The sequence below is a fragment of the Thermodesulfovibrionia bacterium genome (genome assembly GCA_030646035.1).
Taxonomy (GTDB): Bacteria; Nitrospirota; Thermodesulfovibrionia; order UBA6902; family UBA6902; genus JACQZG01.
Map to the genome: position 1 here is coordinate 1 of JAUSMY010000033.1, position 42,915 is coordinate 42,915.

Here is a 42,915-nt window from a genome sequence, read left to right on the forward strand (position 1 = left end):
TCAACGCTGCAAGGGCTATCTTTGCCTTAAACTCTGCTGAATACCTCGTCCTTTTTGTCTTGCTCATCTTCAGGTTTCCTCCTTCGTTAATCGTATATTTTACACCTTATACGACTGTCCGAATTCCGGGGTCCACCTCTATCTTCCCCTATGCTGTCCACTGTGGTTGTCACCCATGAGCCTGATGCATTGGTCGCATACTTGAGAGCCATAGTATCGTAATGATGATAGCTGATATGCACTTTGCCTGATGAGTCAATAGCTATGGAGGTCTTGCTGCCTCCCGTGCTGTCTACTGTAGTTGTAACCCAAGAGCCTGAAGCATTTGTCGCATATTTGAGATCCCCATTAGTAGCATCATAATAGCTGATATGTATTTTGCCTGATGAGTCTATCGCTATGGAGGTCCAGTAGCCTACAATTCCTGCACTGTCTACTGTTTCAATTCTCCATGTAGCCTGGTAATTATCATTATCATCAGTGTTATTCAGCACATAACCTGCGGGTTGAGCGCACTGCTGTAATGAGACAGCCGGGTTCCCGTAACCATCACCATCGCTGTCCTGATACCAGTATGTCAGAGGATTGATAGTGGAGCTTGTATCATCACAGTCAGCATTGTTTGCCACAACATAACCTGCGGGCTGAGCGCACTGCTGTAATGAGACAGCCGGGTTCCCATAACCATCACTGTCGCTATCCTGATACCAGTATGTAAGGGGGTTAAATACTGGGTCCATATCATTGCAATCCCCCTGATTCTCTGTGTACCCATCACCGTCGTTATCCACATTAGAAGCGGGATTTGTCGCATACTTGAGGTTTGTATTAGTAGAATCATAATAGCTGATATGAACCTTATCCGATGAGTCTATCGCTACGGAGGTATAGTAACCTACATCTCCTGTACTGTCCACGGCAGTTGTCATCCATGAGCCTGATGTATTTGACGCATACTTGAGGTCTAAATTAGTAGAATCACGATAGCTGATATGCACTTTATTCAATGAGTCTATTGCTATGGAGGTATACTGGTAGCTTGAACCTCCGCCGTCCACTGTGGTTGTCGCCCATGAGCCGGAGGCATTTGTCGCATACTTGAGCTGCCAATATGCTATATAGCTGATATGCACCTTGCCCAAAGAGTCAATCGCTATGGAGGTCCAGATGGGGTCATCAAATGTATCGTCCACTGTGGACTTCACCCATGAGCCTGAGGCATTTGTCGCATACTTGAGAGTTCCATAATCTTGATCACGATAGCTGATATGTACCTTGCCAGATGAGTCTATCGCTATGGAAGTGTATGCCCCTACACTTCCTGTGCTGTCCACTGTTGTTGTCACCCATGACCCTGAGGCATTTGTCGCATACTTGAGGTTTGTATTACTGAGATCATAATAGCTGATATGCATTTTGCCCGATGAGTCTATCGCTATGGATGTGAACCGGCCTACATCTCCTGTGCTGTCCACTGTAGTTATTACCCATGAGCCTGAGGCATTTGTCGCATACTTGAGGTCTGCATTAGTAGCATCATAATAGCTGATATGCACTTTGTTCAATGAGTCTATTGCTATGGAGGTGGAGGAACCTACATCTCCTGTGCTGTCCACTGTAGTTATTACCCATAAGCCAGATGCATTTGTCGCATACTTGAGGTCTGCATTAGTAGCATCACGATAGCTGATATGCATCTTGCCCAATGAGTCTATCGCTATGGAGGTATCGATGCCTACTAACCCGGCGCTGTCCACGGTTTCAATTCTCCATGCGGCATTCGGGTCACTATCATTATTGTCAGTGTTGTTCAGCACATAGCCTGCAGGCTGAGCGCACTGCTGTAATGAGACAGCCGGGTTCCCGTAACCGTCACCATCGCTGTCCTGATACCATAATGTAGCGGGATTAAGTGAAGGGTTTGCATCATCACAGTCACCTTGGCTCTCTGTGTACCCGTCACCATCGTCATCCACATCAGGATCAGCCGTAAAGGCATAAACGATCTCACCATCGTTCCCTCCTCCGGTGATTGCGTATAAAACGACCTGTATATTATGCCCGACAGGGGTGGTAATAACTGAAGAGCCCGGAGTGGCTGAGGCTGAATCCAGGGTCTGTGAAAAAAGCGTAGTTGCATTGGTCAGGTCGGTCACAGTCAGGGTTGTATATGGATGATAGTCAACATTGGAGATAAAGCCATAGAGTTCATAATCAAATTTTAAAACAGGCAGGCTTGCGGTATATGTGCCTGTATAGCGGCTCTCTACAATACTGTCATAAGTAGCATCGTCAGCAGGAACATATGAATAGTAGGAAGATACATAAAGAAATGTAGCATCCGCGATACTCATTCCATACGCATTTGAGATCTCTACCGGAGGAGTAGGGCTGCTCGTTTGTTGAGTGCTTGCGTGGTAAAGGTCTACCTTTCCCCAATAAGTTGTCGAGTCCCACGAAATAGCCGCGGCATCAGCTATACCGGCAGATAAAAGAAGAGCCAATAGACAAAACAGAATACTTACTCTTCCAACTTGCTTAATTATTAGCTCGTTAAAAAGGGTTGATGCGAGGAGTGCAGTTCTTTTCAAGGTATCCTCCGAGATAGATAATTATTTATAACTCTGATTAAGTTAAACCGGTCACCGCTATTATTGTGTGGCTATATTTACTAAAACAATAACGATATTAAGCTGATTTGTCAATGTAATTTTTGTACAACAATGTGCTTATATATGCAAGTAGTATTTTATTTCTTACAGATGAATGTTTTTTGTCACCCTCCACTCAAGGGGCGAGGGAATTAAGTGCATGTTAATATAGGAAATGACAGGCGACGAGTATAATTCATTTTTCAGATCATCTCTCAAGAACACCCTTGAAAAATTTTACAGGGACTTTGACTTCCAAGAACGGTTGAAGCATGACCCGATCGAGTTCCCGCACCGCTACTCAACCCCTGAGGATATCGAGATAGCTGCTTTTATCGCCTCGTCTTTTGCCTACGGCAAGGTGGGGCTATTCAAGCCTGTGATCGAAAAGATACTCCAGCCTGGCGGAAAGCGCCCGGCATCTTTTATTCTCAACTTTAACCTTAAGAAAGATAAAAAATATCTGAATGGTATCAAATACAGGTTCAGCACTGAGGATGATGTTCTCTGCTATGTATATATGCTGAGCAACGCTCTCAAAGAATGGGGGTCATTGAAGGAACTTTTTACTAACCATTACAGCCCTGAGCATGAGGATATTAAAGAAGCATTAACAGCTTTTGCGGGTTATTTCCTCAGCCTCGATACATCAAAAATATATGGAGAAAATATCAAACCGCTTGGAGTGACGCATCTCTTCCCGTCGCCTGATAAAGGGAGCGCATGCAAGAGGTTGAACCTTTTCCTGAGATGGATGGTAAGGACAAAGGATATCGACTTCGGCATTTGGGACAAAGTACCGGCTTCAAAACTCATCATACCTCTGGACACTCACATAGCGAGGATATCAAGGTGCCTCGGCCTCACAGCGAGGGCGGCCTCAGACTGGAAGACTGCCAAAGAGATAACAGAATCTCTGAAACGGTTTGATCCTAACGACCCGATAAAGTATGACTTTGCCCTCTGCCACCATGGGATTTCCGGACTCTGCAAAGGTAAGAAGCATAAAGGGATATGCTCTTCCTGCACGCTCTTTTCCACTTGAGATTGCCCCCTGTCCTTCATTTGCCAAAATAGAGATTGTGACATATGATTTATCTCATAGCATAACTTATCTCAAAGTATCACAATAAGGCATGAAGAGAATCCATATATCGAGGAGGCTAAAATGAAAACACCGGTTATTGATTACGATCTTTGTATCGGCTGCGGCACATGTGTTGAGGTTTGCCCGGAGGTCTTTGAACTCAAGGGCGATGAAAAGGCGTATGTAAAAGCTCCCGAGAAGTGCGGTACATGCAACTGCGAGGATGCCGCGAATATGTGCCCTGTTGAGGCGATAACATTTGAGTAAGGTTAAAGGAGACAGGCCATGAAGACTTATGACTTAAAGGATCTGATCACATTCAAAAAGGACAAGCTGACAAGGGAGATGCTCTTTGATTCCCCTGAGATGAGGGTCGCGCTGATGTGCCTTGAGCCCGGTCAGAAACTTACGCCTCACAAGGCTCCGATGAGGCTGCTTATGTATGTTGTGCAAGGGAAGGGCACCTTCACAGTCGGCACGGAGAAGTTCGAGGCTGACGAGAAGACATGCATCCCGTGCGACCCGATGGTTGAGCATGGCTTTGATGCTGACAAAGGGGAGAAGCTTGTTGTGATGGCGGTTGTCACGCCGGTTGATAGTGAGTAAGAACAAAAGAACTCCCGGTTTTTGCGCAACAGATTAACAGTACAGCAGCAACCCCTCTGTGTCTCCCCTTGTAAAAGGGAGAACATCGCCCCGCCATCTAATTGAAAATGAATTTCAATTTCCTTGACATTGCCCTTTCTGCCGTGGTATAAAAATACATCTGAAGTATTTAGTCGTCACTTTAAATAAAACCGGGTTAATTTAATTATGGACAAAGAGAAGCTTGCTGAAAAGAAGGAACGACTGAGCGAATTCATAAAGACCGAGGGGCTGAAGTCTACTCGCCAACGGGACGTCATAACTGCGGAGTTTCTGAAGACCGACGGGCATGTTACTGCTGAAGAGCTTTATAGAAAGATAATCAAAAAGCATAAGAACATCGGCTTTACGACCGTCTACAGAACTCTCAAACTACTCGCCAAGTCAGGGCTTGCGGCAGAGCAGGTATTTGCCGACAACCTCACAAGATACGAGTCTCTCTCAGGGGAAGAGCATCATGACCACCTGATATGCTTGACCTGCGGCTCGATAACGGAATTCCAAGATACCCGGCTGGAGAATATGCAGATTAAGATAGCTGACGATCTCGGCTTTCAGATCTTAAATCACAAGATGGAGTTTTACGGCTACTGCTCTAACTGCAGGAAATAACAGCCTAAAGAGATTAATTATGCACGACCACTGTCATACAAATAAAGATACAAAAAGCGACTGCCCGAGGATATTTCTTGTAGGCAACCCGAATGTGGGAAAGAGCGCGATATTCGGCCTGGTTACAGGCAGGTATGTCACTGTCTCGAATTATCCCGGCACGACCGTTGAGGTGACAAAGGGCGAGGCGGTCATTAATAAGGAGAAGTTCCAGATCATTGACACCCCCGGCGTAAACAGCCTGGTGCCGATGAGCGAGGATGAGAAGGTCACAAGGGACATTCTGCTTGAGGAAGCGGCAACCTCGGTGATCCAGGTTGTTGATACAAAGAATATCCGCAGGGGTCTCTCACTCACGCTGCAGCTTATCGAGATGGGCCTGCCGCTTGTCATCGCCCTGAATATGAGGGACGAATCATCAAGTAGGGGGATAGATGTCAGGGAGGATCTGCTCAAGGAAAGGCTCGGGCTCAAGGTCGTCTCGACCATTGCGGTACAGAGGAAGGGGATAGCATCTTTAAAAAAGGCTGCCCTTGAGCCGGATGTCTCGCATTACAGGTTTTCGTATGACGCAACTATTGAGGAGTATATCTCAAAGATAGAGGCTCTTTTGCCTGAGTCGAACATATCGAGGCGTTCAATTGCGCTGATGATATTGTCCGGGGACAGGACCTTAAAGACCTGGCTCTTTGATAATCTCTCCGAAGATAAGATAAACAGTCTGGAAGAATTACGGGATGAGGCATCTCAAAAGTATCCGCAGCAGCTGAGCTTCATTATCAGCAGCCAGAGGCTTGAGAAGGTAAATGCGATAACAGATGAGGTGGTAATAAGGACCCAGCCGGACAGGAAAGGGCTGGCTCAATATATAGGCAATATAACAACGCATCCTGTATTGGGGATACCTTTTCTCCTGTTTGTGATGTTTCTCATGTATGAGTTTGTCGGTGTCTTTGGCGCAGGCGTACTTGTTGACTGGTTTGAGGATGTGCTCTTCGGGAAATACCTGAACCCGTGGGCATTGAAGATCATCATGGCGGTTATCCCGTTTACTTTTATACAGGAGCTTCTTATCGGGCCATACGGCATCATCACAATGGCACTCACTTACGCTATCGCGATAATACTTCCGATAACCGCGACATTTTTTCTGGCTTTTTCAATTATGGAGGATTCAGGCTATCTCCCTCGGCTTGCGGCTATGCTGAACAAGGTCTTCAGGCTGATGGGGCTTAACGGGAAGGCTGTGCTGCCGATGGTATTAGGGCTTGGATGCGATACAATGGCGACGCTTACAACAAGGATTCTGGACACGCCCAAGGAGAGGCTCATTGTCATAATATTACTTGCGCTTGGAGTGCCGTGTTCTGCCCAGCTCGGCGTCGTTCTCGGCATGTTCGGCAACCTGCCTGTCATGGCATTTGTTATCTGGGCTTCTGTCCTTATCCTGACGATATTTTTTGTCGGTTTCCTCTCTGCTAAACTGATACCCGGGGAGAGGGCAGATTTTATACTTGAGCTTCCGCCTATAAGAAAGCCTCAGCTTTCAAATGTACTGATAAAGACGCTCTGGCGCATCGAATGGTATCTGAAGGAGGCTGTCCCGCTCTTTATATTGGGAACATTAATACTCTTTACAGCTGATAAACTGAAGATCATTCCTGCACTGCAGAGGATGGCATCTCCCCTGATAGTCACAGTTTTAGGCCTGCCGGCTGAGGCGACAGAGTCATTCATCATGGGTTTTCTAAGGCGCGACTATGGCGCGGCAGGGCTCTTCAGGCTCCAGAAGCAGGGGCTCTTAAATGCCGAGCAGGTCGTTGTGAGCCTCGTGACCATAACACTTTTCATCCCGTGTATCGCCAACTTCTTCATGATAATAAAGGAGAGGGGTGTTAAGACAGGAATGGTAATCGCTCTCTTCATCTTTCCGTTTGCAATATTAGTTGGCGGTATCCTTCACAGGGTGCTTATGTGGCTGAATGTTTTTGGATAAGAGATGAAAAAGCTGATTCAGAAGAACAGGCAAGCCGCTATATTATTCTGGTTTTTGACCCTGAGCTATATGTCGCTCATCTTTTTTCTCTCATCTATCGCATATCCGGATATTGTGCCGCTTCCGAAAAACTCTGATAAGGTAATCCATTTTTTTGAGTATGCCGTTCTTTCAGTTCTTTTCTTTCTTTCTTTTAAAAAAAGTGGGGTCATAAGGAACATTTTATGGCTTTCAATAGTTCTAGCGACTTTTTATGGCATTACCGATGAATATCACCAAAGTTATGTGCCGGGAAGATATTCAAGTATCGGTGATGTGGTTGCCGATTTTATCGGGTCTGCGGCAGGCGCCCTGTCGCTTAAACTGATCTTAAAGGGTTAACCCGCTTCTGCGTAATGATACTATTACTCGAAAATCCATAAAGTTTTCTTATAAGATAATCGTTACATTGACAAATGCTATTTATTATAGATAAAATCTCTTGTTTTTAATTCTCGCCTTAAGGAGGTTTTCATATGAAGCTGGCTGTATTTGTGAGTGATTACAGACTCACGGTTGATACCTTAGACAGGTTGACCGCAGACAAACTCGGCATCATTCTCGTCGGCAACGGCGTTTATCATGCCAGCATCAAGGAAAAAGGCAAGGCTTCTTCTTTGCTTGACAAGTCCGCTGAGTTTTATGCCCTTTCAGAGGATCTTGAGACAAGAGGCCTTGGCAGCAAGGATATCGCAGACAATGTAAAGGTCGTTAACTACGCCGGCGTGGTAGACCTTATCTTCAATGATTATGAAAAGTTAGCCTGGTTATAGGAGGATAATAGATATGGGAAAACTTACTATAGGATGTTTTTCATCACTGGTTGGTTCGATGAACCTTGATTTCACTGTCAAGCTTGCTGGCGCAGCGCTTGAAAAGGGGCATAAGGTCGATCTCTGGCTTTCAGGCAACGCCACAATGATGTCAATTGACAAGCAGCGCGCATTCAAGGACTACTCTTCTCTGGAAAAACCCCTTAAAGAACTTATGGCAAAGGGCCTTAAGGTCACTGCATGTGAAGCATGTGCCGAGGCAAGGGGTTATCATAAGGACAATACGCTTGAAGGCGTTGATAGAAAAAGTATGGACTGGTATCTTGCGAGCACATTTGATGCTGACAAGGTACTGCATATAGGAGGTGAGTAATTATGGCGACTACTAAACTTGGATTTGTTGTTCAGAGGCCTCCTTACAGGAGCGAGAATCCGAAGCTTGCGCTTACACATGCAATAGCAAGCCAGTCAGTTGAAGTATATCTTGAGGATGGCGACATCGTCACCTGCGACATCGCCTTTGTCGGCGACGGAGTTTTAAACTGCTTAAAAGACCAGAAGGCTGCTGACCATTACGGCCTGACCAGCACTGAGACTCAGGTGAAGATGGCGCTTTTACTTGATATCAATGTGCTTATCTGCAAGGAGGACCTTGACAGGTTCGGCCTTTCCGAGGATGATATAGTAATTGACGCAGAGGAGTTTGGGGCTGATATCGAGGCCAAGGTAGTTCCTTATGCAGAGATAGCAGCAATGATGGAAGAATCTAAACATCTGCTTTTCTTTTAAAGCTTAAAAATAGGAGGCAATAATGGCTGATTTAAAATCACAGACACCAACTCAGACACTCGATGTTCTTGGAAGAGTCTGTCCTTTTCCGCTTGTTCTGACCAAGAAGACAATCGAGAAGGCAGAAGCCGGCACGCTGCTCAAGGTTCTTTGCGATGCTCCGGCATCTGCTGAAGACACAATACCAAAGTATTGTGAGAAGAACAATTATCCTTATGAACTCATCAAGATCGAGGACAAAGGCTACTGGGAGATCTACATAAAGAAATCCTGACAACTGATTGCTTTAAATAAAAAAAGCGTCCCCCCGATGTATCGGGGGGACGCTTTTTTTATTGGTTGTAAAATGGGTTACATCTCTACTACTGTGATAGCTCCGTTGGGGCATCCCTCAACACATGTCAGACAGAATACGCACTCATCAACGTTAACCGGCTCAGACTTGCCGTTCTGCATCTCAAATACCTCTGAAGGACAGAGATTAGCACACTCTTCACAACCATCACATTTTTCTTTATCAACAGTTACTACATACATGAGATCCTCCTTAAGGAAATGATATTGAAATTGGGTTAAATTATAACCCATCACTCAGCGGAATTTCAATAAGCATAAATCAATGCCGGATTCTTACTTTCTTTTGTCTTTTATGTAAGTAACCTTATGGCCTTCTTTCCCGATGGTGCGGACATCTATATCAAACAGCTGTGTGGCGTCGATTAATTCGCCCAACTTGGCATAACCATAATTTCTTGAATCAAATTCAGGCGCCTGGTTTACGATCTTGTTCCCGACTGTTGCAAGGTTAGCCCATCCTGAATCATCGGCAGCTGATTCAACAGCTCCTCTAAAGAGGTTTGCAAGGCGTGTATCTCTCTTCAGCTCGGTTGTGTTTTTTGGCGTCATCTTTTTGCTCGGCTCGCTTGCAGTTGTTAATATTTCAGTGTAAATGAACTTGTCGCATGCCGAGACAAAGGCCTGGGGGGTCTTCTTCTCGCCGAACCCGTACACAAGCAAACCGGCTTCCCTGACCCTTGATGCAAGCCTGGTGAAATCACTGTCGCTTGATACGATACAGAATCCGTCAAACCTGTTTGAATAGAGCAGGTCCATCGCGTCTATGACCATCGCCATGTCGGTTGCGTTCTTGCCCTTTGTATAACTGAACTGCTGTATCGGCTGAATGGCGTGTGTAAGAAGCACCTCTTTCCAGTTCTTGAGAAGCGGCTTGGTCCAGTCGCCGTATATGCGTTTCACGCTCGCGACCCCGTGCTTTGATACCTCTGCGAGAAGCCCCTCGATAATGGACGCCTGAGCATTGTCTGCATCAATAAGGACTGTTAACCGTTTTTCAGTATTGTTTGATGATGACATAAATATCTCCTGTAAAAATGAGTTTAGTTATTTTTTATGAGTCTTAAATGAGCGCTCAAACAGCTCATCAATGGCCTGCATGCTTTCGTCAGTCAGATTCCGTGTGCCTGTGACTGATATCGTTTTGTGAGATATAACAGGTTCATCAGTGACCCACTCATTATGTACCCAGGAGACCCACTCTTTCCTCTCCTGCTCAAAAAGATGCACAGGCCTGTTGAACAACCTCCCCAGTTCAACACCCCATCCTGTCCCGCCCTTGACCGTTCCGTTGGACAAGAGCCAGCCGACAGCAAAGACCTGATAACCGCTGTTGATGATATGGAAGACCGTCTGGAATATCTTTTGCATATTTGGCGTCTGAGCAAATGAGCGCTCCATGCGTTTGTTAATGATATCCTGGCTAACACCGCCGCGCAGAAGTTCCTCGTCAGTTAATATCCTCAGCCCCTTTTCCCGGCTGATCTCATGCCCTTCAAAATTAAATGTGACTTCCTTTATGCCCCACTTTTCCGCAGCTATTCCGAAGTACTCCTCAGTTCCCTTATGGCCGCCTGAATACATGGTGATCTTTTTAGGTTCCAGCATGACTCCTCCTGTTGATCTGTTAATTATAAATTATAGAATACAGGAAAAAACTCTTTATGTGTAGGGGGATAACATCCGGCTGGCGGTGTATTGTGCAGGTCAGGAAGCGTGTGTGGCGAACCAGATCGTGTAATGCGCTCCACCTCGTGTGCCGCGCGCGCGTACGCTGACTTCTTCTACCTTGAATCCAGCCTGTTTAAGACGCCGGACAAAGGCGTTGTCAGAACTGGAAGACCATACAGCCAGTACGCCTTCAGGCCGAAGTGCCGCCTTTGCCGCCTTCAGTCCTTCCGGTGTATAAAGCCAGTCATTGCGTTTACGGGTCAGGCCCTCAGGCCCGTTATCCACATCCAGCATAATGGCATCATATGCCAGCTTCTCAGAACGGAGAATTTCAGCAACATCTATCTCCCTCACAGTGACGCGCCTGTCATCAAGGGGATGGCCTGCAAGATGCGCGAGAGGGCCTCTGTTCCACTGCACCACAGTAGGCACCAGTTCTGCCACTACTATCTTTGCATCAGCTCTGAGCCGTTTCAGCGCAGCAGCCACAGTGTATCCCATGCCCAGTCCTCCGATCAATAACCTTGGGCTGGGATGTTTGGCGACCTTTGCGCTTGTCATTTCACCGAGCGCATCCTCAGATCCATAGACCCTGCTGTTCATGAGCTCGCAATTACCCACCCTGATAGAGAACTCATCGCCCCGCTTGTAAAGGCGCATTTCATCGCTGTTTCCGGGGATTTTCGCGCTGTCTATAAATTCCCAAGGGATCATTTAGCACTGCCTTTATTTACCAGCTTTATGCCGTCATTCTCAATAGTAATAAGTTTCTTCTTGTAAATGGCGCCTATCGCTTTTTTGTAAGTCTTCTTGCTTATGCCGAACAATTTATAAATAATTTCCGGAGAGCTTTTATCTGTGACCGGAATGAATCCTCCCTGTTCTTTCAGCGCGGTAATGATCGTCTCTGATATATCATCGACCTTTTCATATCCCGGTTTCTGCAGGCAGAGGTCAATTTTTTTATCATCCCTTATCTTCTTGATAAACCCTTTTATCTTCTGTCCTTTATTTAATGGCTGGAATATCTCGTTATCATAAAGCACACCCCAGTATGAATTGTTAATAATGGCCTTCCAGCCAAGGTCGGTCTGTTCGCATATCAATAAGTCCACTTCCTGCCCCGGCTTCAAGTCGCCAGGTTCGTTGTTGAGAAATTTGTCGAGTTTAGAGGATGCTGCCAAACGGTTGCTGTTGAGGTCGAGATAGATCCTGACCACATACGATTCTCCCTCTTTCATGACCGGCCTCTGTTCACTATAAGGCACCAGCAGGTCTTTTGGCAGGCCCCAGTCAAGAAATGCGCCTGCAGAATTGACAGCAACAACCTTTAGCAGCGCAAAGTCATTGACCATGGCAAAAGGCTTTTCAGTAGTTGCGATAATACGGTCTTCAGAATCAAGGTATATGAAGACCTCCAGCATATCGTCAACCTTACAGTCTTCAGGCACATACCTGAGCGGCAGCAGTATCTCGCCTAACTCCCCGCCGTCAAGATAAAGCCCAAAACCAACTTCTTTGACTACCCTCAGTTCATTTAATCTTCCTATTTCAGCCATATATAACTTATCCTATTCCTTATGTTTTTCATTTGATCTCATTCTGTAGATCCAATTCAGATAAAGGTCTTCAACCTTCTCCCTGGCCCACTGGGTCTTTCTCAGAAATTTCAGGCTCGACTTTATGCTCGGGTCATTATTAAAACACCTGATATCAATGAGCTTCCCCATTTTATCCCATCCGTAATGCTCAACAAGACGGGTGAGGATCATCTCCAGGGTGATGCCGTGAAGGGGGTTGTTTGGTTGTTGGTCTGTCATTTCTCAGCCTGATGGATCGATTATTTCCAAGTTATAGGATACAGGAAAAAGCTCTTTAATTGTAGATGGCGGTTGATCGCGGACTTTCTTTAATGACTTTTTCTGAACTTCAGCCGACAGAGATGGAGGAATCTTCCATAAGGTTGTTCGAGCCGGGATAGTAGCATGTCAGAACAGAATCCATTCTCGCTTCGCCCTGTGATATCGCAAGGCATTTTCTATAGACTTCGGCATCTATCAATTCCTTCAGCGGCTGCTCCACACTTCTGAATTCCTTGAATGCGCCCCGAAGTTTCTTGTCCCAGTTCTTGTGATAATAAATTGGATCATCAGGATTGACGCGCTTCCGCCGGCTCCATTTTTCCGGCAGGCAATCGAATGGCTCGGTTACATTGAGATAACCGTAATCATCGGTCAGTTCTTCACCTACGTGAATGTCTCTGACCGCAAGCTCAAACTCATACGCGGTAGTTATGCAATTGGATCTGAAGCTGTGGTTTACATACCTTCCGTTATCCCAGCATAAAATAAAGTTGCCGCATTTATCTCGGAATGTGTATTTTGAGATGATACTTTTATATATATCATCCATATCATTTAGTTCTAACGGGGTGAAGATGTGGTCCAGTTTATCCAGGCTCCAGGTTATGGTTCCTTTTGGAATGAATTTTGTGGCAACTACTCCGTAGCCAATCTCGTGATTAATAAATTTAAGCTCAGTATCGGGATGTATCATGCAGGAAACTCCTTAATTTACTGTCAAGTGAAATATCATAAAATATCAGATATAAAAAAGTCACTCTGGCGGGATAACAACCCCTGTTACCCCGGTTCCAACCTCTCCCATGCTGCCGGCGCTCTTGCCTCTTGCCGCACAGGCGCACTCAGAGGGCTGCTTCAGAAGCCCGAATATATATCCCCGCGTGTTCAGCACTTTACAGACCTCTCCTTCATTACAAGCTCCTACGCAGACATCAGGCAATACAAAACGCTCCTCTGTATAACAGCCTTCGCCTGAATGCTGCCGCGATTTGTAGATATTGATTGCTAATATTATTACCACAACCAAACTAAGAATAAAAATGAACAATCGTTTCATGATATGAGCCTCTCTAGTTAAATCGGATTTTTATTAAAATATCTTTTAAAGAGTAAAATGTCAATAAAAAAAGGCGGCCCCCCGATACATCGGGGGGCCGCCTTCCGGTTTATACGGTGATCTCTTATTTAGGCGGCCCTGCTGTCCCTAACTCTTCTCTGACAGAGATAGCTACTTTATAGAGAACAGTAAGAACAAGGAAACCTAATGCCCATACGCCGAGTGTGATGGTTGTCTCGGTCAATGTAGGCCAGTATTCTGTAACAGTATCAAACGGTGTCGGCACGAAACCGCCGATCACAAGCCCGAAGCCTTTGTCTATCCACAAAGAGATGAATATCGCGATACATGCCCACAACAGTACCGTCTCATTGCCCCTCATCTTAGGCGGAACGATGAGGATGAGTGACAGAAGGGCAAGGATCGTGGAGGTCCACATCAGAGGGACGAGGTTGCCATGCGCGTACAGGAACTCGAACGCGTGCATATGGCTTGGGATGTTGCTGTAGAAAGCTGTAAAGAACTCAAGGCCGATGAGAAAGACATTAGCGCACATGGCATATGCAACGATCTTTGCTACAGCCTGTATCGGCTCTTTGCCTGCGTCGAACTTTGTGTGCTTTCTCAGGATAAGCGCAAGGAGGATAAGCAGCGCCGGCCCGCCTGCGAATGCTGAAGCAAGGAATCTGACGGCGAGTATCGCAGTCAGCCAGAAATGCCTGCCCGGAAGACCCGCATACAGGAACGCGGTTACAGTATGAATACTGACTGCCCACGGTATCGAAAGATATATCAGCGGCTTTGACCATGCCGGAGGAGGTACGCCCTTCTTTTCAGCATGAAGCGTGGCCCATCCTATGACCAGATTAAGCATCAGATAACCGTTCAGTACCATAGCATCCCAGAAGAGTATCGAGTTGGGGGTAGGGTAGAGTAGGACATTCATTATCCTCATGGGCTGCCCCATGTCAACAAATATGAATGTCATGCACATTGTTACGGACGCGATAGCCAGAAACTCACCGAGGATGACTATCCTTCCGAATTTTTTAAAGTTGTGGAGATAATAAGGGATGACAAGCATAACGGCTGATGCGGCGACTCCGACCAGGAATGTGAACTGGGAGATATAAAAACCCCAGGAGACGTCCCTGCTCATGCCTGTAACGCCAAGGCCGTTATTGAACTGATGGAGGTAGGCAAGTGAACCTGCTCCGATGAAGCCGAGCAGTATGATCACCAGTGTCCAGTATCCTTTGCTTCCTTTAAGCGCTCTATCCAGCATTTTCACCACCTCCGATCACGTAAAACACACTGGGCTGCGTACCAACTGCCGGTTTACGTATTAATGTATAGTGTGTGCTCAGTATTTTCCTGACCTTTGAGTTAGGGTCTGCAAGGTTGCCGAATACCATGGCGCCGTTTGACGCTTCAACACATGCCGGTTCAAGCCCTCTTGCGATTCTCTCAACGCATAAGGTGCACTTCTCAACGACTCCCATCGTCCTTGTCGGATAGTCGGGATTGACTTTATTCATATCAAGGTATTTCCTCGGGTCTACCCAGTTAAAACTCCTTGAGCCGTACGGACATGCTGCCATGCAGAATCTGCAGCCGATACAGCGGTGAGGGTCCTGGGTCACAATGCCGTCAGGCCTCTTGAATGTGGCCTTTGTCGGGCATACCCTGACACAAGGCGGTTTTGCGCAGTGGTTGCAGAGCAGCAGGAACGGCTTCTCTTTCATCTCCGTAGGAATGAATTCGTTAGTCTGGTCAGGGAATGTGTGTTCATAGGTGTCTGTCCATATCCACTTGACCTCATGCTTCGTGTTGGGGATGTTCGGAACATTATGTATGCTGTGGCATGCGTCAGTAATTCTCTTGTAATCCTCATCCGTCCTGATCTTCCCGACATCTATGACCAGGGCCAGCCTCACCCCTGATTCAGGAAGAGAACTTTCTTCTGATGCATGAGCTTTTCCCTTTATCAGGCTGTCTGCCGCTGACAATCCCATGCCTATTCCGGAAAGCCCGGCTATCTTTAAGAACTTTCTTCTATCAATGCTCATCTCTGGCCCTCCTCTTTAAAAAAGTGGCAGTCCCAACAGTAGGGTTTCACGCCGGCGTAACTATGACATTCATCACAGAACTTGCTTTTGTTCGAGTGGCACTGCATGCAGCCGTTCTGCAGGCTCTTTTCAAATACCCTGCCGCCCACGGTTATGACATCCCGCTTGCCTTCTCTGACAACCTCGTCTCTCCATTGGTCAAGCACCTTCATATGTTCCTTCTTCATGTACTCGGCAGATTCGACACATTCTTTCCTGTCAAGCTGGTTTATGACAGGGGTGTCAATGCTCGGCTTCGGCATTACGGCCGACTTCCCAAAGTTAGAGTATAAGGGGAAGGTCGCTATTGCCAAAAAGATTATGAGCCCTATTATTATCTTGCTTCCGTTATACATTACGCAGTCTCCTCCTTTCCCTCTTCAGTTTCCGGGTCTTCTTCTACATTGGGAAGGTCTTCAAGTCTCAGGTCCTGGGTACGCTTCTTCTCTCCTGTCATGATAAGGGCGTTGGCCATGAGTTCGTGCACGCCGCAGACACTCACACCGCCTACCCAGTAATCCATAAGCGGAGGAAGCACAGCCCGGTCTATTGCGCAGATGTTAGCGAGCATGTTCACGCCGAACTTCTCCTTGACCTTCTTGACCGCGTTTGCCCTTGGGAATCCGCCCCTCATCCTTATCTCCATATTCTCACCTGCGTTAAGGCCTGAGCCGCTGCCGCAGCAGAAGGTCTTCTCCCTTATCGCGTCGTCAGCCATCTCCTGGAAGTTGTTGCAGACGGTATTGATGATGTATCTGGGTTCTTCAAATATGCCCATGCCCCTTGCAGTATTGCATGAGTCATGGAATGTGACGTTAAGGTGGTCGTTGCGGCTTGGGTCAAACTTCAGCTTTCCGTGCTTGATGAGGTCTGCTGTAAATTCAGTTATATGCACCATCTTGGTGCTCTTTGCATTCTCAAACCTTGTCCCTGTGATAGGAGAGACCGGCTCCTGCATGAAATCAGCAGGTCCGTTCCATGTATCCATGTACTGGTTCAAAACCCTCCACATATGGCCGCACTCACCGCCGAGTATCCATTTGACACCCAGCCTCTTTGCCTCGGCATATATCTTATAGTTGAGCCTCTTTGCCATATCCATTGAAGTAAAGAAGCCGAAGTTGCCGCCCTCTGAAGCGTATGTGCTCCAGGTGTAATCAAGTCCCAGTTCGTGAAACAGCATCAGGTAGCCCATGGCTGTGTAGGTGCCGGGGTCTCCAAAGAGGTCGCCTGATGGAGTCACAAAGAGTATCTCAGCGCCTTTTCTGTTAAAGGTCGGCTCGATCCGGATGCCTGTTATGTCTTCGATATCGTCTAACAGATATTCAAGATTGCTTGTGATAGTGTGCGGCTCAAGCCCGAGGTGATTGCCCTTTTTGTAGCAGTTGGCAACAGGGCCGGCTATCCAGTCGGTGTTGAGGCCGAGGAGGTTGAATATCTCCCTGACGATCATGGTTATCTCTGCCTGGTCTATGCCGTAAGGGCAGAAGACAGAACAGCGGCGGCATTCGGTGCACTGGTAGTAGTAGTACCAGAGTTCTTTAAGCACATCTATTGTCAGCTCTCTTGCACCGGCATTCTTGCCTAATATCTTTCCAGCAGCTGTGAAGTACTTTCTGTATACTGACCTCAGGAGTTCTGCCCTGAGTACAGGCATGTTCTTGGGGTCGCCTGTGCCTATGTAGAAGTGGCACTTATCTGCGCATGCGCCGCATCTTACGCAGATGTCCATGAAGAGCTGGAACGAGCGGTATTTTTTCAGCCTCTCGCCCATTGCTTCAATAAATATCTCTTTCCAGTTCTCAGGGAGCTTCCAGTCTTCATCAGCAGGTGCCCACTCCCTGGCGTTTGGAAATCCTACCGTTTCAAGGTACGATGGCCTTGCCCCGTGGCAGAAGGTGCCCTCTGCGAAATTAACCGGGGTCTCTGTCCAGCCTGTTTTAGGCGGATTGTAATCTATACTGGATATTAATTCTTCAGGTTTTGGTGTTCCTTTTGCCATAGTATTACTCCTTTTCTACCGGAATTCCGGCGCCTTTCATCTTCTCCCTGAATTCATCTTCATAAGCAGCATATGTATGAACCTTGACCTCAGGGTTCCACGGATTAACATGTCTCCTGATACGGCTGTCATTGGCAAGGTTTCTTGTGGGACTGAGGAATATACCTCCCATATGCATCAGCTTGCTGAACGGGAAGTAAATAAGAAGTGTGCATATAAGGAAGAGATGGATGAAGAATATGACCCCGATCCCCTCAGGCACGCTCATCTGAAGGCTTACAAGTGAAATGGTAAATTGTTTTACCTGAATAATGTCGACCTTTGCGACATATCTCATTAATATCCCGGACAGCGCTATGCCGATTATCAGGAAGAGCGGAAAGTAGTCAGCCGGGAGAGATATGTAGCGGACCTGCGGATTACTAACCCTTCTGAAAAAGAGATATCCTGCAGCCAGAAGAAGAACGCCGCCTGAGAGCAGGAAATGCGGTGCGGTTATCTGGAGAAACCCGTCAAGCGAGTCGATGATGTTTATCAAAGCCGGCACAGGTTCCATGAAAAACCTGAGATGCCTTACCACAACTACAGCAAATGAATAATGGAACGCGAGACCTGCAAGCCATAACCACTTGTCAGACCCGTATGAGATGTTGCCGTCCTGAAGTCCTGTCTTAAGGTTTCTGAAGAGTGACCTGAAACAGAAGACCTCTAATATCATCCTTGATACAACGCCTGATGTGCAGGATGGGTTGTCCAGCTTGCTGTAATTGATCCACGGCAGGGACATTTGCTGGCCGCATGTCGTAGGGATGTGGAACGGCACAGGTGAACGCCCCCATTTGACAACCTTCATCAGGAAGCCGACTACGAAGGCTGTGAATGCCGCATAGGGAATTATGATACCGAAGAGCATGTGCAGATTGGCGACCGCTACTCCCAAATAGGCGATCAGGGCAATCATTATGACCATGAAGAAGGAAAAAAAGATTCCCATTTATTTACCTCCTTTTAAATTTTTTTAAGTGAGTTTCAAAAACTCAATATAAATTTTAATTAAAAAAGCGTATATCAGCTGCCAGGTCTCTTTTCCCGGACCGTAGTTGCCCGATTGGCGCTCTGGATCAGCCTGTAGGTCATGTCCTTGACCTCTTTGGTTCTTATATTGAAAAGCTTTTCACGGCATTCCATGTATATATCGAATGAGAGATAGGTGAACATGTCTATTTTTGATTCAATCTCCAGCAGTTTCTCAAATAGCTGATGTTTGCGGATATCATCAGACAACTCATCTCTTATGGTCTTCTTGAGGATGGCTGTGAAACTCACCGCCTGCGAAGGTGTGATATCCTGTACAGCCCTTAATCTTATGATGCTGTCAAGGAAAGGGGCTGTCTTCTCAATGTCTGAATCATTTATTATCCCGTCAAAAATTCCTTCCATCCCCTCTATGATCATGCTCTTTGCAGGGTGATTGAACTGTTTTTTGAGGTTCTTTAAGAATGGTGAGGTCTCTAAGGCGGATGTCTCTGATATATCGATAATTGAATCAAACCACTTTTTGATTATCTGTGGTCTCTTTTCTATTAAAAGGTCTTTGATCTTCATTTAAAAAAGATGCAGGTGTAAGGGTATAATTTAAAGGGTTGGTGCCCTTAACTTTTTAAATCAAGGATACCAACCCTTTAGAATCTTTATCAGAATTAGGTTTATACGCAGCCGGTTGGTTTCGGAAGTCCGGCGTATCTGCATGCCTGCTTGGCAGGGCCGGCAGGGTAAAGCTCGTAAAGATATTTGGTGTTGCCCTTTTCCTTGCCGTATGTCTTTGCAAGTTCTTTTGTAAGGATCTTGATCATAGGTGCAATCTGGAACTTCTCAAAATACTCTCTGAGGAACCTGATGACTTCCCAGTGAGCCTCTGTGAGTTCAAGGCCGTCTTCCTTTGCCATATTGGTGGCAACGCCTTCCTGCCACTCCTGCCAGTCTATCAAGTATCCATCATCATCAACCTCAAAAGATTTTCCGTCAAAGTCTAAAGTTGCCATTAAGTCGTCTCCTTTTATTTGAGTTTATTGCTGGTTTAAATTTTCTCTCGGTCTGATTAAGAAAGACCAGCTATATATTATAAATAAACAAGTTAATGAATATAATAGAAAGCCCTCGGTTTGGTCAAATAAGAAAAATTTATAAACTATTTATCCCTATTAATAAGTTGTTTAATTAGAGCATTAACGCTAACTATCAGAAATTATTAATAAAAAACGCGTTAACTCTTTATGGTGTCTCACGGATTTAGGGCGATCGAGGCTATCCTGCCAACGGTCGTTTCAATGAGGCGGCTATTATCGTAAATAATAAGTGAACCGCTATCTGACGTCATGGCTTTACGTTTTGCAATAGATCGTGTCTCAACTGTTTTCCCCAGCGCCCATACCGTCAGTCCGCGTATTAAGGATGACGGATGGTCAAGGAAGGGGAGGATATCTTCAACTGACGGAAGCATCAGTTCTTTATTCATTTCACCTACTCTTCCAAATGCCCAAAGTATGCCGGGCAGCAGCGGCTCTTCCTCATTAAACGATACAATAATAGGTGCGATATCTGAACAGAGCACGGGATTGTTCCTTACTATTTCGCCAAGCATCTCAGGGGAGCTCCAGCCTATTCCGCCTGACTCATCCCTTATCATCCATAACAGCCGGCCTACAAGGTTCCTGACCGTGTTTGGATCGTCTTTAGCGATCAACGCAGATAATATTCCGACTCCCTCTATAGCACGCCATGCAAGGATACTTTTCTTGTCATAAGTGAGGGATATAAGGAGGCGGAGGATTTTTCTGTTCTCAGGCCACAGATCAAAGAGGCGGGGGTATTCTTGTGATTCCAGGATAGCTATGACTTTTTTCTTCAGAGTGGTCTGCATATTAAGCGGAAAGGCAAAAAGTTAATTAATGATTTTTAATAGCTGTGTGCCTTGTCTTTTTACTTTTCTTTGTCTGTCAACCTCATGAAAAGAAGCTTGCCTGCCTTCTCTCCTTCGCCGCCCCTTCCGGTAGTGTTGGAATGGAAGATATAGTCCATATCAATGTCTTCATAATCTTCCGGGTTAAGAGTCAGTGCCCTTTCCACGTCTCCTTTGCAGACGAACTGCAGGGCTTCCATATATATCTGGCCAAGATGATGGCCGGTGCGGTCAAATACATAAACTGAACCGCATGTGCATATCCCGCCAGTTATCTCAAGAGCCTTGAACCTTATCTCAACAGGCCTTGAGAGGAAGTTGTCACAGAACGGGCATTGTAGAGGTCTTGGTCTTGCCATAATGATTTGCTGGAAAAGTTTTCCTTAATTTTGATCTTTATATTTTATTGCGCAGTTTATTATACCATCTGCCCACTCCGGTGAGCCAATGGCATGAAGGTGGGTATAGGTTGCAAGGACATTTTTATAGCATATCCCATCCATATTTTCGTATATCCCCTTGCCGCGCTTTATATTAAAGCACATATCAGGCCTTTCATTCCCGATATCCGTAACCTTGGAGTAATGGAATTCATGCCCCTTTAATATGCAGCCCTTCTTGAAGAAAGGATTATCTTCTCTGACCTCAATTACGGTATATCCGTGAGCCTGCGGCCTTGCTTCAAGACTGAAGACGAGTGGGAATATGCCTGCCATCGGATATGTTTTATTATCCAGGACGAGGCTCTTTCCAAGGTACATCAACCCGCCGCATTCTGCATATACAGGCAGGCCGTTCTCAACATAGCTGCGAAGAGAATCTTTGAATCCCGTATTCTCAGAAAGTGCTATCGCATTTGTCTCAGGGAAGCCGCCTCCGATATACAGCGCATGAAGTTCAGGGAGGCAATTGTCTTTCAAGACGCTTATCTCTATGATCTCAGCGCCCCTCTTTTCGAGTTCCTCAATATTTTCCGGATAGTAGAACTGAAATGCAGAGTCTCTGAGTATGCCGATTTTTAGAGATGAATTCTTAATTATTGATTTTTCATGCTTGGCTTCTGGTTTCTCAGCCGGTTGTTCTGCTTCAGAAGCTATTTGCCATATTGAGTCGAGATCCAGATACTCCATAGCCAGCGCATTAATGGAGGATATGGAATTGCTTATCTCCGCATGCTCCTGAAAAGGGGTCAGCCCCATATGTCTTTCAGGGAAGGGATTATGGTTTAATCTGGGTATCGCACCGACAACAGGAATTCCGCAATGAGTTTCTATAGCCTTTCTTATCAGCGCCTCTTGCCGCTTTGTTGCGACATTGTTGAGTACAACCCCTTTGATAGGCACATTCGTGTCCATCTTCTGGCATCCAAGGATTTGTGCGGCGATAGTGTTTGTTGCCTTTGTGCAGTCTATGATGATCAATACAGGTGTCTTAAGCAGCTTCGCAAGCTCTGCGGTGCTGTAAGTACCCTCATGGTCCATTCCGTCATACAGCCCTCTGTTGCCCTCGATAACAGCTATCTCCGTATCTTCAGCATGTGAGAAGAAGGAATCGGTTATCTGCTGCTGCTCCATCATGAATAGGTCAAGGTTATAGCATGGGCTGCCTGATGCCTGCGCAAGCCATCCTGCATCAATATAGTCAGGGCCTTTTTTAAAAGCGGTGACTTTACGCCCTTTATTCTTCCATGCAGAGCATAAACTCAGTGACAGGATGGTCTTTCCGCTTCCGCCTCTGAGGCCTGAAATGATTATTCTTGGGAGTGGTTTAAGCATGATGGTTTTATAGAGGGAAGAATAGAAAAAAATCGGGGTTCAAAAGCGGATCAAGTCTTGTAGTGATCAGCCTCTGAACCCCGAAAAAAAGTAAAGTTGATTAGATGAGGCCTTTCTCTTTTAATAAGCTGTCCAGGTCCATTCCCTTCTCTTTAAGGTACTCTTCGCCCGGTATCTCTACTGAACTGGCGCCGCCGCCGTAGGAGTACATGAGCAGGCCTTCATTGATCAGCGCTCTCATGGCTGCTTTAACAACATCCTTGTCTTCGCCTGAGCTGGCAGATACCTCTTTGATGATATCTTTTTCTTTAAGCTTCTTCTTGCCTTTCATCTTTAAGCTGTAGTCATAAATTATTTTCTGTATCTCACGTTCTTCCATAATGCGTCCCCCTTTTATATATTAATTGGGTTTATTTTGGTAAAACTAAATTAATCTTTACGCCTTGAATTGTCAAGTTGAAAAGTCATATGGGAAGCGGCCGCTCAGGCCGCTTCCCATAATTTTATCAGTAACTGTTTTCCGTTAATACTTAAATGCTGCTGATGTTCTAAGGGTGTCTCTCATGAATGTGAAGTCATCAATGTGCTGGAACGTGAACTTGATGCCTGTTTCTTTAAAGAAGGCTTCCCAGCCGATCCTCTCTATCCACTCGCCGACCCTCTCATGCTTCTTTGCACCCTTTTCATAGGTCTCAAGGATGTTCTTGATGGCGTCAACCACTTTCGGCCACCTTGGAGGATCATTGTAGAAGAACGGGATGGCAAGTTTGGAGAATTTAGGATCTGTTCTCAAACTGCCTATCTTGCCGCCTACAACTATTGCAACGCCGTCCTCTTCCGGATTATGAATATCGATCGGAGGGCAGACTGTGAAACAGTTTCCGCAGTACATACATTTCTCTTCATTGATTGTGATAGTCTTTTCTTTCGGGTTCGGCCTGATAGCTGCTGTAGGGCATGAACCGATAGTTGTCGGGATCTCACATGACTTGGTAACCATCGCATGGTTGATCACAGGCGGTTTTCTGTGAACAGCAACAACCGCTATGTCAGAGCAGTGAACAGCGCCGCACATATTAACGCAGCATGCAACTGCAAGCCTGACTTTGTTAGGAAGCGATTTTGTAGTGAAATAGTCATGGAGTTCGTCCATGATAGCCTTAACAAGTCCTGAAGCGTCTGTGCACGCGCTGTGGCAGTGTACCCATCCCTGAGTGTGGATGATATTGCTTATCCTCGGCCCGATTCCTCCGACAGAATATTTCTTCTCTTTAAGGTCAGCAAGGAGACCCGCAACTTTACTTTCGTCAGATACGAGGAACTCAATATTGTTCCTTGTAGTGAAGCGGAGGTACCCGCCGCAATGTTTCTCTGCAAGGTCGCAGATCTCGCGGATGGTAACTGTGCTCAGGATCCTTGGAGATGCGGCCCTTACGGTAAATATCTTGTCGCCGCTCTCTGCCACATGCACCATTGTGCCGGGTGTCAGGACTTCGTGATACTTCCATGTGCCGTAATTTTTCTTAATGACCGGCGGCAGAAATTTTTCATAATGCGGTGGTCCTATATCGGTTTGTCTTGCTGGTAATGACATATAATTTCCTCCTTAATTTATATTGATTATTATTTTTCGAGATCGCTTTCTGACCAGAAGAAGAACGGGTCTTTTCTCGGCTCATATACCTGCTGCGGCTGAGGTTCAACACCGATAGCCTCAAGGAAAGGCCTCATGCCTTTTACTTCGATGAGTTCGCCTATTCTCTCTCTAGGTTTGGCGTTGTCATCCCACCACTCGATTATGCTTACGATCATATCTGTCAATTCTTCATAAGGAGCTTCGCACTTAATGAACGGAACAACAACCCATGAAAGAAGTGAACCCACAACGATTGGCGCCTTGCTTCCGATAAGGATGGTTGCGCCTTTCTCTTTACCCGGCCTTAAAGCCTTTGTCATCTTTGCGATACAGTGCATGCACCTGTTGCAGTCAGCATCAGCGATCTTGATCTTGCCGCCTTCGAAAGACATGCAGTCTGTAGGACACATCTCGATTATCTCTTTCTGGATGTCCATACCGGCATCAGCATAATTCTTGACCTCTGCCTGATCTATCTGGATCGCGCCCTTCCATGTGCCGATAATTGAACAGTCTGCGCGGGCTATAGCAGCAACGCAGTCGCATGCGCAGCCTGATACCTTTATCTTGAATTTGTAGGGGAATGACGGTCTGTGCATCTCATCCTGGAAATGCTGTGTAAGAGAGTTGCAGATATCCATTGAATCGATATTTGCCCACTCACAGCGTGCTTTTCCTACGCAGCAGCTCGGTGTTCTCATTGCTGAGCCTGAACTTCCGAGGTCCCATCCGCGTGATGAATATTCTGCAAAGATAGCTTCAAGCTTATCAGTGGTTGTCCCGAGAAGAACGAGGTCACCGGTGGAGCCGTGAAGGTTTGTGAGTCCGCTTCCGTATTTGTCCCAGATGTCGCAGATCATCCTGAGCGCTTCTGCAGTGTAGAAGAAACCGCTTGGCTGATTGAGCCTTACTGTGTGGAAGTGTGCAACTCCGGGGAACTCTTCGGGCAGAGAGGAGTATCTTCCGATAACACCGCCGCCGTAACCGAGAACTCCGACGATACCGCCGTGCTTCCAGTAGCCGCGCTTGGTGACATAGGACTTCTCAACCTGGCCCAGCTCATCATCTGCCATGTTCGGCATGGAGCTGCTTAAGCTTGCCTTCTTGATCTCTGTGACGAAACTCGGCCATGGGCCTTTTTCCAGTTCGTCAAGCATTGGGGTTTTGTACTTACTCATTTATTCCTCCTTGTGGTATTGAGGTTTACAAGAATTATCTCTTGTACATTAAAAATCTATTATTTATCAGCGTGAATGAGTCCGCTTATAAGCAATGGTATGGCTTGACACAGAATGCCATGATAATATGTTGAACATTTGGAAATCAAATAAGAAAATCTTATTAATTAATCATGGATACTTATTTTTGCCTGACAGACTTAAGGTTTTGACGATTCTTTTTATACATTTCCTTGAATAGTCAGCTGTCCTGGACATATAATGCAATAATCTATGGAAATCATTACAACACATATCAATGCTGACTTTGACGCTGTTGCCTCAATGGTAGCTGCAAAGAAGTATTATCCCGGGGCGGTTCTGGTCTTTTCAGGTTCACAGGAGAAGAGTGTCCGGGAATTTCTGGCATCCTCACAATTAGAGCTTGATGTTAAGAGCTTCAAGGAAGTTGCTCTTGATGATGTGGAACGACTTGTCATAGTTGATATAAATTCCTCTAAAAGGATAGGGGGCTTTTCAGAGATATTCGGCCGGAAGGGGCTTGACGTGCATGTTTACGACCACCACCCGTCATCTCTTAATGGAATTAAGGGGCACAAGATGGTGATCCAGAATGTAGGCGCCACAATAACGATATTTGCCGAGATGCTCATGAAGGATAAGGTGAAATTGTCGCCTGCCGAAGCAACACTCATGATGCTTGGGATATATGAAGAGACAGGCTCTCTTGTATTTCCGGGTACGACTGTAAGGGATATGAATGCAGCAGCTTATCTCCTTCAGAATGGGGCAAATCTTAATATTGTCTCAAGATTTATGAGCAGAAAACTTGGCCCTGAGGAAATAGACCTTCTCAATGAGCTTATGCATTCGGCAAATGACTATGTCATACATGAGGCGAGGATAAAGATAGCCAAGGCTTCAAGAGATGACTATATAGGAGATATAGCGTATCTTGCGCATAAGGTAATGGATGTAAAGGATATTGACGCGATATTCCTAATCGTGATGATGGGAGAGAGGGTCAATATAATTGCAAGAAGCAATGTTGCCGAGGTGAATGTCTCTGAAATGCTTGAACCTTTTGGCGGAGGCGGCCATCACGCTGCCGCATCAGCAGTGGCAGGGAATATCTCTCTTGAAGATGCAGAAGAGAGACTGCTGAAGGTGCTGAATGACAAAGTTCATCCCACAAAGACAGCATCTGACATCATGACAAGTCCGGTCAAGTCCATATCCTGGAAAAGTTCAATAGCTGTTGCTGAAAAGAGCATGACGAGATTCAGTGTAAATGTTCTGCCGATACTAAAAGGCACTGCCTTTTTTGGGACAATATCAAGAGAAGCGGTTGAAAAAGCGCTCTTTCATGGTTTCGGGGATAGCCTGGTATCAGAGTTCTGCACAACTGATACGCAGACAGTTTCGCCTTCAACGCCGTTAAATATGGTGGAGCAGCTTATGATAGAGCAGAATCAGAGATTCATGCCTGTTTTGGAAGGTCAAAAGGTGATCGGAGCCATTACACGTACCGACCTTCTAAGGTCTATCTATGAGAGCCTTTTAAGAAAGGGCAGGCTTGAGACAGGCGAGCCGCTTAGGGATAAACCTTCTATCGGAAGGAACCTCGCGTCAATTATGAGGTCAAAGTTTCCTGAAGAGGTCTTCAAGCTGCTTGTGCTTGCCGGAGAAGTTGCTGAACAATCAGGATTTTCCGCATATCTGGTCGGCGGTTCTGTTAGGGATCTGAAACGCGGTGAGTCAAATCTGGACATTGATATCGTAGTAGAAGGTGACGGCATAGAGTTTGCCCGGGATCTCGGCAAGAGGCTCAAGGCAAAAGTGAAGGCGCACCAGAGATTTGGGACTGCGGTTATTGTCACAGACTTTCTTAAATTTGATGTGGCAACTGCAAGAACAGAATATTACGAATCCCCGGCCGCGCTGCCTCAGGTGGAGATATCCTCAATAAAAAAAGATCTTTACAGAAGGGATTTCACTATAAACACTTTGGCTGTCCTGCTTAATCCCGGCAAGTTCGGCCAGCTTCTGGACTTTTTCGGAGGTCAGAGGGATATCAAGGAAAAAACCATAAGGATACTCCACAATCTTAGCTTTATCGAAGACCCTACAAGGGCGTTCAGGGCGATAAGATTCTCAGAGAGGTTCGGCTTTAACATAAGCAAGCACACAATGAACCTGATCAGGACAGCTGTGCGCATCAATTTGTTTGACAAACTGTCAGGCGCAAGGCTTTATGACGAGCTGAATCTCCTGTTTCATGAAACTGAACCCGCAAGAGCGATCAAAAGGCTCTCTGAATTTGACCTTCTCAGATTTATCCATCCTTCAATTAAACTTACAAACGGGCTCCTTAAGAAAATTGAGGCTCTCCATGAAGTTTATGTATGGTTTAACTTGCTGTATATTGAGGAAAATATCAATATTACCCACCTCTTTCTCATAGCCCTTCTTGAGGTGCTTGATGCTGAAGAAAGGGAGAGCGCGTTACAGAGGCTGAAAATGCCGGCAAGCGTAAGAAAAGAGATTATTGAGAGTATTTATAAATCTGACAACGCATTGAAAGGATTGAGAAAAGCATCTGCAAAAGAGATCTATCACATCCTTTCACCTCTTACGATTTCCGCCATCCTTTTTGCCATGGCAAAGGCAAAGGGCAACGAGGAGAAGAAAGCAATTTCCCTATTTCTGGTAAAGATCCGCAGCACCAGAACGGAACTGGCCGGCAAAGATTTAAAATTAATGGGCTATAAGACCGGCCCTCTCTTCAAAAAAATATTCAAGGCAATTATAGATGCAAGGCTCGAAGGTCTGGTCAAAAGCCGTCAGGATGAAGTGAAATTTGTAAAGAAACAGTTCCCGGTAAAGGGGAACTTCTTAGAGTGACTTAAGAGCTGCATATATATATATAATAAAAAAAATAACATAATTCACTTGACACGGCAACTCAAGTATGGTATTTTTTTAAATCTGTAAAAGGATATATATATATAACAAGGGGTAGAAAAAGATATTACTTGTGCATTTGCGCGAGTAAATTTTATTACACTTTACATAGACAAATTAAGCAAGATAAGATAAAAATAATAATTTTTTATAACTATAGGATTCCAATAAATCTCAGGAGGAATGATGAAGAATTCAGTCAGTATGAAAACCGGGAGTTTCCTTTTAATCTTTTTGCTTGTTATAGCAGTTGCATTTATCCCAGTAAGCGGTTTCAGTGAAGATCTGCCGGATGTTATTCATGTAAAGGAATTCAGTATCATAGGCAACAAGGCGATGGATACTGATGATATACAGGCCTGCCTTGTAGATTATACAGATAAAGACTATACACTTGAAGGACTGAAGGATATAGCGGATCGCATCACCGACCTCTATGAGCAGGAGGGATATGGACTGGCAAAGGCCTACATCCCCAAGCAGGCGATAGAAGACGGGATAGTCACCATTGCGGTTGTTGAAGGTGAGCTTGGTTTCATTGAGGTCACTGATAACAAATACTATACCAGCGAGTATGTAAGAAACTGGTTTTCTCATCTGAAGAGAGATGCTGTAAGAGATCAGGACATAGAACGCGCAATCCTCCTTGTAAACGATACAAATGCATTAAATGTCACAACCGCATTCAGAAGGGGCAATAAGCCCGGAACCGCCGATCTCATTGTAAAGGTCGAGGATAGCTACCCATTAAATCTTGACCTGGAATACAGCAACCATGGCAACCCGCTTATCAGCAGGGACAGGTTTGGTATTAACCTGCAGGCAGGACTGAGCCCGTTCAGCGGGAGCGAGATAAGCATTAGAGCCCTCATGGGCAAGAGCTTTGACAAGACCTTTTACGGCCTTATCAACTATGAAACCCCGATCGGCTATCAGGGAGCAAAATGGGGATTGAGATATCTGTACGCTGATTACCTTGTAGGCGGAGACCTTGAGTCGCTCGGCATCGAGGGCGAGTCCCAGATTCTAGGCGGTTATATCAAATATCCATTTGTCAGAACGAAGAAACATAACTTTTACACAACGGTCGGGTTTGATTACAAGCATATGTTTGAGAGAGTTATGGATGTTCAGAAGAGCAATGACGACCTGAGTGTCGCGTATCTCAGGCTCGATTACGATGTTATAGACAGATTCCTCGGGGATAAGATGCTTGCAAAGAACTATGTTGCACTTACTTATTCACACGGCTTTAATAAGGTCTTCGGGAGCCTCGGTAATGACGAAGAGGACAATAACAGTGTATTTAAAGCAGACGGTAAGTTCGACAAAATTAACCTTGACGTTGTCAGAGTGCAGAAATTATGGAAAGACATTATCGTTCTTGCTAAAGGTTCAGGGCAGTATTCAGAACATATACTCACCTCAGGCGAGAAGTTCAGTATAGGCGGTGCTAACTCTGTCAGGGGCAAACGTCTCGGAGAGTTCGTTGGTGAAAAAGGATACCTCGCGTCACTTGAGATCAGTTCTTCATATCCATTCATTTGGCTGAAGAACCTACTCATGCTCGGCAAGAAGGTCAGTGACGAGGATGTTAAGAAGACGATACGCGCGGTTGCATTCGGTGACCATGCCGGCGTATTTTTGGTTGACAATGGTGCAAATCCGGAAATCAGCAAAAACAATTCAGACTATCTGACAAGCATAGGTTTTGGAGCAAGGCTCTATTTATTTGACAGGGTTGATGTTAAGTTTGACGTAGGCTATCCGTTATGGAAAGGTGATTTTAACTGGGGCGATAGCATCACCTATGTCCAGGTTAACTATAACGCTGTAAAGTTCTAAGCCGTATTTAATTCAAAAACAGAAGTTGACAATTTAAATAAATATGATAGTTATGATATTAAACAATAAAGAAGAGTCAGGAGGAGGGGTCAGATGTTAAGTAATTTAATGAAAAAGATTTCACAGGTTTTTCTTGTATATCTTTTAACCTGGGGGCTGATATTCCCGTCGTTCATCTTTGCGGCGGACCTGCCGACAGGCGGGACGATCACCGGCGGTCAGGCAACCATCACCACCGGCGCTACTAATCTTGACATCGACCAGAGCAGCAACAGGGCCGTGTCTGAATGGAACAACTTCAGCATCGGCAACGGCTTCACGGTCAATGTGAACCAATGCCCGACTTGCGCCCATTTGGCTATGGACGTCGGCGGGGATATATCCTCAATCTACGGAACTCTTAATGCCCAAGGTGCGTTCTGGCTCTCTAACAGCAGAGGCATCTATGTAGGACAGTCTGGCGTATTTAATGTGGGGAACCTCCTCCTCAGCACATTGAATATTTCCGGTCAGGACTTCATGGCAGGTAATTTTCATTTTGCACAGGACCCTAATTCTCCTTTAGCATATATATTTAACAAAGGCACTATTAACGCTGCAAACGGCGGTTATGCAGCCCTCATAGCTCCATCTATAATAAATGAAGGCATAATCGGCGCAAACCTCGGTAAGGTCTATGGAATCGCAGGCGAAGAAGCTGTCCTCAACTTTGGCGGCGACAGCCTTATCGGGTTCACTGTTGACGGCGCAGTTACAGACGACATCATCGGCCCTGACGGCAATCCTGTCAGCGCCAATATAATGAATAACGGCATCATTCAGGCAAACGGCGGCGAGGTCGTACTCAAGGCAAACACAGCTTACGGCGTAATTAAATCAGTGGTTAATAATTCAGGCGTTATCGAGGCAAGATCCTTTACGAATAGTAACGGAAAGATAGTCCTTGACGGCGGCGACAGCGGTATTGTTGAGAACAATGGGATAATTACAGCTTCAGCAGCAGAAGCTGGCGCAGACGGCGGTGACATTCAGATATCAGGTGATGTTATCAGCAACGCAGGCACTATCACGGCAGATGCCGGAGACAACGCTACTGCAGGAAACATAGATGTAATAGCAGACTCTCTCCTCACTCTTGAAGGCACAAGCCGTTTATCTGCTCGCGGAGCTGATGTTAATTCTGACGGCGGCGACATCTATCTCTGGTCAGATGACGACGCTTTTGCTCTTGCCGGTCAGGTCATTGATATATCGGGCGGTACGACATCAGGCAACGGCGGCACTGCTGAGTTAAGTTCCGGTGATTATGTATCATTTGACGGTTCGATTCTCGGTTATTCACAGGGCGGTCAGCAGGGTTCATTTATAATCGACCCTCCTTCTGCGTCTATAAGCGGTAATATTGCGGCTAACACAACTGTTTGGGCTCAACAGGATATAACAATCACCGGCAATGTCACGGTTGATACGTCAGGCGGAAGTGTTGCGTTATATCTGTTGGCAGACCACGATGACTTCGCTACTTTCCCTCTTCCTCCTAACCCAGGAGATTGGCAGCCAGGAGGCGGTTATGGAACCATTCAAAACAGCGGCGGCAACTGGACGATATCAGAGATAGGATTTGCGGGAACATCGACTGTTCATCTTTATGCTTCTGACTTTTTACCAGGCAATGATATTATCGGTACTGACTTGTCACCTATTGACTTGAGGGGGATTAACGAGACAGTTATTGCGGTCAGAAATGATCCTAACGGAAGCAATGGGAATAATGTCTTTTTAGCCGGTGATGACCTTGTTATCAGAGGAGACTTATACCTCGGCAATTTAGATCTTGAGACTACCGGCACTATTACCCAGACAGCTGCGCTGACAAGTATCGCGACTCTTGATATTAATGCCGGAGGTGCGGTAACTCTATCTGATGCAGGTAATGATGTTCAGACACTGACCGCAGTTACGAGTAATGCCGCGATAAATTTCAGAGATACTGACGATTTCGCGATTACTACTGTTAATGCCGGGGCCAATACCGTAACACTTACATCAGGTAACGGGATATCGGATGGCGGCGGTGCAGAGCCCAACATAACGGCTACCACGCTGACCGTACTCGGAAACTCGACATTCGGTATGGGAGACACAATTGAGACGGCGGTATCAACCCTCGCTCTTACAACAGCCAATACATATATCGACAACACCGGAGCGTTGACCATCAATGATTCAACAGTGGGAGGAGCGCTTACAATTACAAATAGTTCCTCTATAGCTCTGAATAATGTTGATGCCGGAGGCTTTACTGTTAACCTGACAGCTGGCGGAGCGATTACAGACGCCAACGGTGGCAATAACATAACAGCCGGCACGCTGAATATATTTGGGAATAGTGTTGGCGTGGGGAATGCGATAGAGACAACAGTATCTAACCTTACCCTCACGACAGCAGCGACAAATATCAGCAACACCGGTGCGCTTACAGTCTATGATTCAACAGTGACCGGCCAGCTTGACCTGGCAGGCAACGCTGGAATAGCGTTGTATGAAATTACTGCAACCGGCCAGACAGTTAATCTGAACGCAGGCGGGGCGATAACAGATCTCAATGGGGGTCCAAACAACGTAACAGCCGGCAGCGCCTCATTCCGTGCTGTGACAGGAGTTGGAACGGCGGCTAACGCGATTGAGACTGATGTAGATAATCTTGCTGCAGCTGTTTCAGGCGCAGGTGACATATATATCAGCAACACCGGCGGGACTAATATAACTACTATCAACGGAGTAACAGGTTTATCAACAAACAGTAGTGACATTAATATTCAGGATACCAGCACTATCACTGTAAGTTCTGTGGTGAACGCGGCTTCTGACGGCGATGTCACTCTCCATACAACAAGCGGCAATATAGCTATAAATGACAATGTGAAGAGTTCAGCAGGTGCAGGGGGAACTGCCGGTGACGGAACAGGAATAATAACTATAGATACTGACAACGGATCCCTGACAACAGATGGAACAGGGACCATAATGACCAATGGTACTTTTTATCTTGATACGATAGGCGGCGCAGGCGGCGCCATAGGTACCGGCGCCAATTATTTAAGCACATCAGGCACCGGATCATTAAATGCGGTAAACTCCGGCGCAGGTAACGACATCTTTATAACCCATGCAGGCAATCTGAATGTGAACGATATCACGTCTATTGATGATATCAATCTCACAACAACAGGCGGCGGAAATATTAATGATAATGACCCCGGCACTGCTATCACAGGCGATCTTCTTACCCTTAATGCAGGCGGCGGCATAGGGACAGCTGACACACTTAATGTATCTGTCAACAGCCTTTCAATCTCAGGCGCAGGCGGAGCTGTTGATATCACCAACGCCAATGCTGCGGGAAGTTCAATACTGAATGCTTCAATGGGCGCACAGGACTTCGCTTACCTCGGCGCGAATAATTTGATCGTCGCTTCAGTAACAGCAGACGATGTCATCATCAAAACAACAGGCGGCTCCATCCAGGACGATGCTGACGGCGCGGTTGACCTTACGGCAAACAGGGCGTCACTCAGCGCAACAGCCGGCATCGGCGACTTTAGCATTCTTGAGACAAATATCGACCAGCTTGCTGCTGCATCCACTACTGCCGGAAATATCGTTATCTGGAATACAGGCGGTACAACGATTCAGAACCTTAGCGGCATGACAGTCGGTTCTCTTACCGGCGTAAGCGGATTATCAACAACTGCAAGCGATATAACCATTGAAGATACGTCAACAGTAACAGTAGCGGCGCTTACAAATGCGCAGTCTGACGGCAATGTATCTATACATACCACAAGCGGGAACGTCGCCATCAATGCCAATGTTCAGAGCTCAGCGGCAGCTTCAGTCCTCGGTGACGGCACAGGTGCAATTACCATTGATACTGATGCAGGCGCGATCACAAATGCTGGAGGTGATATAATTGCATACGGAGCAGGCGGAAGCGCAGTGCTTAATGCAACTACTGGCATCGATGCAGACACCAACGTAATTGACGTTACAGCGACCAACTCCACAAGCGGCAATATCATCATAGATGAGACCAACGCCCTTGACATAATCAAGGTTGAGCAGACTAACCAGGGCAGCATCACAGTAACCTCCGGCGGCACAATGACCGTCACGGCAGGCGGCACAGGTGTATTTATAGATGATGCAGGAAATGTGGATGCAAATAATGATATCACTCTGCAGGCGACCGCAGGCAATATCGTAATCGACAACATTATTTACAATGATAGCAATAACGCTGGTGCTGATATAATTTTCACCGCAAATACCATTGTATCGCAGGATATTATTTTTAGCGGCGCAGGTGACATAAGAGCAGGCGGAACCGCGGGCACAGACAGCGGCGATGTCAATATGGATGCTACGGGCACCATCACCCAGAGCGGCACGGGCGATATAATTACCAGGACCTCAGGCACCAGTGGGACAGGCGATGTCTATATTAATGCTACGGGAGGCTTCGCGCAGACCAACTCATTAGCAGACATCAATTCAGGCGATGAGGTTCAGATAGGTGTTCTTGGCAATGGTGTTGCGACACCTGCCATTGATATCAACGGTGTCGGTATCACAGCGGTTGATGATATCACAGTAACCTCTTCATCAACTCTTAATATCGGCGACGATGCAAGGATTCAGACGACTAATGCAGTTGGTAATATCGCGCTTACGTCAACAACCGCATTGACGGTTGTAGGCACTTCAAATATCGCATCAGCAGGCACAGGCGGCACATCACTCGATATCTCAGGTTCAACCGTTACAATGACAACAAGTCAGGCTGGTATTGATGAAATTACTGCGGCAGGTGTTGTTGATATTGACGCTACTGCAGGCGATGTTGTTATCGGTACTGCCGGTGTGAATATGACTGACCTTGACTTTGAAGGCGATACAACCATTGACGCTCACACAGGAACGGTCTTCCAGAATGACGGAACAATAGACATAAACGGGTCACTCGCCGTTGGTATTGACGGATTTGATACAGCCAATTTCACTCAGGATGCAGCAGCAGGTGATGATGCGATAGCTGATGCGATACTTGCTAATGTCGTGCTCATTTATACTGACAATAATATAACAATCGGGAGCAACTCTTCAGATGATGCGATAGAGGCTGATCTTGCAGGCGCAGGCGGGGTGAGACTCTTCGCTGGTGGTGATATAGTCGTAAACGGGGCAGGCGATGTAGAAGCGTCAGGCGGCACAGTTGCTGATAATGTTCAGCTCACTGCCACAATTGGCAGCGTATTACTCAGTTCAACTGGCGGTCTTATGACCACAAATGGCGGAGCATTTACCGGCTCAGGTAGTGTCATTATTGATGCCAGCTCAGCGATTGATATTGACTCAACCAATGCAGGCGCTTTTATTACATCTGACGATGATGTTTTAATAGGCCAACTCATACCTTCATCAACTGTTGATATAAGCGGCACGGTAACGGCAGGTGATCTAATCACCATAGATGCATCAAGTAATATCACTATCGACCAGAATGCGCTCCTCACAACAATTGATAATGCCCAGACAGGTACGATCGATATAGGTTCAACAGGCGGCGCCATCAATCTTAATAACACAGCTCAGATAGACGCAAACAATGACGATGACTCAGCTAACCTCATTATGGCAGCCGATTCAATGAACCTTATCTCCGATAACGCCACTGAGATGAGAGCTGGCGGATATGCGGACCTCAGGGCTGACAACGGCGATATCGTTTTCGGAACATCAGCAATCGCTACAGACCTTATCGCAAACGGCCCTGACAACAGCGGCGGCAATGACGGGTATGTCTATGTAGAGGCATCTCAGGATGTAATACAGACAACCGGCAGCGGCAGTAACATGAGATCCAATAATGCATCTGTATCAGTGCTTGCAGGCAGGGATATCTGGATAGACCCGATATGGGCTAATACCTTTGTTGACCTTGCGGCATTTGATGATGTGACTATAACCGGCGATGTAACTGCGAACAACGGTTATATATACATCCGCGGCGATCATAACGCTGACGGCACTGGCAATGTGGATATCACTGGCGCAGGCACAGACATATTGGCAAATGACGGCGACGGCGATGGTGACGGGGTCATTTGGATGCTCGGAGAGGATGTTAATATCGGCGTCGGAACGACGATCACTGCTGACGGCAGTGACACTGACGGAGATGTAACACCAGGACGTGAGTTCGGCATAGCTGTACTCGCTCAGGATGACATCACCTATGACGGCACATTGACCGCAACAGGCGGAAGCATTTATATGTACGCCGATGCGCCGGTCAATTTACTTCCAGGCACCCATTCACATTCAGCAGTAGCATTCCCCGGACTGACTGAGATAGCAAATGTGGGTGATGCCGGAGAGCCTGACGGATCAGGCGATATCATCAATGGCGGAAGCGGTATTCTTCAGGCAGTAGGCCTCACAAGCGACATAGTTATGAACGCACCCACAGCCATCACTATTGACAATAATACTGAGGCTGGCAGGAGCGTTCTTGTTTATTCTGCAGAGGGCATAACTGTGAATACCGGTACAGATGTCGCCGCACTTCACGGCCATGTGATAATGTACGCTGACTCAGTGAATGACAGCGATGGAAACGCATTTGCCGGAGCAGCCGGCGGAGACGGCATTGGAAGTTTCAACATGCAGAGCGAAAGCTCTATAGTCGCAAGCCTTGCAAGTCCGACCGAGGGTTATGTATATCTCTACGGCCGTGACGCAACCCTCTTTGATGTTCAGGCATACGGACAGGATGACCCGTCAACAGGGCGCAGTATAATGGTAACGACCAATGATCAGGGCGTTGACAATCCGCTCGATATCACAGTAAACGGCGACCTTGACAGCAATTACATAGGCGGAGACATAGTCTTCAATATGACAGATTCAGGCGGCGTTGCAACATTCGGCGACTTGACACAGGCACCCGGCATGCAGTGGACATCAGCCGGCACTATCCTTTTTGACAGCGCAGCGGCAGGCCAGCTTAATGATGTAGTGCTTCAAGGCAGTATCACAACCACCGAGGCGATGGATATAACCACCTATGATAATGGAGTCGACACAGGTGATGTAACTCTTAATACCGCCGGCACGATTCTCATAGGCGGCACCCTGGACATTACATCAACAAACGGCACGATCTCTCAGAGCAACGGAACCGTGCAAACAGATCTCGGTGCCATAAGATATTCTGCTGATACGATAAACCTGACAGGCGGCACCACATACGCAACAGGCGGCAACCCAGGCACCGGCTTTATTGCTATGACTTCTACCGGTGTATCCAGCGGGGTAGGCAACCTTACAACCAATAACCTAATTGCTGAGGCGACTGACGCAGGTGACTATGCAATCAAGCTTACTGCACCTAACACAGGCACAGTCACTGTGGGCGGCACAGTAACAGCAACCGCTATTGCAGGCCTTACCTTTAGGGTCGATCCGGGAACAGTTGTGTATAACAATGATGTCCTTGTGAGCGGCGATATCACTGCGTGGGCGACAGGAAATATTGATACAGCAGATGGTGTTGAGCTCCGTTCGACAGGCGGCGATATATTTCTTTATGCTGATAATACATCTCTTGGACTCGGAAGTGTAGACAACGGCGCAGGCGACTTCACAGCAGGCTCAGGCAGCGTGATAAGGGCTGATGCAGGCAATGTGGAAATTGCCGGTGAGAATGTAACTGTCTATGATGTACAGGCTGAGGAGAGTGCGGGCACGATAACGATCGAATCCGACAGGAGCGACGCAGTAGCCGGTGATGGTGATGTAAATGTAAAGGGTGATGTAAGGGCTTCTGCAGTTTCCATCGAAGCTACAGGCGGCGATATTGTTATGGATTCAGGAACCTCCATAGCTGCCACAAACGGGAACGCAACCTTGTCAGCTTTTGATATGACCCTAAATGATGTGAGCCAGCTTACAGGAAACATAAGCATAACTTCTGACAACAATATGGCTCTTAACGGGGCTATTAATAACGAAGATAGGGATGTTGCCCTTGAAGCCACAGGCGGCGCTATCTCAAGCGGCGTGAACGGCATGGTAACCGGTGATGCGGTTGACCTTGCTGCCGGACTCGGCATAACTGCAAATACGACAGCAACAACTCTTGAGGCTACTGCCACAGGAGGTATTATCAACATAACCGAGACAGATGGGGTCGCAATCTCAGCAGGCGGCATCTCTGCCGGAGGAGCAAACGCGATAGCTCTCACTGCAGGCGGTGATATCGACCTTACCGGAAATGCCATAAACGGCAATACTACTGTTGATGTTACGAGTCAGAACGGTTCCATAACAGACAGCATTGGCGGCGGCAATATCACTGCTTCCACAAGTATAGCTCTTTCAGCTGCAACCGGAATTGATGTAGATACCAATACAGGCTCTATCGAGGCTGTAAACACCGCAAGCGGAAACATAAACATTACAGAACTGGCAGCAGGCGGAGACCTTACGATTTACAGCAACGGTGTGACAAACGCTGGCAACGGGACAGTAACTATTAATGTCGAAAGCGGAAGTTTGACAGTAGACGCGGGCATCGCAGCAGGCGGAAATGTTGAAGCTGATGCTACAAGCGACCTTAATGTAAATAGCACCGTAACCTCAACCGCAGGTTCTATTGACCTTGCAAGCAGCGGTTCAGATATTAACGTGTCAGGCGGCTCACTTAATGCTGCAACAGCTGTTATTTTAGATGCGAATCAGGCTGTTGACATAGACACTGTATCAACTGTTACTGCCGGTGCATATGTCGACATTACAGCTAATAATGGTGATGTGACAATTAATGACTCAACCGTAAATGCAGGCGATTATGTATATTTAGAAGCCAGTTCAGATGTCTTTATTGAGAACGGCTCTGAGATCGGCGCGGACACTTCCGTGGAGATGTATGCATTAGATAGCGTTGAAGTGACAGGATTCTCCACAGTAAAAGCGGGCACATCAGTGACTTTGCATACAAATGATGATTGGGGTGATATACGCATATATGATTCAGAGATCGGCGCAGGTACAGATGTTGATATATATACACAAGGAAGCATGACCTATCTCGATATCGAGAACTCAACCATTACCGCAAGCGGTTCAGTAGCTATATCTACAAATCAATGGTTATCTGATATTTATTTTGACACCGTAGATATCGGCGCAGGCACTTCTGTTGAGGTATATACGATGGGAGGTTCGAGCGATATACAGTTCGATAACTCAAACATGACCGCAGGTTCCTCTGTCAATATATCTACTGCCGACTATTGGTCGAATATAGATATAACCGGTACAGACATCGGTGCTGGGACATCAGTCGATATCTATTCATATAACAGCCATGTAATTATTGACGACTCCAGTATAATCGCGGATGGTAATATTTCTATATCAGCTGGCAGTATTATAGATCCAGACTTAGGCTATATAAATATAGTCAACGGTTCAATCATCGACTCTGATGAGCATGTGGAAATATTCTCCATTGATGACGGGATATATATTGATGACGCATCAATTATCGCTGATGAATATGTTGATATATATGCTGAAAACGAGATCGATATACAAAATGGATCAGACATCGGCGCTGATACATATGTAGATATTTATTCAAACGCAAGCCATGTGTATCTGGACGATTCTCCGATTACCGCAGGAACGTATGTTGATATACTTGCGGATGAGTATCTCTATATCGGTGCAGGCTCAGAAATTAATGCGACAGGAAGCGTTGACCTTGAGTCGACTAATAGCTGGGTAGAGATAAATGAAAACATTGTCGGCAATGATGTTTCTGTCATTGCTGATAACGATAGTATTTATATCACCTCACTTCTTGACAATACAAGCGGCGGATATACTTTCGATACTGGCGGTGCCATTTATACATTAGGCCTTGACCTTGATATAACCGCAGAGTATGTAACAGCGCTCTCAGATATATACACAACCGGGTTACCTGACACAAATGGAGGAAATGTATCCATTACCACTACGGCCGGCGACATTGACCTGCTTAACGTCACAACAGACGGCGGCCCAGACGTGTTCTTGCTTGGCGGCTATAATGCCGGAGATGTGACACTTAATTCCGCAGGCGACCTGACGGTCGGCGATATCAGCGCACAGGGTAGTGACGCAGGCGTAACCAGCACCTTCTCAGGCGGCGCAGGCGGAAGTGTATCAATAACAGCCGATGCTGCATTAGCTGTTATTAATGTAAGTGATATCGATACCACCGGCGGAGCAGGCGACGGAGCCGGAGCTGCCGGAACAGGCGGGAACATAGACATTATGGGTGATTCCGCAACGGTCAACCATGCAAGCTCATTCATTACAGGCGGCGGAGACTTAACAGTAGAAGCCGGTGTGCTGAACATAGATGTAGTAGACACCACAGGCCTTGCTGACCAGGCAGGCGGTAATGTGATCCTTACCTCAACAATTGGCGATATAACAATGGCAGGCAACATCACAACTGACGGCGGCATAGCAACAGTCGGAGCCGGGCAGAATGCCGGAAGTGTCGATATAACCTCTGCCAATAATTTAGACATGTCAGTCTCAGATATCAGTGCGCAGGGCAGTGACGCATTTGCAGCCAGCGGAGCAGCAGGCGGATCAGGTGCGGATGTAACCATAACGGCCCTTACAGGACTTGTCAGTGTTCAACTTTCCAACATAGACACGACAGGTGGCGCAGGTGATGGCGGAGGATTTGACGGAGCAGGCGGCTCAGTAAATGTCGCGGCATACACAGCATTAGTAAATCAGTCCGGGACAATCACCACAGGCGGCGGAAACGTTGAAATTGATTCCATACTCATGAATGTTGACACGATAGACACGACCGGGGGGGAAGATCAGAATGGCGGTTATGTAGATCTCCACACAAATGTTGATGAGCTTAACGTAGTTTCAATAACCACGGATGGCGGTGTGCTTTCAGCTCTGGCTGGGACCAATGCCGGTACTGTGACGCTTGATGCTGCAACTGATTTGACTACAGGGGATATCAGCGCACAGGGCGCGGGTACAGGCACAGGCGGTAATGTCACTATAACTGCCGAAGACACCGCAACAGTAAATGATATTAATGCAAGCGCAGGCGTGCCGGCAAGCGTGGGCGGTGACATATCGGTTACAGCTGATACAGTGGTTACCAACGCCTTAACAGACATTATGACCAATGCCAGCGTTGATATTGCCGGAACCTTTGGGGTTGACCTTAACGGCACGATCGGGAGCGGGACAGCAATAGGGACAGATGTAACGCTTACCTCTGCAAACGGGATAGTAGATATAGGCGGCAACGTAACAGCGAATAACAACGTAACAGTCAACGCAGGCAGCAACGTGACAGTAGGAGCAGTTACGATAACTGCTGATAACAATACACTCGCAGGCGGCAGCGTTTCATTGAATGCCGACTTTGATAACAACAGCGCAGGCAACGTAAACCTTGCAGACGGCTCAATAGTAATAGGCGAGACGGTAACATTGACAGGCGTGAACATCGCAGCAGACGTAGTAACTGCAAGGAATGGAGCAGGCGCGGCAGTCACGGTGGTCACGATCACAGGCGATGAGAACGTGACACTGAATGACACTGTAACAGTCGTAAGCGCAGTAGACGGTGATATAGATGTAACAGCCACGGCAGGCAATATCAGCCAGACAGCAGGGCAGGTGATTGCGAACAACGGCGGCGTTAGGATGACAGCCGGCGGCAACATAGACGTGATCAACATAGTAGCCAATGCCAATAACTTCGGCACAGACGCCATCAAGCTCACAGCAGACGGCAACGTAGGCATAACCGGAACAGGATTAGACGCAGTAGATGTATTAGGAGAGAACCTCAACATCTCAATAGACCCTGTTGACGTGACAATAGGCGCGGCAGTAACAGCATCTGGTGATGTGACAGTAGTGGCAGACAACAACATCACAGTTACCGCAACAGTAACAGCAGACAGCGACAACGACGACACAGGAAATGCGAACCTTACAGCAGATAACGATTCAAGCAGCGCCGGAGACTTCGTAAGCACAGGCGCAACGATCGTAGGCGAGAACGTAACAATAGGCGGCTACAACGTAGCAGCAGGCACGCTTACCGGAGAATATGACGGATTAGCCGGCAACGGAAGCGTAACTGTGAACGCACAGAATAATGCAACAATGAACGGGGCGGTAACGGCAGGACAGACAACCGGCACGATAGATATCAATGCAGTTGCTGGCAACGCAGTAACAACAGCAGTGACAGGAACCCTTGACGCAGGCGGCGCGGTAACAGTAGACGCAGGGCTTGATGTAACGATTGCCGCAACAGTGGTCAGCGAAACCGGCACGATAGGTATCACAGCAACAGACGGAAACGTAACAACAACAGGAGCAGGCGCAACACTGACAGCCAATACGTTAGGCGGAACAGTGACCGTGACAAGCGGGAACAGCACAACGATTGGAGGCATAGTAAGCGCGGCAGACGGAGTATTAGTGAACGCAGGTAACAACCTTGCGATCAACAACAATATAGTCGCAGACTTTGTTGCAGGCGGACCTGGCGATGCAAGCCTGAACGCAGATACAGACTCAAGCAGCGGCGGCGATGTCACAATGGGCAACGTCCTGGTAACCGGTCAGAACGTAACCGTGACCGGATACAACGTACAGGCAGATGCCATAACAGCAGATGTCAACGCAACAATAACAGCGCAGAACGACGTGCAGTTAGATGATGCATACACAGCAACAGCCGGAATAGCAACAGTGACCGGAGGCAGGAACGTAACATCAGCGGCAGCCGGA

Annotated in this window: 35 protein-coding genes; 13 read left to right on the plus strand and 22 right to left on the minus strand. The window is 46.7% G+C overall.

What is annotated here, in order from left to right:
- Positions 1–86: 86 nt before the first annotated feature.
- Positions 87–2,591, minus strand: a complete 2,505-nt coding sequence (locus Q7U10_05175) for a hypothetical protein (GenBank protein ID MDO8282002.1) — start codon at positions 2,589–2,591, stop codon at positions 87–89.
- A gap of 235 nt (positions 2,592–2,826) precedes the next feature.
- Here Q7U10_05175 and Q7U10_05180 point away from each other — a divergent pair, with 235 nt between their 5' ends.
- The 10 genes from Q7U10_05180 (at position 2,827) to Q7U10_05225 (ending at position 8,866) form a co-directional block, all read left to right on the plus strand.
- The gene (locus tag Q7U10_05180) at positions 2,827–3,696 is read left to right on the plus strand and encodes a TIGR02757 family protein (protein MDO8282003.1); all 870 of its coding nucleotides are present in this window, start codon (positions 2,827–2,829) and stop codon (positions 3,694–3,696) included.
- A 123-nt stretch (positions 3,697–3,819) separates the two neighbouring features.
- Positions 3,820–4,005 (plus strand): ferredoxin, encoded by a 186-nt coding sequence (locus Q7U10_05185; GenBank protein ID MDO8282004.1) that lies wholly within the window; start codon positions 3,820–3,822, stop codon positions 4,003–4,005.
- 18 nt (positions 4,006–4,023) lie between these two features.
- Complete coding sequence (locus Q7U10_05190) at positions 4,024–4,344, plus strand: cupin domain-containing protein (protein MDO8282005.1); 321 nt, start codon at positions 4,024–4,026, stop codon at positions 4,342–4,344.
- A 207-nt stretch (positions 4,345–4,551) separates the two neighbouring features.
- Positions 4,552–4,995, plus strand: a complete 444-nt coding sequence (locus Q7U10_05195; GenBank protein MDO8282006.1) for a transcriptional repressor — start codon at positions 4,552–4,554, stop codon at positions 4,993–4,995.
- 19 nt (positions 4,996–5,014) lie between these two features.
- A complete protein-coding gene (gene feoB, locus Q7U10_05200; protein MDO8282007.1) occupies positions 5,015–6,991 on the plus strand; it encodes a ferrous iron transport protein B in 1,977 nt (658 codons plus the stop codon).
- 3 nt (positions 6,992–6,994) lie between these two features.
- Positions 6,995–7,372 (plus strand): VanZ family protein, encoded by a 378-nt coding sequence (locus Q7U10_05205; GenBank protein MDO8282008.1) that lies wholly within the window; start codon positions 6,995–6,997, stop codon positions 7,370–7,372.
- A 134-nt stretch (positions 7,373–7,506) separates the two neighbouring features.
- Positions 7,507–7,803 carry a sulfurtransferase complex subunit TusB gene (tusB, locus tag Q7U10_05210; protein ID MDO8282009.1) on the plus strand — a complete coding sequence of 99 codons (297 nt, stop codon included), beginning with the start codon at positions 7,507–7,509 and terminating at the stop codon, positions 7,801–7,803.
- A gap of 13 nt (positions 7,804–7,816) precedes the next feature.
- The gene (locus Q7U10_05215; protein ID MDO8282010.1) at positions 7,817–8,176 is read left to right on the plus strand and encodes a DsrE family protein; all 360 of its coding nucleotides are present in this window, start codon (positions 7,817–7,819) and stop codon (positions 8,174–8,176) included.
- A 2-nt stretch (positions 8,177–8,178) separates the two neighbouring features.
- Positions 8,179–8,592, plus strand: a complete 414-nt coding sequence (locus tag Q7U10_05220) for a DsrE family protein (protein ID MDO8282011.1) — start codon at positions 8,179–8,181, stop codon at positions 8,590–8,592.
- A 22-nt stretch (positions 8,593–8,614) separates the two neighbouring features.
- Complete coding sequence (locus Q7U10_05225; GenBank protein ID MDO8282012.1) at positions 8,615–8,866, plus strand: sulfurtransferase TusA family protein; 252 nt, start codon at positions 8,615–8,617, stop codon at positions 8,864–8,866.
- Between the two features lie 77 nt (positions 8,867–8,943).
- Here Q7U10_05225 and Q7U10_05230 read toward each other — a convergent pair whose 3' ends face one another.
- The 21 genes from Q7U10_05230 to dsrA all read right to left on the minus strand — a co-directional run bounded on the left by Q7U10_05230 (position 8,944) and on the right by dsrA (position 25,194).
- Positions 8,944–9,129: a 4Fe-4S binding protein gene (locus Q7U10_05230; GenBank protein MDO8282013.1), complete on the minus strand. Its 186-nt coding sequence runs from the start codon at positions 9,127–9,129 to the stop codon at positions 8,944–8,946.
- A 93-nt stretch (positions 9,130–9,222) separates the two neighbouring features.
- Positions 9,223–9,966 carry an NYN domain-containing protein gene (locus tag Q7U10_05235; protein ID MDO8282014.1) on the minus strand — a complete coding sequence of 248 codons (744 nt, stop codon included), beginning with the start codon at positions 9,964–9,966 and terminating at the stop codon, positions 9,223–9,225.
- Between the two features lie 27 nt (positions 9,967–9,993).
- Positions 9,994–10,554, minus strand: coding sequence for a hypothetical protein (locus Q7U10_05240; GenBank protein ID MDO8282015.1), 561 nt, complete (start codon positions 10,552–10,554; stop codon positions 9,994–9,996).
- Between the two features lie 99 nt (positions 10,555–10,653).
- Positions 10,654–11,331, minus strand: coding sequence for an MnmC family methyltransferase (locus tag Q7U10_05245; GenBank protein ID MDO8282016.1), 678 nt, complete (start codon positions 11,329–11,331; stop codon positions 10,654–10,656).
- Entirely contained in the window at positions 11,328–12,176 is an 849-nt protein-coding gene (locus Q7U10_05250) for a S1-like domain-containing RNA-binding protein (protein ID MDO8282017.1), read from the minus strand. The genes Q7U10_05245 and Q7U10_05250 overlap by 4 nt, the downstream gene beginning before the upstream one ends.
- A 12-nt stretch (positions 12,177–12,188) precedes the next feature.
- A complete protein-coding gene (locus Q7U10_05255) occupies positions 12,189–12,437 on the minus strand; it encodes a VF530 family protein (GenBank protein MDO8282018.1) in 249 nt (82 codons plus the stop codon).
- A 109-nt stretch (positions 12,438–12,546) separates the two neighbouring features.
- The gene (locus Q7U10_05260) at positions 12,547–13,173 is read right to left on the minus strand and encodes an SET domain-containing protein (GenBank protein ID MDO8282019.1); all 627 of its coding nucleotides are present in this window, start codon (positions 13,171–13,173) and stop codon (positions 12,547–12,549) included.
- A gap of 60 nt (positions 13,174–13,233) precedes the next feature.
- Positions 13,234–13,536, minus strand: a complete 303-nt coding sequence (locus Q7U10_05265; protein ID MDO8282020.1) for a hypothetical protein — start codon at positions 13,534–13,536, stop codon at positions 13,234–13,236.
- A gap of 124 nt (positions 13,537–13,660) precedes the next feature.
- Positions 13,661–14,821: an NrfD/PsrC family molybdoenzyme membrane anchor subunit gene (gene nrfD / locus Q7U10_05270; protein ID MDO8282021.1), complete on the minus strand. Its 1,161-nt coding sequence runs from the start codon at positions 14,819–14,821 to the stop codon at positions 13,661–13,663.
- Positions 14,811–15,605: a 4Fe-4S dicluster domain-containing protein gene (locus tag Q7U10_05275; GenBank protein ID MDO8282022.1), complete on the minus strand. Its 795-nt coding sequence runs from the start codon at positions 15,603–15,605 to the stop codon at positions 14,811–14,813. The genes nrfD and Q7U10_05275 overlap by 11 nt, the downstream gene beginning before the upstream one ends.
- Positions 15,602–16,000 carry a sulfate reduction electron transfer complex DsrMKJOP subunit DsrJ gene (dsrJ, locus tag Q7U10_05280; GenBank protein ID MDO8282023.1) on the minus strand — a complete coding sequence of 133 codons (399 nt, stop codon included), beginning with the start codon at positions 15,998–16,000 and terminating at the stop codon, positions 15,602–15,604. Before dsrJ ends, Q7U10_05275 begins: the two co-directional genes overlap by 4 nt.
- Positions 16,000–17,646 carry a (Fe-S)-binding protein gene (locus tag Q7U10_05285; protein ID MDO8282024.1) on the minus strand — a complete coding sequence of 549 codons (1,647 nt, stop codon included), beginning with the start codon at positions 17,644–17,646 and terminating at the stop codon, positions 16,000–16,002. Before Q7U10_05285 ends, dsrJ begins: the two co-directional genes overlap by 1 nt.
- A 4-nt stretch (positions 17,647–17,650) precedes the next feature.
- A complete protein-coding gene (dsrM, locus tag Q7U10_05290; GenBank protein ID MDO8282025.1) occupies positions 17,651–18,640 on the minus strand; it encodes a sulfate reduction electron transfer complex DsrMKJOP subunit DsrM in 990 nt (329 codons plus the stop codon).
- 74 nt (positions 18,641–18,714) lie between these two features.
- On the minus strand, positions 18,715–19,251 hold the full coding sequence (locus Q7U10_05295) for an RsbRD N-terminal domain-containing protein (protein MDO8282026.1): 537 nt from the start codon (positions 19,249–19,251) through the stop codon (positions 18,715–18,717).
- A 101-nt stretch (positions 19,252–19,352) separates the two neighbouring features.
- Positions 19,353–19,688: a TusE/DsrC/DsvC family sulfur relay protein gene (locus tag Q7U10_05300; GenBank protein MDO8282027.1), complete on the minus strand. Its 336-nt coding sequence runs from the start codon at positions 19,686–19,688 to the stop codon at positions 19,353–19,355.
- Between the two features lie 239 nt (positions 19,689–19,927).
- On the minus strand, positions 19,928–20,566 hold the full coding sequence (locus Q7U10_05305) for a HEAT repeat domain-containing protein (GenBank protein MDO8282028.1): 639 nt from the start codon (positions 20,564–20,566) through the stop codon (positions 19,928–19,930).
- 59 nt (positions 20,567–20,625) lie between these two features.
- On the minus strand, positions 20,626–20,964 hold the full coding sequence (locus Q7U10_05310; GenBank protein ID MDO8282029.1) for a hypothetical protein: 339 nt from the start codon (positions 20,962–20,964) through the stop codon (positions 20,626–20,628).
- Positions 20,965–20,988: 24 nt separating this feature from the next.
- Positions 20,989–22,380 (minus strand): cobyrinate a,c-diamide synthase, encoded by a 1,392-nt coding sequence (locus tag Q7U10_05315; GenBank protein MDO8282030.1) that lies wholly within the window; start codon positions 22,378–22,380, stop codon positions 20,989–20,991.
- 100 nt (positions 22,381–22,480) lie between these two features.
- Positions 22,481–22,759, minus strand: coding sequence for a hypothetical protein (locus tag Q7U10_05320; protein MDO8282031.1), 279 nt, complete (start codon positions 22,757–22,759; stop codon positions 22,481–22,483).
- 144 nt (positions 22,760–22,903) lie between these two features.
- On the minus strand, positions 22,904–23,974 hold the full coding sequence (gene dsrB / locus Q7U10_05325) for a dissimilatory-type sulfite reductase subunit beta (GenBank protein MDO8282032.1): 1,071 nt from the start codon (positions 23,972–23,974) through the stop codon (positions 22,904–22,906).
- A 29-nt stretch (positions 23,975–24,003) separates the two neighbouring features.
- Positions 24,004–25,194 (minus strand): dissimilatory-type sulfite reductase subunit alpha, encoded by a 1,191-nt coding sequence (dsrA, locus tag Q7U10_05330; GenBank protein MDO8282033.1) that lies wholly within the window; start codon positions 25,192–25,194, stop codon positions 24,004–24,006.
- Between the two features lie 273 nt (positions 25,195–25,467).
- On the opposite strand from dsrA, the gene Q7U10_05335 reads away from it, so the two are divergent.
- The 3 genes from Q7U10_05335 to Q7U10_05345 form a co-directional block, all read left to right on the plus strand.
- A complete protein-coding gene (locus Q7U10_05335; protein MDO8282034.1) occupies positions 25,468–28,098 on the plus strand; it encodes a DHH family phosphoesterase in 2,631 nt (876 codons plus the stop codon).
- A gap of 243 nt (positions 28,099–28,341) precedes the next feature.
- Positions 28,342–30,003, plus strand: coding sequence for a ShlB/FhaC/HecB family hemolysin secretion/activation protein (locus tag Q7U10_05340; GenBank protein ID MDO8282035.1), 1,662 nt, complete (start codon positions 28,342–28,344; stop codon positions 30,001–30,003).
- Positions 30,004–30,096: 93 nt separating this feature from the next.
- On the plus strand, positions 30,097–42,915 hold a 12,819-nt coding region (locus tag Q7U10_05345; protein MDO8282036.1), incomplete at its 3' end, for a hypothetical protein.

What these genes read in the sequence shown, in the direction of transcription:
- tusB (MDO8282009.1), top strand. Translation starts at nt 7,507, where the DNA reads ATGAAGCTGGCTGTATTTGTGAGTGATTACAGACTCACGGTTGATACC.
- Q7U10_05240 (MDO8282015.1), bottom strand. Translation starts at nt 10,554, where the DNA reads ATGCTGGAACCTAAAAAGATCACCATGTATTCAGGCGGCCATAAGGGA.
- Q7U10_05260 (MDO8282019.1), bottom strand. Translation starts at nt 13,173, where the DNA reads ATGATACATCCCGATACTGAGCTTAAATTTATTAATCACGAGATTGGC.
- Q7U10_05245 (MDO8282016.1), bottom strand. Translation starts at nt 11,331, where the DNA reads ATGATCCCTTGGGAATTTATAGACAGCGCGAAAATCCCCGGAAACAGC.
- Q7U10_05285 (MDO8282024.1), bottom strand. Translation starts at nt 17,646, where the DNA reads ATGGCAAAAGGAACACCAAAACCTGAAGAATTAATATCCAGTATAGAT.
- Q7U10_05340 (MDO8282035.1), top strand. Translation starts at nt 28,342, where the DNA reads ATGATGAAGAATTCAGTCAGTATGAAAACCGGGAGTTTCCTTTTAATC.
- feoB (MDO8282007.1), top strand. Translation starts at nt 5,015, where the DNA reads ATGCACGACCACTGTCATACAAATAAAGATACAAAAAGCGACTGCCCG.
- Q7U10_05190 (MDO8282005.1), top strand. Translation starts at nt 4,024, where the DNA reads ATGAAGACTTATGACTTAAAGGATCTGATCACATTCAAAAAGGACAAG.
- Q7U10_05335 (MDO8282034.1), top strand. Translation starts at nt 25,468, where the DNA reads ATGGAAATCATTACAACACATATCAATGCTGACTTTGACGCTGTTGCC.
- nrfD (MDO8282021.1), bottom strand. Translation starts at nt 14,821, where the DNA reads ATGCTGGATAGAGCGCTTAAAGGAAGCAAAGGATACTGGACACTGGTG.
- Q7U10_05205 (MDO8282008.1), top strand. Translation starts at nt 6,995, where the DNA reads ATGAAAAAGCTGATTCAGAAGAACAGGCAAGCCGCTATATTATTCTGG.
- Q7U10_05235 (MDO8282014.1), bottom strand. Translation starts at nt 9,966, where the DNA reads ATGTCATCATCAAACAATACTGAAAAACGGTTAACAGTCCTTATTGAT.
- Q7U10_05250 (MDO8282017.1), bottom strand. Translation starts at nt 12,176, where the DNA reads ATGGCTGAAATAGGAAGATTAAATGAACTGAGGGTAGTCAAAGAAGTT.
- dsrM (MDO8282025.1), bottom strand. Translation starts at nt 18,640, where the DNA reads ATGGGAATCTTTTTTTCCTTCTTCATGGTCATAATGATTGCCCTGATC.
- Q7U10_05255 (MDO8282018.1), bottom strand. Translation starts at nt 12,437, where the DNA reads ATGACAGACCAACAACCAAACAACCCCCTTCACGGCATCACCCTGGAG.
- Q7U10_05185 (MDO8282004.1), top strand. Translation starts at nt 3,820, where the DNA reads ATGAAAACACCGGTTATTGATTACGATCTTTGTATCGGCTGCGGCACA.
- Q7U10_05215 (MDO8282010.1), top strand. Translation starts at nt 7,817, where the DNA reads ATGGGAAAACTTACTATAGGATGTTTTTCATCACTGGTTGGTTCGATG.
- Q7U10_05315 (MDO8282030.1), bottom strand. Translation starts at nt 22,380, where the DNA reads ATGCTTAAACCACTCCCAAGAATAATCATTTCAGGCCTCAGAGGCGGA.
- Q7U10_05265 (MDO8282020.1), bottom strand. Translation starts at nt 13,536, where the DNA reads ATGAAACGATTGTTCATTTTTATTCTTAGTTTGGTTGTGGTAATAATA.
- Q7U10_05225 (MDO8282012.1), top strand. Translation starts at nt 8,615, where the DNA reads ATGGCTGATTTAAAATCACAGACACCAACTCAGACACTCGATGTTCTT.
- Q7U10_05220 (MDO8282011.1), top strand. Translation starts at nt 8,179, where the DNA reads ATGGCGACTACTAAACTTGGATTTGTTGTTCAGAGGCCTCCTTACAGG.
- Q7U10_05310 (MDO8282029.1), bottom strand. Translation starts at nt 20,964, where the DNA reads ATGGCAAGACCAAGACCTCTACAATGCCCGTTCTGTGACAACTTCCTC.
- Q7U10_05320 (MDO8282031.1), bottom strand. Translation starts at nt 22,759, where the DNA reads ATGGAAGAACGTGAGATACAGAAAATAATTTATGACTACAGCTTAAAG.
- dsrA (MDO8282033.1), bottom strand. Translation starts at nt 25,194, where the DNA reads ATGAGTAAGTACAAAACCCCAATGCTTGACGAACTGGAAAAAGGCCCA.
- Q7U10_05300 (MDO8282027.1), bottom strand. Translation starts at nt 19,688, where the DNA reads ATGGCAACTTTAGACTTTGACGGAAAATCTTTTGAGGTTGATGATGAT.
- Q7U10_05305 (MDO8282028.1), bottom strand. Translation starts at nt 20,566, where the DNA reads ATGCAGACCACTCTGAAGAAAAAAGTCATAGCTATCCTGGAATCACAA.
- Q7U10_05295 (MDO8282026.1), bottom strand. Translation starts at nt 19,251, where the DNA reads ATGAAGATCAAAGACCTTTTAATAGAAAAGAGACCACAGATAATCAAA.
- dsrJ (MDO8282023.1), bottom strand. Translation starts at nt 16,000, where the DNA reads ATGTATAACGGAAGCAAGATAATAATAGGGCTCATAATCTTTTTGGCA.
- Q7U10_05180 (MDO8282003.1), top strand. Translation starts at nt 2,827, where the DNA reads ATGACAGGCGACGAGTATAATTCATTTTTCAGATCATCTCTCAAGAAC.
- Q7U10_05230 (MDO8282013.1), bottom strand. Translation starts at nt 9,129, where the DNA reads ATGTATGTAGTAACTGTTGATAAAGAAAAATGTGATGGTTGTGAAGAG.
- Q7U10_05195 (MDO8282006.1), top strand. Translation starts at nt 4,552, where the DNA reads ATGGACAAAGAGAAGCTTGCTGAAAAGAAGGAACGACTGAGCGAATTC.
- Q7U10_05275 (MDO8282022.1), bottom strand. Translation starts at nt 15,605, where the DNA reads ATGAGCATTGATAGAAGAAAGTTCTTAAAGATAGCCGGGCTTTCCGGA.
- dsrB (MDO8282032.1), bottom strand. Translation starts at nt 23,974, where the DNA reads ATGTCATTACCAGCAAGACAAACCGATATAGGACCACCGCATTATGAA.